The sequence below is a fragment of the Alteribacillus sp. HJP-4 genome (assembly GCF_042139015.1).
Lineage (GTDB): Bacteria > Bacillota > Bacilli > Bacillales > Marinococcaceae > JBHIKY01.
Map to the genome: position 1 here is coordinate 115,343 of NZ_JBHIKY010000004.1, position 57,671 is coordinate 173,013.

General features: G+C 45.3%; 48 protein-coding genes, 2 pseudogenes and 3 riboswitches (2 of these 53 running past the window's edge). Of the genes and pseudogenes, 7 read left to right on the forward strand and 43 right to left on the reverse strand.

Annotated features, from left to right (window positions below; all coding sequences use genetic code 11):
* Window positions 1-30, forward strand: partial view of a hypothetical protein gene (locus ACE4RR_RS05065; protein WP_375534315.1) — the 3' portion only. The gene continues 534 nt to the left of window position 1, outside the view; the window shows 30 of its 564 coding nt (coding positions 535-564); the start codon falls outside the window, past its left edge; it ends in the stop codon at window positions 28-30.
* A 49-nt stretch (window positions 31-79) separates the two neighbouring features.
* Here ACE4RR_RS05065 and ACE4RR_RS05070 read toward each other — a convergent pair whose 3' ends face one another.
* Window positions 80-964 carry a diacylglycerol kinase gene (locus tag ACE4RR_RS05070; RefSeq protein ID WP_375534316.1) on the reverse strand — a complete coding sequence of 295 codons (885 nt, stop codon included), beginning with the start codon at window positions 962-964 and terminating at the stop codon, window positions 80-82.
* A gap of 80 nt (window positions 965-1,044) precedes the next feature.
* A complete protein-coding gene (locus tag ACE4RR_RS05075; RefSeq protein ID WP_375534317.1) occupies window positions 1,045-1,941 on the reverse strand; it encodes a helix-turn-helix domain-containing protein in 897 nt (298 codons plus the stop codon).
* A 400-nt stretch (window positions 1,942-2,341) separates the two neighbouring features.
* On the opposite strand from ACE4RR_RS05075, the gene ACE4RR_RS05080 reads away from it, so the two are divergent.
* Window positions 2,342-2,656, forward strand: a complete 315-nt coding sequence (locus ACE4RR_RS05080; protein WP_375534318.1) for a hypothetical protein — start codon at window positions 2,342-2,344, stop codon at window positions 2,654-2,656.
* Between the two features lie 213 nt (window positions 2,657-2,869).
* Here the strand turns inward: ACE4RR_RS05080 and gatB are convergent, their stop codons facing one another.
* The 11 genes from gatB to ACE4RR_RS05135 all read right to left on the reverse strand — a co-directional run bounded on the left by gatB (window position 2,870) and on the right by ACE4RR_RS05135 (window position 17,694).
* Complete coding sequence (gene gatB, locus ACE4RR_RS05085) at window positions 2,870-4,303, reverse strand: Asp-tRNA(Asn)/Glu-tRNA(Gln) amidotransferase subunit GatB (RefSeq protein ID WP_375534319.1); 1,434 nt, start codon at window positions 4,301-4,303, stop codon at window positions 2,870-2,872.
* 14 nt (window positions 4,304-4,317) lie between these two features.
* Entirely contained in the window at window positions 4,318-5,778 is a 1,461-nt protein-coding gene (gene gatA, locus ACE4RR_RS05090; RefSeq protein WP_375534320.1) for an Asp-tRNA(Asn)/Glu-tRNA(Gln) amidotransferase subunit GatA, read from the reverse strand.
* 11 nt (window positions 5,779-5,789) lie between these two features.
* Window positions 5,790-6,080 carry an Asp-tRNA(Asn)/Glu-tRNA(Gln) amidotransferase subunit GatC gene (gene gatC, locus ACE4RR_RS05095; protein ID WP_375534321.1) on the reverse strand — a complete coding sequence of 97 codons (291 nt, stop codon included), beginning with the start codon at window positions 6,078-6,080 and terminating at the stop codon, window positions 5,790-5,792.
* 98 nt (window positions 6,081-6,178) lie between these two features.
* Window positions 6,179-7,378, reverse strand: a complete 1,200-nt coding sequence (locus ACE4RR_RS05100) for a CamS family sex pheromone protein (protein WP_375534322.1) — start codon at window positions 7,376-7,378, stop codon at window positions 6,179-6,181.
* Between the two features lie 222 nt (window positions 7,379-7,600).
* A complete protein-coding gene (ligA, locus tag ACE4RR_RS05105) occupies window positions 7,601-9,610 on the reverse strand; it encodes an NAD-dependent DNA ligase LigA (protein ID WP_375534323.1) in 2,010 nt (669 codons plus the stop codon).
* Window positions 9,611-9,628: 18 nt separating this feature from the next.
* Window positions 9,629-11,869, reverse strand: coding sequence for a DNA helicase PcrA (gene pcrA, locus ACE4RR_RS05110; protein WP_375534324.1), 2,241 nt, complete (start codon window positions 11,867-11,869; stop codon window positions 9,629-9,631).
* A 69-nt stretch (window positions 11,870-11,938) separates the two neighbouring features.
* Window positions 11,939-12,625: a heptaprenylglyceryl phosphate synthase gene (gene pcrB, locus ACE4RR_RS05115; RefSeq protein WP_375534325.1), complete on the reverse strand. Its 687-nt coding sequence runs from the start codon at window positions 12,623-12,625 to the stop codon at window positions 11,939-11,941.
* Window positions 12,626-12,736: 111 nt separating this feature from the next.
* Window positions 12,737-14,374, reverse strand: coding sequence for a hypothetical protein (locus tag ACE4RR_RS05120; RefSeq protein WP_375534326.1), 1,638 nt, complete (start codon window positions 14,372-14,374; stop codon window positions 12,737-12,739).
* A 122-nt stretch (window positions 14,375-14,496) separates the two neighbouring features.
* Entirely contained in the window at window positions 14,497-14,811 is a 315-nt protein-coding gene (locus ACE4RR_RS05125) for a YerC/YecD family TrpR-related protein (RefSeq protein WP_375534327.1), read from the reverse strand.
* A gap of 38 nt (window positions 14,812-14,849) precedes the next feature.
* Entirely contained in the window at window positions 14,850-15,908 is a 1,059-nt protein-coding gene (locus ACE4RR_RS05130) for a DUF3048 domain-containing protein (RefSeq protein ID WP_375534328.1), read from the reverse strand.
* A 43-nt stretch (window positions 15,909-15,951) separates the two neighbouring features.
* Window positions 15,952-17,694, reverse strand: a complete 1,743-nt coding sequence (locus ACE4RR_RS05135) for an adenine deaminase C-terminal domain-containing protein (protein ID WP_375534329.1) — start codon at window positions 17,692-17,694, stop codon at window positions 15,952-15,954.
* A 127-nt stretch (window positions 17,695-17,821) separates the two neighbouring features.
* Between ACE4RR_RS05135 and ACE4RR_RS05140 the strand changes: the two genes are divergently transcribed.
* Complete coding sequence (locus tag ACE4RR_RS05140) at window positions 17,822-18,091, forward strand: YgaP family membrane protein (protein WP_375534330.1); 270 nt, start codon at window positions 17,822-17,824, stop codon at window positions 18,089-18,091.
* Window positions 18,092-18,326: 235 nt separating this feature from the next.
* On the opposite strand, the gene purD is transcribed toward ACE4RR_RS05140, so the two are convergent.
* The 15 genes from purD to ACE4RR_RS05215 all read right to left on the reverse strand — a co-directional run bounded on the left by purD (window position 18,327) and on the right by ACE4RR_RS05215 (window position 33,328).
* Window positions 18,327-19,592 (reverse strand): phosphoribosylamine--glycine ligase, encoded by a 1,266-nt coding sequence (purD, locus tag ACE4RR_RS05145; RefSeq protein ID WP_375534331.1) that lies wholly within the window; start codon window positions 19,590-19,592, stop codon window positions 18,327-18,329.
* 15 nt (window positions 19,593-19,607) lie between these two features.
* Window positions 19,608-21,140: a bifunctional phosphoribosylaminoimidazolecarboxamide formyltransferase/IMP cyclohydrolase gene (purH, locus tag ACE4RR_RS05150; protein ID WP_375534332.1), complete on the reverse strand. Its 1,533-nt coding sequence runs from the start codon at window positions 21,138-21,140 to the stop codon at window positions 19,608-19,610.
* Window positions 21,137-21,727: a phosphoribosylglycinamide formyltransferase gene (gene purN / locus ACE4RR_RS05155; protein WP_375534333.1), complete on the reverse strand. Its 591-nt coding sequence runs from the start codon at window positions 21,725-21,727 to the stop codon at window positions 21,137-21,139. Before purN ends, purH begins: the two co-directional genes overlap by 4 nt.
* Window positions 21,727-22,764 carry a phosphoribosylformylglycinamidine cyclo-ligase gene (purM, locus tag ACE4RR_RS05160; protein ID WP_375534334.1) on the reverse strand — a complete coding sequence of 346 codons (1,038 nt, stop codon included), beginning with the start codon at window positions 22,762-22,764 and terminating at the stop codon, window positions 21,727-21,729. The genes purN and purM overlap by 1 nt, the downstream gene beginning before the upstream one ends.
* 20 nt (window positions 22,765-22,784) lie before the next feature.
* Window positions 22,785-24,206: an amidophosphoribosyltransferase gene (purF, locus tag ACE4RR_RS05165; RefSeq protein ID WP_375534335.1), complete on the reverse strand. Its 1,422-nt coding sequence runs from the start codon at window positions 24,204-24,206 to the stop codon at window positions 22,785-22,787.
* Window positions 24,182-26,410, reverse strand: a complete 2,229-nt coding sequence (purL, locus tag ACE4RR_RS05170) for a phosphoribosylformylglycinamidine synthase subunit PurL (protein WP_375534336.1) — start codon at window positions 26,408-26,410, stop codon at window positions 24,182-24,184. The genes purF and purL overlap by 25 nt, the downstream gene beginning before the upstream one ends.
* Complete coding sequence (gene purQ / locus ACE4RR_RS05175; RefSeq protein WP_375534337.1) at window positions 26,394-27,077, reverse strand: phosphoribosylformylglycinamidine synthase subunit PurQ; 684 nt, start codon at window positions 27,075-27,077, stop codon at window positions 26,394-26,396. The genes purL and purQ overlap by 17 nt, the downstream gene beginning before the upstream one ends.
* Window positions 27,074-27,325: a phosphoribosylformylglycinamidine synthase subunit PurS gene (gene purS, locus ACE4RR_RS05180; RefSeq protein ID WP_375534338.1), complete on the reverse strand. Its 252-nt coding sequence runs from the start codon at window positions 27,323-27,325 to the stop codon at window positions 27,074-27,076. The genes purQ and purS overlap by 4 nt, the downstream gene beginning before the upstream one ends.
* The gene (gene purC / locus ACE4RR_RS05185) at window positions 27,318-28,037 is read right to left on the reverse strand and encodes a phosphoribosylaminoimidazolesuccinocarboxamide synthase (RefSeq protein ID WP_375534339.1); all 720 of its coding nucleotides are present in this window, start codon (window positions 28,035-28,037) and stop codon (window positions 27,318-27,320) included. Before purC ends, purS begins: the two co-directional genes overlap by 8 nt.
* Before the next feature lie 88 nt (window positions 28,038-28,125).
* Window positions 28,126-29,421, reverse strand: coding sequence for an adenylosuccinate lyase (gene purB, locus ACE4RR_RS05190; protein ID WP_375534340.1), 1,296 nt, complete (start codon window positions 29,419-29,421; stop codon window positions 28,126-28,128).
* 24 nt (window positions 29,422-29,445) lie between these two features.
* On the reverse strand, window positions 29,446-30,591 hold the full coding sequence (gene purK, locus ACE4RR_RS05195; RefSeq protein ID WP_375534341.1) for a 5-(carboxyamino)imidazole ribonucleotide synthase: 1,146 nt from the start codon (window positions 30,589-30,591) through the stop codon (window positions 29,446-29,448).
* Entirely contained in the window at window positions 30,588-31,070 is a 483-nt protein-coding gene (purE, locus tag ACE4RR_RS05200) for a 5-(carboxyamino)imidazole ribonucleotide mutase (protein WP_375534342.1), read from the reverse strand. Before purE ends, purK begins: the two co-directional genes overlap by 4 nt.
* Before the next feature lie 183 nt (window positions 31,071-31,253).
* Window positions 31,254-31,355: riboswitch (purine riboswitch) on the reverse strand.
* A gap of 96 nt (window positions 31,356-31,451) precedes the next feature.
* Window positions 31,452-31,652 (reverse strand): NETI motif-containing protein, encoded by a 201-nt coding sequence (locus tag ACE4RR_RS05205; protein ID WP_375534343.1) that lies wholly within the window; start codon window positions 31,650-31,652, stop codon window positions 31,452-31,454.
* A gap of 93 nt (window positions 31,653-31,745) precedes the next feature.
* Window positions 31,746-32,258: an isoprenylcysteine carboxyl methyltransferase family protein gene (locus ACE4RR_RS05210; protein ID WP_375534344.1), complete on the reverse strand. Its 513-nt coding sequence runs from the start codon at window positions 32,256-32,258 to the stop codon at window positions 31,746-31,748.
* The gene (locus ACE4RR_RS05215; RefSeq protein ID WP_375534345.1) at window positions 32,255-33,328 is read right to left on the reverse strand and encodes a type III polyketide synthase; all 1,074 of its coding nucleotides are present in this window, start codon (window positions 33,326-33,328) and stop codon (window positions 32,255-32,257) included. The genes ACE4RR_RS05210 and ACE4RR_RS05215 overlap by 4 nt, the downstream gene beginning before the upstream one ends.
* Before the next feature lie 137 nt (window positions 33,329-33,465).
* Between ACE4RR_RS05215 and ACE4RR_RS05220 the strand changes: the two genes are divergently transcribed.
* A complete protein-coding gene (locus ACE4RR_RS05220; RefSeq protein WP_375534346.1) occupies window positions 33,466-34,329 on the forward strand; it encodes a patatin-like phospholipase family protein in 864 nt (287 codons plus the stop codon).
* Window positions 34,330-34,812: 483 nt separating this feature from the next.
* On the opposite strand, the gene ACE4RR_RS05225 is transcribed toward ACE4RR_RS05220, so the two are convergent.
* The 15 genes and pseudogenes from ACE4RR_RS05225 to ACE4RR_RS05295 form a co-directional block, all read right to left on the reverse strand.
* A complete protein-coding gene (locus tag ACE4RR_RS05225) occupies window positions 34,813-36,126 on the reverse strand; it encodes a helix-turn-helix domain-containing protein (RefSeq protein WP_375534347.1) in 1,314 nt (437 codons plus the stop codon).
* On the reverse strand, window positions 36,127-37,386 hold the full coding sequence (locus ACE4RR_RS05230) for a M20 family metallo-hydrolase (protein ID WP_375534348.1): 1,260 nt from the start codon (window positions 37,384-37,386) through the stop codon (window positions 36,127-36,129).
* On the reverse strand, window positions 37,383-38,672 hold the full coding sequence (locus ACE4RR_RS05235) for an amidohydrolase (RefSeq protein ID WP_375534349.1): 1,290 nt from the start codon (window positions 38,670-38,672) through the stop codon (window positions 37,383-37,385). Before ACE4RR_RS05235 ends, ACE4RR_RS05230 begins: the two co-directional genes overlap by 4 nt.
* Before the next feature lie 16 nt (window positions 38,673-38,688).
* Window positions 38,689-39,918, reverse strand: coding sequence for a M20 metallopeptidase family protein (locus ACE4RR_RS05240; protein ID WP_375534350.1), 1,230 nt, complete (start codon window positions 39,916-39,918; stop codon window positions 38,689-38,691).
* Between the two features lie 27 nt (window positions 39,919-39,945).
* Window positions 39,946-41,493: an AbgT family transporter gene (locus ACE4RR_RS05245; protein WP_375534351.1), complete on the reverse strand. Its 1,548-nt coding sequence runs from the start codon at window positions 41,491-41,493 to the stop codon at window positions 39,946-39,948.
* A gap of 340 nt (window positions 41,494-41,833) precedes the next feature.
* Window positions 41,834-42,829 carry an NADPH:quinone oxidoreductase family protein gene (locus ACE4RR_RS05250; RefSeq protein ID WP_375534352.1) on the reverse strand — a complete coding sequence of 332 codons (996 nt, stop codon included), beginning with the start codon at window positions 42,827-42,829 and terminating at the stop codon, window positions 41,834-41,836.
* Between the two features lie 266 nt (window positions 42,830-43,095).
* Window positions 43,096-43,803 (reverse strand): FAD-dependent oxidoreductase, encoded by a 708-nt coding sequence (locus ACE4RR_RS05255; RefSeq protein ID WP_375534430.1) that lies wholly within the window; start codon window positions 43,801-43,803, stop codon window positions 43,096-43,098.
* Window positions 43,804-43,855: 52 nt separating this feature from the next.
* Window positions 43,856-44,245, reverse strand: a pseudogene (locus tag ACE4RR_RS05260) (SRPBCC family protein).
* A 3-nt stretch (window positions 44,246-44,248) separates the two neighbouring features.
* A complete protein-coding gene (locus ACE4RR_RS05265; protein ID WP_375534353.1) occupies window positions 44,249-44,569 on the reverse strand; it encodes an ArsR/SmtB family transcription factor in 321 nt (106 codons plus the stop codon).
* Window positions 44,570-44,886: 317 nt separating this feature from the next.
* Entirely contained in the window at window positions 44,887-46,200 is a 1,314-nt protein-coding gene (locus tag ACE4RR_RS05270; RefSeq protein ID WP_375534354.1) for an NCS2 family permease, read from the reverse strand.
* Window positions 46,201-46,341: 141 nt separating this feature from the next.
* Window positions 46,342-46,441: riboswitch (purine riboswitch) on the reverse strand.
* Window positions 46,442-46,522: 81 nt separating this feature from the next.
* Window positions 46,523-48,058, reverse strand: coding sequence for a glutamine-hydrolyzing GMP synthase (gene guaA / locus ACE4RR_RS05275; RefSeq protein WP_375534355.1), 1,536 nt, complete (start codon window positions 48,056-48,058; stop codon window positions 46,523-46,525).
* A gap of 453 nt (window positions 48,059-48,511) precedes the next feature.
* Window positions 48,512-48,611: riboswitch (purine riboswitch) on the reverse strand.
* Window positions 48,612-48,650: 39 nt separating this feature from the next.
* Window positions 48,651-50,789, reverse strand: a complete 2,139-nt coding sequence (locus ACE4RR_RS05280) for a transglutaminase TgpA family protein (protein ID WP_375534356.1) — start codon at window positions 50,787-50,789, stop codon at window positions 48,651-48,653.
* A 14-nt stretch (window positions 50,790-50,803) separates the two neighbouring features.
* The gene (locus ACE4RR_RS05285) at window positions 50,804-51,991 is read right to left on the reverse strand and encodes a DUF58 domain-containing protein (protein WP_375534357.1); all 1,188 of its coding nucleotides are present in this window, start codon (window positions 51,989-51,991) and stop codon (window positions 50,804-50,806) included.
* Between the two features lies 1 nt (window position 51,992).
* Window positions 51,993-52,949 carry an AAA family ATPase gene (locus ACE4RR_RS05290; protein WP_375534358.1) on the reverse strand — a complete coding sequence of 319 codons (957 nt, stop codon included), beginning with the start codon at window positions 52,947-52,949 and terminating at the stop codon, window positions 51,993-51,995.
* 90 nt (window positions 52,950-53,039) lie between these two features.
* Window positions 53,040-54,215 (reverse strand): FAD/NAD(P)-binding protein, encoded by a 1,176-nt coding sequence (locus ACE4RR_RS05295; protein WP_375534359.1) that lies wholly within the window; start codon window positions 54,213-54,215, stop codon window positions 53,040-53,042.
* Between the two features lie 101 nt (window positions 54,216-54,316).
* Between ACE4RR_RS05295 and ACE4RR_RS05300 the strand changes: the two genes are divergently transcribed.
* From ACE4RR_RS05300 to ACE4RR_RS05310, 3 genes and pseudogenes are all read left to right on the forward strand, one after another.
* Entirely contained in the window at window positions 54,317-55,519 is a 1,203-nt protein-coding gene (locus tag ACE4RR_RS05300; RefSeq protein WP_375534360.1) for a GTP-binding protein, read from the forward strand.
* A 167-nt stretch (window positions 55,520-55,686) separates the two neighbouring features.
* Window positions 55,687-56,812 (forward strand): annotated as a pseudogene (locus ACE4RR_RS05305) (alcohol dehydrogenase catalytic domain-containing protein).
* Between the two features lie 607 nt (window positions 56,813-57,419).
* Window positions 57,420-57,671, forward strand: partial view of an IMEF encapsulin system ferritin-like cargo protein gene (locus ACE4RR_RS05310; RefSeq protein WP_375534361.1) — the start only. Its footprint extends 351 nt past the window's final position; 252 of the gene's 603 nt are visible here — the first part of the coding sequence; its start codon is at window positions 57,420-57,422; its stop codon lies off the right edge, out of view.

Genomic DNA, 57,671 nt, shown 5'->3' on the forward strand with positions numbered 1-57,671 from the left:
CAGCAGGATGAAAATCAAATGGAGAACTAAAAAAACTCAGCAGACTGGACCATCCCACTGAGTTTTCATCAAGGAAAGTTTACGGGCAGAACATTTCCACATGGCGATGCAGGTTCACAAATTCTGCCGGGAGTTTGCCCCCATACTCGCCGTCGAGATTAAGCTGCATATCACTATCTGCTTCGATTTTAATTCGGTTCGCCTGCACATACATAACCTTATTGTGATGAAGATGCTCACCATTCAATGCCTGTGTGCCAATTCTTACAATCTCCGCAACATTTGTCTTCTTAATTATGATCATGTCAAACATACCATCATTGTAAGAAGCATTCGGAAGAAGCTTTTCAAAACCGCCTACAGAATTGGTATTGGCGATTAAAAACATCATTATTTCTCCTTCGAAGAGCTTTCCGTCGTATTCAATCTTTACTTTTTTTGGCTTGAGAGAGCCAAGTTTTTCTACTCCTTTCACATAGTATGCCAAGTGACCCATCATCGTTTTCAGCTTACTGGGGGTATCATACGTTAATTCTGTTAATTTACCGCCTGCTGCTATATTAATAAAATATTGATTATTGACTTTTCCAATATCAATCGGATTACTGTTGCCGGTGCTGAGAATATCACACACTCTTTCAATGCTGTTGCCGCGTATGCCGAGAGCCCGCGCGAGATCATTTGTCGTTCCAGCAGGTATTAAACCAAGCTTCGGCCGTTTCTTGAGTTCTGCCAGGCCGTTTATCACTTCAAATATCGTGCCGTCACCTCCTGCAGCAATGACAACATCAAAACCATTTCTACCTGCGCGGTTCGCTTCCTCTTTCGCACAGCCCTCCCTCTTTGTCATATGGGCTGATGCTTCATAGCCCTGTTCTTCCAAGCGGTTAAGAATGTAAGGAAGCTGCTTTTTCATCTGCTCTTTTCCCGACGTTGGGTTATAAATAACTCTCGCTTTTTTCATTAGATTTCTCCCGTTTTCAATATAAATTGCTTTCTTTATATTTTACACGAATAATATAAGGCTGGCGAATTACATGATTGTCAGCTTATTGCTTTGCCGACTGCCAATCGTTGATATCTTAAAAAATTTGCTTCTACGAATTCTTTGAAAACCTGCTGATCTTTTTCTTCAAATAGGTAAATTGCTTTCTTCATATATTGTAAACCTTCTCTTGAGTTATCATCATAATATAAAGATACTCCTTTTTGATAATATAAATTACCAAGTAAAAAAGTAGAGTCAGTTTTTATACATAACTCTATTCCTTGAGAAGCTACCTCGATTGATTCTTTATAAATCTGCATTCTAAACTGAGTCAGGCTTAAATTATAGTGAAGTTTCACTAATTGTGAGTTTGTACTTAATTTTGGCAATTTTTCAATCATTCGTCTCGCTTTTTGGTAGTATATAATAGCAGAATCAAAATCTTTCAAATCTGAATGCATAATGCCGAGTGTAATGTTTAGTTCAATGTCTGTTAACGTAATCGTTTTTTTAGAGTTCGTTTCAATATCCATCGCCAGCTCAATTAGCTCAAGTGCTTCATGCTTTTCATCGGTTAAATGAAAATGGCAGATCGCTCTCTTCCACAGTAAAAATTTTGTGTGCATCGGTTTGCGGAACAATGGATTCTTAAGTTCTTGTTTTACTATATTTACAGCTTCTTGGTATTCCGTTGCTGTAACAAGCTCTTCTATTTTTTGTTTTGTTTCTTCGACATAATTAAATCGCGGCGCTTCGTTGTCTGCGAAAAAATAAGTAATTTCTACCCCCAACCTTATAGCTATTTCATATAATATTTCAGCGGTGGGCTGGGATTCGCCTCTTTCAATTTTCGAAATCATCTTTTGGGAGCAAATATCTTTTGCCAATTCTCTTTGACTCACATTGTAATATTCTCTTAAATCTTTTAACTTTGCACCGATTTCAATAGCCATTTACAGCCCTCCCCAAATTGAGTACTATATTTCTCACTACTTTTAAATATAACAGATAGCAGTAGATATTTCCTAGTTAATTTACGATTTTCGTAATTAACCTTTAATGCGAAGCTTTTTAATCTATGTAACAATGAATCTATCGAAAGTTAAATTAGTTGAAGGAGGTAAATTCATGAAATTGATCAAAACAATCGGCCTGTTAGGGTTTGCTTTTGCTTTTGCAGCAGCTACAGGCGACTTTTCGACACTGGATGTAACTTTACCTCATATTCACTAATATTACTTTGGATTATATTCTATTTTCACACCACTAACCAAGCTTACCCCTGTTTTTGGTCCCTTACAATTTGTAAGGGACTCCTTTTTCCCAGCACCACCTGAAAAGGAGGACTTCTTAATGAAAAAAAGAATGGAAATGGATCAATTTGTCTATACGTTCTGGGAAAAGTTCTCTAAGGCCGAAGGCAGCTTACAACTAAGCGAAGTAAGAGATTATGTTTATACTTATGCTCCTGTTTTATCTGGAAATGTCCCATTTATTGAGATGATGTCTTTGATATGGGAGAAGGATGCTGATATTCTTCGCGAGGCAGCTAAAACTGAGCCGATGTCCTTTGAATTACTCGTTGAGATATTGGAGAATGCCTCGGAACAGGATTTCAAATATATGAAACATCAACTAATGAATATGGCACCATTAGCTAGTGTCTAATTCCAGAAGCAGCGGTTTTCCCCCTCTCTTTACGATCTGCTTCTATTTTCGATAAACATGTTATGAAGGGCTTCCTCCGCCCTGGCCCGGCTGACACCGGGCTTTTTTGTATTCCTCTTCCTTTCCATGAAATATTCCCCCGCTCCCCCGATTAATAAATCAAAGACCCTCTGCATTTCCAAAAAGGAAGTACAGAGGGTTGGGTGTTAAAAATCAGCGGGCTTCCATGCCTTCTTTAATCAACTTATTTACAAGCTGCGGATTAGCTTTTCCTTTCGTTTCTTTCATCACCTGACCGACAAGAAAACCAAGTGCTTTGTCTTTTCCGTTTTTAAAATCTTCAATGGACTGTGGGTTGTTATCAAGGATACCGTCGACAATTTTCTTCAATTCCCCTTCATCTGAGATCTGTACAAGTCCTTTATCCTTTACAATCGTCTCCGGATCTCCGCCCTTTTCCATCAGATCTGCAAAGACTTTCTTGGCAATCTTACTGGAAATAGTTCCTTTTTCAATTAAAGAAATCAGTTTGCCAAGAGACTGGGCGCTTAACGCTGTATCCTTCAGCTCTTTACCATTTGCATTCAAATAAGCGTTTACTTCTCCCATGAGCCAGTTTGAAGCCTGTTTTGGATCTGCACCGGCATTAACTGCTTCCTGGAAGAAATCGGACATCTCTTTGGACTGGGTGATAACAGCGGCATCATATTCCGGCAGGCCGTATTCGCTCACATACCGTTCTTTTCGAGCATCCGGCAGTTCTGGAATCTGTGCTTTGATTTCACTTTTCCAATCTTCATTAATATACAGGGAGACAAGGTCCGGTTCTGGAAAATAGCGGTAATCATCAGAACCTTCCTTTACCCGCATGAGGATCGTTTCTTTCTTCGCATCATCCCAGCGCAGCGTTTCCTGAAGTATCTCTCCTCCGGAAAGCAGGACCTGCTCCTGCCTCTTTTCTTCGTATTCCAGACCTTTCTGTACGTTTGCAAAGGAATTTAAATTCTTCAGCTCCGCCTTCGTGCCGAATTCCTCCTGGCCGGCCGGGCGCAGAGAAATATTCGCATCGCAGCGGAGAGAGCCTTCCTCCATTTTACAATCAGATACTTCCGTGTACTGAAGAATCGCTTTGAGCTTTTCTAAATAGGCGTATGCCTCTGCTGGTGTTCGGATATCAGGCTCTGACACGATTTCAATCAACGGGGTGCCGACACGGTTAAAATCAACGAGTGAATGATCTCCGTATTCATCATGCGTCAATTTACCGGCGTCTTCCTCCATATGGATGCGGGTAATGCCGATTTTCTTTTTATAGCCGTCGACTTCAATTTCAATCCAGCCGTGTTCTCCAATTGGTTTGTCAAACTGGGAGATTTGATATGCTTTTGGATTATCCGGATAAAAATAGTTTTTGCGGTCAAACTTCGTTTCTTCCGCAACTTTACAGTTCAGCGCGAGCGCTGCCTTCATTGCGTATTCGACTGCTCGTTTATTCAGGACAGGCAGGACACCGGGATGTCCAAGGCAGACCGGACACGTATTCGTATTTGGCGGAGCGCCGAATTCAGTGGAGCAATTGCAGAAAATTTTCGTGTCTGTTTTCAATTCCGAGTGGACCTCAAGTCCAATGACTGTATCAAATTTCATCTTTCTTTCCCCCCTTACAGTTCCGGCTTCGCTTTATGATAGTCAGTGGCTTGTTCAAACGCATGGGCTGCACGGTAAATGGTGCCTTCTTCAAATGGTCTGGAAATGATCTGCAGACCAACCGGCAGACCTTCTGATAATCCGCACGGCACAGAGATCGCAGGCACACCGGCAAGGTTGACTGGTATCGTCAGGATGTCGTTAGCATACATAGTGAGAGGATCGTCCATCTGCTCGCCGACTTTAAATGCTGTTGTCGGAGCTGTCGGGCCTATAATTACATCGTAGCTTTTTAAGATTTCATCAAAGTCCCGCTTAATGAGGGTCCGTACTTTTTGAGCCTTCTTATAGTACGCATCGTAATACCCGGAGCTGAGTGCGAATGTTCCGAGCATAATTCTGCGTTTTACTTCGTCCCCGAAGCCCCTGCTTCTAGTATCCTTGTACATTTCAATCAGGTTGGCTGCATTTTCTGAGCGAACCCCGTAACGGACACCGTCAAAGCGGGCGAGGTTGGCCGAAGCCTCGGAAGATGCAAGCAGGTAATAAGCAGCCAGTGCATATTTAGAGTGCGGAAGCGATACCTCTTCCCAGGTGGCACCCTGCTGTTTGAGTACGTCAAGAGCATCAAGCACGCGCTGCTTTACATTTTCATCGACACCCTCTGCCAAGTATTCCTTAGGCACAGCAATGCGCATTCCTTTCACATCACCAGTGAGTGAAGCTGAGTAATCCGGCACATCGACATTCGCAGATGTAGAATCTTTTTCACAATGACCTGCTATCTGCTGCAGCACGCGGGCATTATCCTCGACGGTTCGGGTCAGTGGCCCGATTTGGTCAAGAGAGGAAGCAAAAGCAACGAGTCCGAAACGGGATACCCTTCCATAGGTAGGTTTCAAGCCGACTACGCCGCAATAGGAAGCCGGCTGTCGAATGGAGCCGCCTGTGTCAGAGCCAAGGGAAAACACCACTTCTCCGGCTGCAACTGCTGCTGCGGAGCCTCCACTGGAACCTCCTGGTACGTGCTCCGTATTCCAGGGGTTACGGGTTGTCTGCAGGCCGGAATTCTCCGTTGAAGAGCCCATCGCAAATTCGTCCATATTAAGCTTTCCTATGGTTACAGATTCAGCACGCTCGAGTCCGTTTACTACGGTTGCCTGATGCACCGGCGAAAAATTCTCGAGCAGCTTACTCGCACAGGTTGTGCGCAGATTATTTGTTACGATATTATCTTTAATACCTGCCGGAAGGCCAAAAAGAAGCCCGGGAGCCTCACTGCTGTTAATCGCGTCATCCAGCTTATTTGCATGCTCTTTCGCTTGTTCTTCATTCAGTGTTAAAAATGCTCCTACTTTGCTGTCGACTTCATGTATTCTCTTAAAAGATGCGTCGACTAATTCGGATACCTTTACTTCTTTAGACTGAAGCTTTTTATGTATCGATGAAAAGCTTTCTTCAAGAATCGATGTCATCATTTTCCTCCTTACTCCAAAACGGATGGAACTTTTATTTGGCCGTCCTGCTCGTCAGGTGCATTTTTTAAAGCATCCTTGCGTTTAATAGACGGCTTTCTTACATCTTCACGCATAACGTTATGAACATCCAGAACGTGCGTGGTAGGTTCCACATTTTCTGTATCGAGTTCATTCAGCTGTTCAGCAAAACTGATAATAGCATCCAGCTGCTCTGTATACGTACTGATTTCTTTTTCTGTAAAGGAAAGTCGGGCAAGATGAGCTACGTGCTTCACTTGATCTTCTGTAATACGTGCCACAATGGGTCACCTCCGAAATAATCGTTCTCGCACAATATCTTGATAATACCAAATTCGCATAGCCGGGGCAACGTATGGCCGCCCCAGTTGCGACTGAGTTAATAAACATGAACAAACGGATCTTCGTTCGCTTCTTTTACTATCAATGCTTCCTGGCCATTTGTGGATTTAATTTTCACTTCAATTTCCAGTTCCGAAGGAAAGCGCTGCTCTAAACGGTCGGTGATATGCTGCGTTAGTGCAATCACTTCTGTTTCACTATAATACCGAATTGGAACGTCAATTTTCAACGAGCGCAGTTCATCGTTTTGATAATAGCCTCTCCCTACTACTCCAATGTAATTTTCAAAAAATTGATTTACATCCTCACGAAATTGGTTAAAGGCTTCATTGTCTGCGCGCTGGTCTTCATTTGCAGCATCGGAAGGAAATAAATAATGAGATTCGTTTAATGTTTCCCAATTGCCAACATCTTCTCCAGGGTCCGCATGACCGGTTGCAATAAATTCACCAGGTACCGGTGAATCTCTTGGTGCTTCCCGAAATAGAGCAAACGTTAATGGAACCTGGCTGAGCTCTCCGTCCTCGCGCTCTTCATCCCTCAGCCTCTGAAGTATTTCCTGCGCCAGTGCCTTCCCTTCCTCGAGGCTGGTCTCCTCATCAATCTGCTGCTCCAGCCACGGCCCATATGCCCCGTCTTCTTCCTGTTCACGGAAATAATAAATACTGTTCATCGATAGTCCAATAACAATTCCGCCTAACTGCAGGTTTCCATTATCATTCTCGACAACATAGTTATGCTCTAAAATCGTCGAAAGCGGCCGCGGAGCGGACCTTTCCCGTTCTTCAAAGGAGTCTCCCTCTCCTAGAGGAGGGTTAAGTCCGTTTGGATTGCCGCCTTCTCCTTCTTCATTCGGATCTGCTTCCCTTCTCAGCCAGTTATCTATTTCTTCTCTTGTGATAAACTGGCCTTCCCGGAAGAAATAGTCCTCTGTCGGAAAATCATCTGAGGCAATTTCCTGGAGCCCAATTTCCATGCGTTCCAGGTCAAGCCGGTTATACACAATATCCGGGCTGTAGCCGCGGGTGCTGCCATGTATGTATTCGTCATCTTCCAGTATGCTTCTGTAATTATTTTTAAGGCTCGGAACTTCAGGACTGACCTCGACGTCCGTTTCGTCCTCGTTTGCTTCATCTTGTTCGATATCGACACCTTCATCATCCGGCTGCATACCGGGCAGGCAGCCGCCTAAAAGAATCAGCACGGACATGGATGCGAACCATGCCTTTTTTATCATCTTCCCCAACTCCTTCTACTCCCTGGACCACTGTGCCAGTGCTGAAAAGCTGTTTCGATTATTTATCCCTGCTTACTTTTTCCAAATACACGTGTTATTTTTCATGTTAGAGATTCTTTTTGTAATTCTCAAGAGGGCAAAGTTAGTAATCTCAGCCATCCGCTCTTTGACGACAGATAATTGGACCGGAGCCGGGCAGCGGTTCCAGTCCGGTTAGTTGTATTAGGTTAATGAGGAGGCTGCTTCTGTTAAATTTCCTTCATTCCATACCTCGATCCCCAGTTCCCTTGCCTTATCAAGCTTTGAACCTGCCTCTTCACCAGCCACGACGACGTCTGTCTTTTTACTGACACTGCCGGTCACTTTACCGCCGAGCATTTCAACCATCTCTTTTGCTTCTTTTCTAGAAAGCGTTTCAAGCCTGCCGGTGAGTACGACTGTCTTTCCTGAAAGCAGAGAATCCTCAGCAGCTTCCTTTCGTTTAGGACCTTTATATTCCATGTTCAGGCCGAGTTCCTTTAATTCATCCAGAAGCTTATTTACTTCAGGCTGATCGAAATAATTCACTATAGAATCTGCCATCTTTTCCCCTATTTCATTGATTGCGATGAGATCTTCTATGCCTGCAGATCGAATTTTTTCCATCGTCTCAAAGTATTCTGCAAGTGTGCGGGCTGCTTTCGAACCGACAAACCGGATACCGAGGCCGAACAATAATCGTTCGAGAGAATTCTGCTTTGAAGCTTCGATTGCGTCCAGAAGATTTTGAACTGATTTTTCTCCCATGCGCTCAAGCTCGATCAGTTCTTCTCTTTCCAGCTTATAAAGATCAGTCATGTTCGAAATCAAATCATGGCTGAAAAGCTGCAATATAACTTTTTCCCCTAAACCATCGATATTCATAGCATTTCGGGAGACAAAATGTATCAAAGCTTCCTGCAGTTGAGCAGGACAATGCGGATTTATGCAGCGAAGCGCAACTTCGTCCTCCAGCCGGACCAAGCGGCTTTCACATGAAGGGCATGTTTCCGGCATCTGAAAGTCCTTTTCCTCCCCAGTACGAAGTTCATCGAGGACCCGGACCACTTTCGGAATAATATCTCCGGCTTTTTTAACGACGACCTGATCACCGATCTTCAAATCCTTTTCACGAATGAGATCTTCATTATGAAGAGTAGCGCGTTTTACAGTAGTTCCTGCAAGCTGTACTTCTTTTAATTGCGCATTCGGGGTAACAACACCGGTTCGGCCGACAGATAGAGTGATCCCTTCAAGCGTAGTCACCTTTTCTTCCGCCGGAAATTTGTAGGCAATCGCCCAGCGCGGGCTTTTCGAAGTAAAACCAAGGTCCTCTTGATGGTCAATGTCATCTACTTTCACCACAATGCCGTCGATTTCATAGCTCAGATCATTACGGCGGTCCAGCCAGCTGTTTACATAATCGATGACTTCATCCATGGAAGTACAAAGCCTGTTTTCAGGATTTGTTTTAAAGCCGAGCTCTTTCATGTATTCCAGGGATTTACTGTGAGAAGGCAGCCCCAATCCTTTATCATCGGCGATGGCATATAGAAAAATGTCAAGGTTCCGGCTTGCAGCAATTTTGGGATCAAGCTGGCGCAATGATCCGGCTGCGGCGTTGCGAGGATTGGCAAACAGCATTTCCCCGTTCTTCTCTTTCTCTTCATTTAGATTTTCGAAGGAACGCTCCGGCATAAATACTTCGCCACGCACTTCGATATCTGCCTTTTTATTTAAGCGGAGTGGAATTGATCCGACAGTTTTTAAATTATTCGTAATATCCTCGCCGGTGGTTCCGTCCCCCCGTGTGGCACCGCGCACGAAGGAACCTTTCTCGTAGAGCAGAGACACGGCCAGGCCATCAATTTTAAGCTCACACATGTACTCCACCGGCTCTCCGGTTCCCTGCTGGACTCTCCGGTCAAAGTCATGAAGATCCTGTTCATTAAATGCGTTGCCGAGACTCATCATTGGAATTTCATGCTGGACCTTTACAAAAGCATCCAATGGAGCCCCGCCGATACGGATACTTGGAGAATCGGCAGTCTGAAGGTCTGGAAATTCTTCCTCCAGTTTGATCAGCTCCTGCATTTTTTCATCATATTCCGCGTCCGGCACGAGTGGTTTGTCCAGCACGTAGTAATGATACCCGTATTTTTCAAGAAGGTTGCGCAATTCCTCCAGTTTTATATGAGCTTGATCCCGCTCCATCAACGTTCTTCCTTTCCATTACACCTTAGTAATCGGGGCAAATTTGGCGAACAGCCGCTTGATTCCCTCTGTCGGGAATGCTACATCCAGTTCAAGGTTTTCTCCTTCGCCTTTCGTGCTCACAACCGTTCCTGTTCCCCATTTCTTATGCTCGGCTTTATCACCAACGCTCCAATCGAAATTACTGCCGCCGGTGTTTGCTGCTATACTTCTGCCCTGCGATGGGGCAGTGGCAGCCTGCCGCTTTCTTTCATACGGAGATATCTTCCCTGTCGTCCTGCTCCCTGAGTCCATCCAGTTAGGCTGCTGAGTTTCTTCCTTTCCTTCCAGAAGCTCCTGAGGCAGCTCTTCAATAAATCTGGAAACAGGGTTGGCCTGAGTTCTGCCATAAAGCTGTCTCATGCGTGCATGTGTTAAATGAAGTTCTTTTTCTGAGCGGGTAATACCGACATAGGCAAGCCGGCGTTCCTCTTCCATTTCCTCTGCTTCAAACAGCGAGCGGCTGTGCGGAAAAATACCTTCTTCCATTCCGACAAGAAAAACAATTGGGAATTCAAGACCTTTTGCAGAGTGGAGAGTCATCATAATTACAGCGCTGTCCTCGTCTTCTTCATCGGATTGATTAATATCAGCGACCAGCGCCAAATCAGTTAAAAAAGCGATCAAGGATTTATCATCGTTTTTCTTCTCGAAATCTTTTGTAACGGACAAAAATTCATCGATGTTTTCAAGCCGGCTCTGAGACTCTAGAGACTTGTCCGCTTTCAGTGCATCCCGGTAGCCGGTTTTTTCAAGAAGCTCCTCCACCAGCTCTGTGACCGATAAGTAGTCCTGCATTTGAATCCAGTGCCCGAGCTGAGCTGTAAAATCTTGAAGCTTAGCCGCTGTTCTCCCATTCAGGCCGATTTGATCGGCCTCCTGCAGTGCAGCAAACATGGAAATATTCTGGCTGGTTGCAAAAGCTGCAATCTTATCAACCGTTGTCGCTCCGATTCCCCGTTTGGGAACATTTATGATCCGTCCGAGGCTGATATCATCATCTGGATTTGCAATAACCCGCAAATAGGCAAGTACATCTTTTATTTCTTTACGGTCGTAGAATTTCGTTCCGCCGATCATGTTGTAATTAATGTTTGATTTTAAAAACATTTCTTCAATAATACGGGACTGGGCATTTGTCCGGTACAGTACAGCGATATCTGAATAATCATTGTTGCCGGCGGCGACGACTTCTTTGATCTTTTCCACAATATAAAATGCTTCGTCCCGTTCATCCGCTGCCTGATAGTAGTATAAATTGGAACCCTCCTCATTATCCGTCCATAAATTCTTCGGCTTGCGCCCGCCGTTGTTCTTTATAACTTCATTGGCCGCACGCAGGATATTCTTCGTTGAGCGGTAGTTCTGTTCGAGCAGAATCGTCACCGCTTCTTCATAATCACCTTCGAAGGAAAGTATATTCTGGATATCGGCACCGCGCCATTTATAGATTGATTGATCAGAATCCCCAACTACACAGATGTTCCGGTGCTTTTCAGCAAGCAGATTCACTAAAGTATATTGAGCTTTATTTGTATCCTGGTATTCGTCCACATGTATATATTGGAATTTACGCTGATAAAACTCGAGAACCTCAGGGACTTCACGGAAAAGCCGGATCGTCATCATAATTAAATCATCAAAATCAAGCGCGTGATTGGTCCGGAGCCTGCGTTGATATTCCTTGTAAACATCAGCAGCAGTTTCTTCAAATGGGCCGTATGCTTTTTCTGCAAACTTCTTTGGTGTCAGCAGGATGTTCTTATTAGAAGAAATAATACCAAGAATACTGCGTGGTTCAAATTTCTTGGAATCAATATTTTGATCTTTTAAGATCTGTTTGATAACAGAGAGCTGATCAGTAGAATCAAGGATGGAAAAATTACGGTTGTATCCGATCCTGTCTATGTCGCGGCGCAGAATTCTTACACACATCGAATGAAATGTGGACATCCAGATGTCTTCTGCTACCGGACCAACGAGCTTCGCAACCCGGCCTTTCATTTCCCGCGCGGCTTTATTCGTAAATGTAATCGCCAATATGGAATAAGGTGGCACTGCTTTTTCCCGAATTAAATAAGCAATCCGGTGGGTCAGGACTCTGGTTTTCCCGCTTCCTGCTCCGGCCATTACGAGCAGCGGACCTTCTGTAAGCTGTACCGCTTCCTTCTGCTCCGGATTCATGCCGGAGAGCATTCTTTCAATAATCTGACGCTGCATAAAAAACACCACCTAAAAACGTATGTTCGTATATTTATATTATATCCTGTTTGACTATGTTCTGCCATGTTATTTTTTGACTGCCTTCACGGTGGACAGAGCAGATGCAAGATCATCATAGACTATGTTTCCTACCACAATGGTGTCGGCGTATTCAGCCATTTCAGATGCTTGATCAGCAGTGCAGATCCCGCCGCCGTAAAATAGTCGTGTTTGCTCAAGCGCATCAGCCGCCAGCTTTACGACTCCCGGGTCTCCGTATACCCCGCTGTATTCAAGATAAAATACCGGAAGTCGGAACAAGCGCTCCGCAAGCAGGGCGGCGGCCTCTATATCTTCTCCTGAAAGCTCAGTATCTGCACCTGTAAGAGCCGCTACCTTCGCGTTCTTGTTCAGAACACAGTATCCTTCTGTAATAATCTCTTCCCAGTTCATGACCATGCCGTACTTTTTTAAGGCTTCGCGGTGAAGACCTGTGATCCATTTCGTATCTCCTGCATTAAGGACTGCCGGAATGAGGAAATAATCAAATCCCGGAGTAATGGCCTCAAGGTTTGAAATTTCCAGCGCACACGCAACTGAATAACGCCTTACTCTTGCCAGCAGCGCAAGTGTATTATCAAGTGTCACCCCGTCGCTTCCCCCAACAATAATGGCATCGGTTCCTGATTCACAAATTGCTTCTAATGCCTCATCATTGATTTCTTTTGCAGGATCCAATTTAAAAACGTGTTTCCATTCGTTATAAGTGAGCATTTTCAATGATCCCCCGAACCGTTCATCTACATGAGTGAATCTCAACCACTAATTATATCAAAAATAAGAGAGGATGACATGCAGAATTCACAGCACCCACATTCTTTATTTTCAGAGCCCTCCTCTGGTCATTTCTACTCTCCTGAGCAATTCATCTTCTGAATCAAAGCTTAAATGCAGAGTATAGGAAGAGAATTCATAGCTGACAAATGGAACATCATTTATTGTGCGTTCCTCATCGGGCACTCCAAAAAACTGGCGTGCCTGTTTAATGGATACATGTTGTTCAATGTTTGAAGTGGCAATCCCTGAGAAAGGCCTGTTCTTTTCATCGTCCGGTGTGTAAAAGTCACATTCTCCATACTGATACACCTGGAAATGCCCACTTTCTCTCACTTCATCAGGAGGCTCTCCCATAAATCCGAGGAGACTTTCAGGGGTCAATGATGCCTCAAGCATTGTACAGCCTGGCACATATCCACCCCATTCATCAGCAGACATTGCAAGCTCTTCTAAATAAATGCGAGCCTCTTCCGTCATAAAATCAATTCCTCCAGTTTCTCCATTATATTTCCGTCGGTTTGTGTTTTTGTCCGGCTGAGGGAGCACAGACATTGTCTCTTTATCCAAATTATGATGTCCTAATACAGAAAGCGGAACATCACCGATTTCTGCATAAGATAAGTATTGGTCATTTTCTTCTCTGGTAAATACAAGAAACAAATTATGGTCGTTTAATTCGTAAATTACCCTCGTTTCTTCTGTGTCTCCTCCTGTAAACCGGCTTTGCGGCGTACCGAGTCTATCTTCCACATCACCTTCAGAAGCTTCGATACCCTCGACACTGGTTCCCACAGAAAAAATAGTTCCGTCCTTTTTTCCTTCCTTCTCATAATACATACAGGAATCAAAGCTAAAATAGTGGCGTCCTTCCGATTCTCCCTCTGATTCACTGTAGTCATATTTCACTAACATATTTTGAACATTTCCGCTTTTTTCTATCGTTTCACAGCCGGGGATATCTAAAGTATTATCCGCTTCTGCCGCATCCAATTCTTCCATCCAGCGGAACCACTCATCGTCTTGAGGCACTTCCTCACTGGAAGCTGAAATATCATCGTTATTGTCTTTTGCAAGGCCATTTAAAATCCATCCCGTTAATACCAGCACCACTCCTGCTGCCGCAATGTACCAGAAAGTTCTTCTTGATTTAACACTGGTAGAACGACTACTCAGCTCTTCTTTTTCCCATATCTCATAATCTGCTGCTGAATTTTCCTGCTGTTTCAATAAATCGATTAAATCCGGGCGAGATTCTTTCTCCTTACTTTCAGGAGAATGTTTATCATAAATCAATTTTTCGTTTTTATTATGAGTATTTCGATGCTTTGTGTTCACCACTTTATACGTGGGCTGGGGGAGGGGATTGCTTGATTCCGGGAAGGGAGAGTGTCCATTATGAACGCCGAGCGTGCAAACGTGTAGAGCCCATTCAGCCATTTCTTTGGAAATACCTTTTTCTTGCAGCATTGCAGCCAGAAGCTTATACGACTCCATATCTTTAGGAGAAGCTGATTTTATTTTAGAGAGCATGTCCATCTCAACTATTGTAAGAACGGCCGATACATCTTTTCTCTCTCTACCATACAAATCATATAGCGCTTTTTGAAGATTATCGTCCTTTTCACACCACTCTGTGCCGAAGTGCCGAATGAAGTTCTGAACGGTTGTGCCGACATAATCCATCATTCTCCCCCCCTTTTAACAGAAGACCCTCTCCTGCATATAGTACCTGTATTCCCTCTTTTCAGTGCTTTTCTACCTGTATGAAAGTAAAAAATAAAAGCTGCCCGGATATGGACAGCTTTCTATTACGACTGATTATTTTGCTTCTCCTGTTCGTGGACCCGGTTCAGGGTCATTTGATAACTTTCATTGCCGTAATTGAGGCAGCGCTTAACACGGGAGATAGTGGCCGTACTGGCTCCCGTCTCTGTCTCAATCTTATGGTAGGTGTAACCGTTCTGCAGCATCCTCGCCACCTCCAGGCGCTGAGCCAGGGATTGTATTTCATTAATGGTACACAGGTCATCGAAGAATTCGTAGCACTCCTCCAGATCCTTTAATGAAAGTATCGCTTTAAAAAGCTGATCGAGCTCTTTCCCTCTAAGCTTATCGATTTGCATCAGCATCCACCTCATTTCAAGCTTTAATCAATTCTGCACTATTCTTTAATTCCAGAGACCATTTCAGAAAGACCTGATGCAGCTGGAACGATATGAATCCATGTCTGGCCGGGAACAAAAGGAATCGTCTCCCCCTCCAGTTTAGGAAGAATCCTACCGTTCTCGTTTTTCCATTGTACAGATAACGATTTACCACGTTGAAGCAACAGTGCATTTCCTCCGTCTTCTAGAGAAATTTGTCTTCGGCCATCCCTGTCAATAACCTGGTGCGGTGCTTCTACTATAAAAACGTTGGAGGGTTTAACCGGTTTTTTTGTATTTTTATCAACGGTTGTTTCTCCATCGCTCGAACGTGCATAGACTTTTTCCGATTCGTCGTATTTGTAGGACGCTGTATACGTGCTTCCATACTGTACATCGACATTTTCAGCGTCCTCCCAGACGCCTTCAGAGTCAGCATCCCCCGTGCGAAAACGTAAAGGCTCCGTTTCTTTTTCCAGGTCATAATTTTTCTCTGCCAGGCCGGTTAAAGCATCCTCATAGGAAATATATGAATTATGCGGAGCCGGTCTATCAGAAGAACGTTGAAATAAGGTTCCATCATAATGAAGTCCATTTATAAAAGGGGTTTCGCCGCTTTGAAGCATCCTCTCTGCCTCCGGGCTCCAGCCATGAGCAATGAACATGGCATCATATCCGTCTGCAAGCTCTATAAAATAGCCTCTCGCACTGCGAACCGTTCCAATTTCCTCCGGCTCTTTACTTTGATATAGAGCGAGCAGTCTTGTAACATCCCCTTCAGTAAGCACTTCATACACGACATCCGCCTCTGGCAGTCCGCTGTGGGGCCGAGCCTTTGGGTGATTATTAATCACCGCGGCAAGCGGTCGTTTGGGTGAAATTTTTTCCGTATGAACCCCGGTAAGAGGAGTCGTCACCTTCGAATCTGCCTCTTCACTTATTTCTGAATTCACTTCTTCTTCAGAAGCTTCTTCTACATCCGTCCCTTCCTCCGCCTGTTCATCCGGCGCATTGTTCAAACAGGCAGCAAGTACGAATAGCAGCAGAAGTCCCGCAAAAAGCAGTGTGTTTTTCATTATCCCCCAACCTCATCCCACAGAGTACTTTCACTTTTATAGTTTAACGCATAATCGAGGGAAAGAGTACCGTTTTCTTATGAACGTCAAAAATTCCTTTTTGGGTGACCCGGACATAAGGAAGGTGCGTAGAGGAAAAGAAAAGCAGGCTGTAAATTGGGTCCTCATGCAGATAACCTCTTTCCTTTAGAGCGGCTGTCATGCTCTCATGCATCCCCATTAATTTATCCATCGGTTCCAGTGACATCGCCCCAAACAGCTTCAACGGAATACTCTCAATCACTTTTCCATCTTCTACGAGAAACATGCCCCCGTCATGTTTTTTCAATGCCTCAAATGCTTTGCACATATCATCTTTATTTTTTCCGATCAGTACGATGTCACCGGTATTCGAAAATGTCGTGGCAAACCCATCGATGTGTGTTGCAAATCCTTTTATTACAGTATTCATGCGCCATTTTCCGAACCTGTCCAGCATGACAAAGAAACATTCATCGTGGTGCTCGGCCAGCTGTGCATTTGTAACATCCACAGATATCTGGTATGGCTTTAAGATTACTGAATTAACAAGCTCAATACCCATCGGCATAGAAAAATGGAGGTCATCCTCTGTGAGCTCCCAGTCAATCATGAACGGCCTTACACCATATTCTTCCCAGGAGAAGTGCCTTTCCGGATAGACCGGCTTCTCATCGCGCAGCACCCACCGGCCTTTAGCAATAACTGCTTTCGGTACCGGGTTTTCTTTATCTTCTAGGATATTTAAATGAGCGATTCTTCCTGGAGCAATCATTCCTAAATGCTCATCAAGAGCATATTGACGCGCCACATTATAAGATCCCATTTCATATGCATCAATAAGAGGGACCCCCTTATCAATCGCGATCGATATGGCTTTATCGATGACTCCCTGTCTGTAAAAAGCTGGAGTGGAGCCATCGGTATTGAAGGTAAATCGTGAAAAATCCTTAACTCCTGCTTCCATTAATTCCTCCAGGATAACAGGTAAATCCGGCCGGATAGACGAATATCGAAGGGAGGTTGTCAGGCCGATATCCAGGCGGCGGAGCGCCTCTTCACCATTCATGGCTTCGTGGTCGCCATTTACTCCTAAAAGAGTCATTTGAGTAATGGTGCTCTCGGATGCTCCCGGTAAATGACCTTCAATCGGCTTATTTATTTCCTTCGTCTGCTGCATCCAATGAAGGATGGTATCATCACCTGTAATCACCTTCGGCCAGGAAGTTAATTCTCCCCCCTGCACAACTAACGGATGATGCAGCCATGCCATCATATTGGATGGGGAAAAGAGAGTATCCTCATCTTCGAGCTCTGTCTGAGCATCATACCTTGCCCACCACAGCATGGAGGACGGGAGCTGGTCAAGCTCTTCAATAAGGGTAAGCGCTTTCTTTTTTTCAATATTTAAATAAAAAAACATATTGTCATTTATGAGGGTAGTGGTGCCTCGCACCGCCGCATATTCTGCGAGCGTGTGGGGATTATATAACTGAAACGGATGCGCATGAGGTTCGATATATCCAGGGACTATGTATTTCCCTTCACAATCTATCACCTCTGTATCCGTTGTCTTACCCGGCCAGTCGTTTCCGACGTAAACGATACGATCTTCATAAATCCAGATATGACCATTCATCCAGGCTTTTCTGGCACTGCTTAAAAAGGTCGCGTTTTTTAGTACAATGGATGGAGCAATTTCACCGCGGATTACGGATAGCTGTCTGCGTAGTGCAAGCTTATCCCAGCGGAATAAATGGTTTGCCATTGAAGTCACCTGCTTTCTGAGCTGATCATTGCATTTTATTTTACCATAACTTTTCCCGTTACTCCATGAAAGGATGTGACGGTGATGCGTCAATCGACACAAATTGATTTACAAAGGAGTCTATACGATGAAACCAAACATCGGAACGTTGAATGCACTAATTCGTATTACCGCCGGCTTAACCATTCTCTCCTGGGCATCCGGAGCCTTCCACAAACGCCGCAGCGACGGTATGGTAACAGTCTGGGCATTGATCGGCGCGATGAAAACTGCGGAAGGAATTACACGATTTTGTCCGATGACTAAAATGCTGACCGACAGTATCGAGCAGCAAAAGGAAGTAAAGGCGGACGGAGCATACCCAAACAACACTCATTCATTTAAGACAGGGGTCTAGCGCCAATTCCAACTTATTTAGTATATCAGGTATTAGGATGTTCCATTTTTAATTTGTTATAAAATGTTCCATAAAAGATAATAAAAAGCCAGCTCTACATGTGGGCTGGCTTCTTAAAATAGCTATAGCAGTAAAGGAGTGTTTCTTATGCGTGATGAATTTTTATCAGATTTTGCTATTGATACTTTGTTCGTTTATGCGCTTATCATCGGAATTATTGCAGTGATATTAATTTCTAAATATCGGAAGAAGCGCGGAAAATAGCTTTATCGCCAATGTCTTTTCTATAAAATAAATACGTGTCGTCCAATTGTTGAAGCTTATCGTATACTTTTTCTTTTGCTTCATTCAGCTGTGCTGCTTTTTCGGCTAGAAGCAGTACGCGGCCTCCACCAGTCTGGAGCTCACTTCCTTCTTTCTTTACTCCCGCAAAGAAAAGCAGATCTGCTTCAGGAATATGCTTAATTGGTTTTCCTTTTTCATAGGATCCAGGGTAGCCAATTGATGCCGCCACCACTCCAAGGACAGCATCCTTGGACCATGACAGCTCCGGTTTACCTCCCTGCAGCAGCCCAATAATTGCAGCTGACATATCCGATTCCAGACGCGGCAGGACAACCTGGGCTTCCGGATCGCCAAAGCGGGCGTTAAATTCAATTACCTTCGGGCCTGCTGCTGTCATCATCAACCCCGCATACAAAATCCCTGTAAAGAAACGTCCTTCCTTTACGAGTGCTGAGGCTGCCGGCTGCAGGACTTCCCGCACAGCACGGGAAATATCTTCATCTCCGAACTGCGGAACAGGGCTGTAGGCTCCCATTCCGCCTGTATTCGGGCCTTTGTCTCCATCATACGCGCGCTTGTGATCCTGTGCTCCGACCATCGGGACCACCGTTTCCCCATGGACAAACGCCATCAATGAGAGCTCTTCTCCTTCGAGAAATTCCTCGAGCACAACCTCTGCTCCTGCTTCACCAAACTTCTCATCATTTAGTATGTCATGCAGTGCATCGAAAGCTTCCTGTTCAGTAAAAGCCACGGTAACGCCCTTCCCGGCTGCGAGGCCATCCGCTTTTACAACAATCGGTGCTCCCTGCTGCTTCACATAATCCGCTGCCTTATCATAGTCAGAAAATACTTCATAGGAGCCGGTAGGAATGTTGTATTGCTTCATGATTGATTTGGCAAATGACTTGCTTCCTTCAATTAAAGCGGCTTTTTGGGTAGGGCCAAACACCATCAGTTTTTCGTCGAGCAGACGGTCTGCAAGTCCAGCAAGCAGCGGAGCCTCCGGCCCGATAATTGTCAGGTCAATCCTGTTCTGTTTGGCGAAGCTCACAATCGCATCCTGATCATGCTCACTAATGCCTGTGCATTCTGCCACGTCGGTCATTCCCGGGCTCCCAGGCGCTGCATACACCTGATCCACACTTTGATCCCGGGCCGCTTTCCAGGCAAGAACGTGCTCTCTTCCGCCGCTTCCTATCACAAGTACTTTCATTTTTTCCAGCACTCCTTAGTGTTTAAAGTGGCGCATGCCGGTAAATACCATGGCAATGCCGAGTTCATTTGCTTTTTTAATGGAATCTTCATCTTTTATGGAGCCGCCGGGCTGGATAATTGCTGTGATTCCGGCTTTTCCTGCTTCTTCCACCGTGTCATGCATCGGGAAAAAGGCATCGGATCCCATGGAAGCTCCTTCTGCTTTTCCCCCTGCCTGTTCAATGGCAATTTTTGCAGCACCGACCCGGTTCATCTGGCCTGCACCGACTCCGACTGTCATTTCCTCTTTCGCAAGCAGAATCGCGTTTGATTTCACATGCTTGACGACCTTCCAGGCAAGTTTCAAGTCCTGCCATTCCTTTTCTGTCGGCTCTCTTTCTGTAACGACACGCACATCTGCATCAAGGAAGCCTTTTCTGTCCTCTTCCTGAACCAAAGCACCGCCGTGAATGGAAGTAATCTTTGAGCGTTCCAGCGGCTCTTCATCGAGTGATACAGTTAATAGACGGAGATTTTTCTTTTCCGTTAAAATGTCAAGAGCTTCCTGGGTAAAAGTCGGAGCAATGACAATTTCAAGAAAAATTTCGCGGAGTTTCTGAGCAGTTGCCGCATCGACTTCTTTATTAAATGCAATAATGCCTCCGAATATAGAAACAGGATCCGCTTCAAACGCTTTATTGAATGCAGCAGACACTGTCTCTCCTGCTCCAACACCGCAGGGATTCATATGTTTCACAGCGACAGCAGCCGGCTGACCGAATTCCTTCACAATGGAAAGAGCTGCTTCGGCGTCGTTAATATTGTTGTAGGAAAGCTCTTTCCCGTGAAGCTGAATGGCATTTGCGATAGAGCTGACCGGGCCGATTGGTTCTCTATAAAAGGCAGCCTGCTGGTGAGGATTTTCCCCATAACGGAGGTCCTGTTTTTTCTCGTATGTGATTGTATACGTTTCAGGATAACGTTCGCCGGTCTGCTCTGTTAAATATGATGCAATCATCGCATCATACGCGGCAGTGTGGCGGAATACCTTTGCAGCCAGTTGTCTTTTCGTTTCTGCGAGTACTTCATTATGCTCAAGCCACTCGTTCAAAACCTTTTCGTAATCCTCCGGGTCGGTTACAACCGTTACGAATTTATGATTTTTTGCCGCGGCCCGCAGCATACTTGGACCGCCGATATCAATGTTTTCGATTGCATCTTCAAAGCCAGTGTCTGGATTTTCAATCGTTTCTTTAAACGGGTACAGGTTTACTACCACAAGATCGATCGGAGTAATGCTGTGTTCTTCCAGCTGCTTTAAATGATCCCCGCTGTCACGGACAGCAAGAAGTCCACTGTGAATAAAAGGATGGAGTGTTTTCACGCGGCCGTCGAGAATTTCTGGAAAACCCGTCACATCGGAGATACCGGTAACTTTTACCCCGCCTTCTTTCAAAATACGGCTTGTCCCTCCCGTGGAGACAATTTCCACTCCTCCCGCTTCGAGTTTTTTAGCAAAAGGAACAATTCCTTCTTTATTAGAAACACTGATAAGTGCTCGTTTCATATCTTTTCAGACTCCCTTCTCGATATCGAACTCGTTAACCTCTGAAGTGTATCAGGGTATAGGCGGTGCTCCTCCGCCTGTATCGCTGCAGTCAAGGAACGAAGAGAATCCGATTCCTTTATATCGATTGGCTGTTGCGCGATAATTTCTCCTGTATCTATTCCAGCATCAACCCAGTGAATGGTAACGCCGGTGACTTTTACGCCGGCTTTCCAGGCCTGGCCGATAGCATCTTTTCCTTGAAAAGCAGGCAAAAGAGACGGATGGATATTTACAATCCGTCTATCAAAGGCATGAAGCAGAGTGTCCCCGATCAGGCGCATGTACCCTGCCAATGCAATGATTTCCACTTGCCTGGATTCAAGCTCTTCTACGATTTCTTTTTCAAAAGCGGCTTTGTTTTCATATGACTTCGGACGAAAGCAAAAGACCGGCACACCAGCCTGGCTGGCGCGTTCTACTACCCCTGCTTCCGGCTTGTCACAAACCAGAAGTTTAATATCAGCCTTGAGCCGGCCTTCTTTGACCGCATCTGCAATCGCCTGAAAATTAGAGCCATTGCCAGAGGCGAACACTGCAATGTTCATTAAGAGGAAACCCCCTCAATGAAAAGCTTTCCTGAATCGGTTACATTACCGATTACTTCAGCTTTTTCTCCGTTTTCGCGGAGTGCTCGCAGTGCCGTTTCTTCTTCTTTCTTTCGCACTGCAGTAATCAGGCCGATGCCCATATTGAACGTTCCAAACATATCACGGTCCGTTAATGAACCATGCTTTTTCAAAAATGAAAAGATAGCGGGTGCTTCCCAGTTTCGCGGCTGAACAGAAGCACCAAGTCCCTCTGGCAGCATTCGTGGAATATTTTCATAAAAACCGCCTCCGGTTATGTGGGCCATCCCTTTCACCTCAACTGCACGTCGTAATGCTTGGATAGCTTTTACATATATCCTGGTTGGTTCCAGGAGCTCTTCCCCGAGTGGTCGCTGAAACGGCTCATACGTTACCTTCACATCCAGACCGGCCTGCTCAAAAAGGACACGCCGCACAAGGGAAAATCCGTTGCTGTGAATTCCCGAAGAGCTGACTCCGATAAGGACATCTCCCTCCCGGATGCTCTCTCCGCTGATGAGAGACTGTTTCTCAGCGGCACCTACCGTAAATCCAGCCACATCATACTCATCCGGACTGTACATTCCCGGCATTTCGGCGGTTTCTCCGCCAATTAATGCCGCGCCGGCTTCTTCACATCCATCAGCAATGCCTTTAACGATGGCTTCCACTTTTTCAGGTGCAGCCTTTCCGAGAGCAAGATAATCGAGAAAATAAAGCGGATCCGCTCCCTGTACGGCAATATCATTTACACACATTGCCACTGCATCCTTTCCGATTGTGTCATGCTTGTCCATTTGAAAAGCAAGCATCAGCTTCGTACCCACTCCGTCTGTACCTGATACGAGCACTGGTTCTTTGTAAGGAAGCTCAGAAATATCAAACATTGCTCCGAAAGCTCCGAGACCGCCCATTACCTCCGGGCGCATCGTACGGGCGGTGTGTTTTTTCATTCGTTCTACCGCTTTATAGCCGGCTTCTACGTCGACACCGGCTTGTTTATATGCCTCAGACATGGCTGGGCCTCCTTCTTCCATTATCCGTTCATTACTTTATCATGTGGATGCTGCGTATCCTGGTAAATCTCTGTAGGATAGTTTCCGGTAAAACAGGCAAGACACTGGCCGCAGTTCGTTTGGCGCTTATCGCGTCCCACCCCTTCCAGGAGGCCGTCGATGCTTAAAAAGGATAAAGAATCGGCGCCCATTTTTTCACGCATTTCTTCTGTAGTATGACTCGCTGCAATCAGCTCTGATTTGGTTGAGGTATCAATACCATAAAAACATGGATGAGTAATCGGAGGCGAGCTGATCCGAACGTGAACCTCAGTGGCTCCGGCTTCTTTCAGCAGCCTGACAATTCTCCGGCTTGTTGTACCACGGACAATGGAATCATCAACCATAACGACACGCTTTCCTTCTACGACACCACGTACAGGTGACAATTTCATTTTTACTCCCTGTTCACGCAGTTCCTGTGAAGGCTGAATAAACGTACGGCCGACGTAGCGGTTTTTAATTAATCCGAGCTCATATGGAATACCGGCCTGCTCTGCATATCCAATCGCAGCAGAGATGGAAGAGTCAGGCACACCCGTCACCACATCTGCTTCCACAGGGGCTTCGTTTGCCATCTGTTTCCCCAGCCTTTTTCTTGCTGTATGCACATTTATTTCATCTATATTTGAATCTGGTCGTGCAAAATAAACATACTCCATACTGCAGATCGTGCGGTTGGCTGAGCCGGAAAAGAGCTCGGTATGCATACCGTCTTCATCAAACGTTACCATTTCACCAGGCTGCAGCTCGCGTTCAAAGGTTGCTCCGACGACATCAAAGGCGCATGTTTCAGAAGCAACGACATAAGCGTCTCCAAGCCTGCCGATCGAAAGCGGACGCAGACCGTTAGGGTCCATCGCCACCATCAGCTTCTCCTCAGTCATAATCCCAAATGCATAGGCTCCCTTTAACATCTGCAGGGAGTTTGCAAGCTTGTCCTCAAGCCGCGGGTATGCACTTCGTTTGATTAAGTGAGCAAGTACTTCCGTGTCCGAGGTTGATTGGAATATACTTCCCTGGCTTTCAAGCTGATGCTTTACCCCATTGGCATTTACAAGGTTGCCATTGTGTGCAACGGCAAGTCCGCCGGTCTGCGATTGAAACAGGAGCGGCTGGCAGTTCACAAGGCCGCCGCCGCCTGCTGTGGCGTAGCGGACATGGCCGAGAGCAGAATGACCGTGAAGAGTGTCAAGCTCTCCTTCTTTAAAAGCTTCTGTCACGAGGCCGAGTCCTTTATGAATGGAAAGACGCTCTCCGTCACTGACTACAATGCCGGCCCCTTCCTGTCCACGGTGCTGGAGACTGTGCAGTCCGTAATACGTGATCTGCGCTGCGTCTTTATGCCCCCATACCGCAAATACTCCGCATTCTTCGTTTAAGCCTTTGATTTCACCAAGCATGGAATTGCTCCTTTCCAGGCGCTCTCTAGTGTTTCTAAAGCTGCCTGCAGCACGGTTTCTCCTGAAGTATTTTGAATAACAAGCTGTTTATCGTCTGTTACCGTTCCAATATGCTCTGCATCCTTCACAATGGCTTCAAACGCATCACTCTGTGCCTCAGGGACACTTACGAGAAAGCGGGACTGTGTTTCTGAAAATAACTCGGCTGCCGTTTCAGGTCCGATTGTTATTTGTGCTCCAAGACTCGTTCCCATCAAGCTTTCCGATGCAGCAACCGCAAGCCCTCCTTCTGCCAGATCGTGGGCAGAGGCTGTACAGCCTTCACGGATCGCTGCAAGAAGCTGCTCCAGACGCTGTTTTTCTACCTCCAGATCAAGCACAGGAGCTTTCCCTGAAATGTTCCCCTGAAGGAGCTTCTGCAGTTCGCTTCCCCCAAATTCTGCCTGTGCCTTACCAATGACGTAGATTCTGTCACCTTTATTTTTAAAAGCCTGCGTCGTAATGTGTTCTAAATCTTCAACCAGTCCTACCATACCAACTACAGGAGTCGGATAGACTGCTCCTTTTTGCGTTTCATTATAGAGGGAAACATTGCCGCCGATTACCGGCGCTGCCAGTGCTCTGCAGGCCTCACTCATGCCATCTGTTGATTTTTCCAGCTGCCAGAAGATTTCCGGTTTTTCCGGACTTCCGTAATTCAGGCAGTCTGTCAGGCCGAGAGGAACTGCTCCAGAGCAGACAATGTTTCGTGCAGCTTCTGCCACTGCAATTTTTCCACCTGTCTCCGGGTCGAGGTATAAATACCTTGAGTTGCAGTCCGTTGTCATGGCAAGTGCTTTATTTTTACCGCGGACACGAAGAACTGCGGCATCTGAACCAGGATGTACTACTGTATTAGTGCGAACTTGATAATCGTATTGATCAAATACCCATTCCTTGCTTGCGATGGTCGGCTGGGACAGCAGGGAATGAAGTGTAGCTGCGTAATCATCAATTTCTGGGACGAACGGCTTTTCTACTTGATTTTGTGCAAATAATGCCGGCTCGCTTGAAGGTGGGTGATATACCGGTGCCTCTTCCGCTAATGCATCTACCGGTACGTCAGCGACAAGTTTTCCTTCGTGCAGAAGGCGGAGTCGTTTTTCTTCAAGCACGGTACCGACTTCAGCGGACAGCAGTCCCCAGCGGTCACAAATTTCCTTTACCTCATGCTCGCTCCCTTTTTCTACAACAAGCAGCATGCGTTCCTGCGATTCCGAGAGCATCATTTCATACGGGCTCATTCCTTTTTCACGCTGCGGCACAGTGTCAAGATCCATTTCGATACCTGACCCGGCTTTACTGGCCATTTCCGCTGAGGAAGAAGTAAGTCCTGCCGCCCCCATGTCTTGAATACCGACAAGAGAATCAAGCTGTACGAGTTCGAGACAAGCTTCGAGAAGAAGCTTTTCCATAAACGGGTCGCCGACCTGCACCGATGGCCGCTTGCTTTCTGATTCGTCACTCAGCTCTTCGGAGGCGAACGTAGCCCCGTGAATACCATCTTTTCCGGTGCTTGCTCCGACGTACATCACCGTGTTCCCTGCCCCGCTCGCACGCCCTTTTTGAATATCCTTATGATCAATGAGACCGACACACATTGCATTCACAAGTGGATTTCCTTCGTAGCACGGGTCAAACTGGACTTCTCCTCCGACAGTTGGAACACCGATACAATTCCCGTAGCCGGCAATACCTGCTACCACTTCCTCAAACAAGTAACGGACACGAGGATTGTTCAGCTCACCGAAACGAAGCGAGTTTAAGAGAGCAACCGGCCTCGCACCCATGGAGAAAACATCACGCAGAATTCCACCGACACCGGTGGCTGCCCCTTGATATGGTTCAATAGCAGAAGGATGATTGTGGCTTTCAATTTTAAAAACTACTGCCTGCTCGTCGCCGATATCAATGATGCCGGCACCTTCTCCCGGTCCCTGCAGTACTTTTTCCCCGCTGACCGGGAACTTTTTTAGAAGGACCTTGGAATGTTTATAGCTGCAGTGCTCAGACCACATAACGGAAAATAATCCGGTTTCTGTATAATTTGGAAGGCGGCCAAGGATTTCTTCGGCCATAGTGAACTCAGCGTCCGTCAGACCCATCTCCTGATATACTTTTTCCTCTTTAATTTGCTGTGGTGTTGGTTCAAGTAGTAAGGACATGGGATTCCCTCCAGTTTTTCAAAATCGATTGGAAAAGCTTTAAACCGTCTGAACTCCCTAGAATATCGGCTGTCGCTCGTTCCGGATGGGGCATCATGCCAAGGACATTGCCTTTCTCATTGATAATGCCGGCAATACTTGCCACAGAGCCATTAATATCATCGTTATACGTGAACACAATCTGCTTGTTTGCACGGAGAGTTTCCAACGTTTGTTCGTCGCAATAGTAATTACCCTCTCCATGTGCCACAGGGATTGTGATAGATTCGTCTTTATCGTAGTCTTTTGTAAAACCAGTTTCATTGTTTACCACCGTAAGTTCTGCAGGACGGCAGATAAATTTCAGTGATTTATTGCGCTGCATGGCTCCAGGCAGAATCCCTGCTTCCAGCAGAATTTGAAATCCATTACAAACACCAAGGACAGGCTTGCCTTTTTCCGCTTCCTCAATCACGCTTTGCATGACGGGCGCAAAGCGGGCGATAGCTCCGGAACGAAGGTAATCACCATATGAAAAGCCGCCGGGAAGCAGAATGGCATCATATTCAGCGACACTTGTGTCGGTGTACCAGACTTTTTCTACATGTTCTGAAAGACCTTCCTCTATCGCATGGAGCATATCATCATCACAGTTGGAGCCGGGAAAGACGATTACTGCGAATCTCATGAAGAGACACCCTCCCCGATCGTGTACGTATAATCTTCAATAACTGGGTTAGATAATAGTTTTTCGCACATTTCCTTTACTCGTTCCTCAAGATCCTTCGTATTCTCCATGTCGAGTTCTATAAATTTTCCGGTCTGCACCTGCTTGACCTCTTTGTAGCCCATTGTATGAAGAGAATTTTCAATAGCACTTCCCTGGGGATCGAGTACCCCCGCTTTTAATGTTACATATACCTGCACCTTAACCATGTATGGATCCTCCCAGCCTTTTTAGAATTTCGTTATAGCCATCCTGAAGTGAACCGAGGCCGAATCGAAACAAGTCTTTGTCGAATTTCTGCTTTGTTTCTTTATCCCAGAGCCGGCACGTGTCAGGAGAAATTTCATCAGATAAGAGGAGCTCGCCTTCTGTGGTTATTCCAAATTCCAATTTAAAATCAACAAGCAGCAGACCGCGGCTGTCAAAATGCTTTTTCAAAGTTTCATTGACTGCGAGTGCCGCTCTTTTCATGCCGCTCACCTGGTCAGGCTCCGCTGCATTTAACATGCGGATATGGTCCTCGTTAATAAGCGGATCACCGAGATCATCATCCTTGTAATAACATTCCACAACTGCTTCTGAAAGAACTGTGCCTTCCTCCACACCGGTGCGTTTGTGAAGACTTCCTGCCACGATGTTACGCACCACTATCTCAAGCGGAATAATGTCGGTGCGGCGAACAAGCTGCTCTGTATCAGAAAGCTTCTCAACGAAATGGCTTTGAATGCCAGAAGCCGCAAGCTTTTCAAATAGAAGCGAGGAAATCTCGTTATTGAGTCTGCCTTTCCCTTCCAGTACGTCTTTTTTCTCTCCATTAAATGCTGTGGCATCATCTTTGTATGCCACCCAGAGAAGGTCGGGATCGTCGGTTTTAAAAAGCTTTTTTGCTTTTCCTTCATACAGAAGCTCCAGTTTTTCCATGACACTGCCTCCCAATATCAAAATAAAACGGTAATTTATGTCAAATGTGTAAAAATCGGCGGGGCCTGGCCCCCCCATAAAAACGCCATCACTCAAGTCCGGCACGTTTGAAGATGGTGTCAACCTCTTTCATATGGTGATTATAGTCAAAGCACGCATCAATTTCTTCATTTGAGAGCATTGCTGTAATACGTGGCTCCTCTTCCACCAAACCGCGGAAAGGAACTCCTTTCTCCCACGCTTCCATCGCTTTCGGCTGGACAAGGTCATACGCTTCCTCTCGCACCATCCCTTTATTAATGAGAGAAAGCAGAACCCGCTGCGAGTAAGTAAGACCAAAGGTTCTGTCCATGTTTGCTTTCATATTATCCGGAAATACCGTCAGATTCTTCACGATATTTCCAAATCGATTCAGCATATAATTAAGCGCGATCGTCGCGTCAGGAAGAATAATTCTTTCTGCGGAGGAATGGGAAATATCACGTTCGTGCCAGAGAGGTACATTTTCATAAGCCGTCAGCATATGTCCACGGATCACACGGGACAGACCGGTCATATTCTCCGAGCCGATCGGATTACGTTTATGAGGCATCGCAGAAGAGCCTTTCTGCCCTTTGGCAAAAAATTCTTCCACTTCACGTGTTTCACTTTTTTGAAGGCTGCGGATTTCAACAGCCATCTTTTCAATAGAGGTGGCAATAAGTGCGAGCGTGCTCATATAGTGTGCATGGCGGTCGCGCTGCAGGGTCTGGGTTGATACTGGTGCTGCTTCTAATCCAAGCTTTTTACAAACAAACTCTTCAATGAAAGGGGGAATATTGGCAAAGGTCCCGACGGCACCAGAAAGCTTTCCGAACCGCACCGTTTCAGCCGCTGCTTTGAAACGCTCAAGATTTCTGTTCATCTCCTGGTACCAGAGAGCGAGCTTTAAGCCGAATGTCGTCGGCTCCGCGTGCACACCGTGGGTTCTGCCCATCATAACCGTATATTTATGCTCGAGTGCCTTTTCTTTCAAAATAGATAAAAATTGCTCTAGATCCTGCAGAAGAATATCATTTGCCTGCTTCAACAAATAGGAAAGTGCCGTATCAACAACATCGGTCGAGGTAAGTCCATAATGAACCCATTTTCTTTCCTCTCCGAGAGTTTCAGAAACCGCCCTTGTGAAGGCCACGACATCGTGGCGTGTTTCGGCTTCAATTTCCAGGATACGTTCTACATTAAAGCCGGCATTTTCTCTTATTTTTAAAACATCTTCTTTAGGAATATCTCCAAGCTCTGCCCATGCTTCACAGGCGCTGATTTCCACTTCCAGCCAGGCGTTAAAGCGATTTTCCTCCGTCCAGATGGCACCCATTTCCGGGCGTGTATACCGTTCAATCATGAAATTTCCTCCACTCGATCTTTTCTATTTATCTATAGTGAGATACTCCGGCCATACCTCTTCCGTTTTCTCAAGCGCCTCTTCCACGCTTTTCCCGGTTACTGTCCAATGTCCCATCTTTCTTCCGGTCTTTGCTTCATCCTTTCCGTAGAGATGAAGATGCCCCTTCGCAAAATCAGTTAAGTGGTCCATCACGTATGGGATATGCTGTCCAAGAATATTTGTCATGACAGCTGGCTTCGTCAGCTCGCAGGACCCGAGCGGCCAGCCGCAGACTGCCCTGATATGCTGTTCAAACTGTGATGTTTCACAGGCTTCAATCGTGTAATGCCCGGAATTATGAGGGCGCGGTGCCAGTTCATTGACATACAAGGTATCCTCATTTACTACAAACATTTCTACAGCAAGTGTGCCGACCAGGTTAAGCTTTTCAGCCAGTTGAAACGCTATTGCTTCAGCCTTCTCTGTGAGCTCCACTGAAATCCGGGCAGGTACTATCGTCTGGTGCAGAATGCTGTTAACATGTTTATTTTCTCCCGTTGGAAAAGCTGTAGTTTCTCCAGTGGTGCTTCTTGTCACCACTACAGAAATCTCTTTTACAAATGGAATCCATGCTTCTAAAACTAAATCCGCTTCCAGTCCTTTACTTACCTCCGCGAAAGCTTCTTCTGCGGATGTATCTTCCTTAATGACGACCTGGCCTTTACCGTCATAACCACCACGGCATGTCTTTAAAACAGCCGGTCTGCCAAGCCGGGAAAGCGCCTGTTCCAAATCTTCACTTGTCCTTACCGGAACGTACGGGGCAACCTGAACTCCAGCTTTTTCAAGTGCTGTTTTTTCCTTCAGACGGTGCTGTGTTGTAGTAAGGAGCCCGCTTCCCTGCGGGAGGTAAAGAGTCTCTTCCAAAAAAGAAGCAGTTTCCCCATCAATATTTTCAAATTCATAAGTGAGGACATCACAAATTTCCGCAAGCTCTTCAGCACCGCTGCGGTCATCGTATGCCGCTACAACTTCTTTATCCGCCGTCTGACCTGTGGGTGAATCCTTTTTAGGTTCGAGTACAGCAATACGGTATCCCATCGGCCTTGCAGCAATTGCCATCATACGGCCCAACTGTCCGCCGCCTAGAATGCCTATAGTTTTACCGGGAGGAATAAAACGACTCATGACAAATCCCCCGTTTCAAGCACTTTCTTTTTCATAGCATCGCGACGTTTCTGCAGCCTGTCGAAAACCTCTTCGTCGAACGCAGAAATCATCTGCGCCGCCAGCAGGCCGGCATTGGTCGCACCTGCTTTCCCGATGGCAACAGTCGCTACCGGTACTCCTCCGGGCATCTGCGCAATCGACAGAAGCGAATCCAGACCATTCAATGCTTTCGATTGAACAGGAACCCCGATTACAGGCAGCGTGGTCTTTGCAGCTACCATTCCTGGAAGGTGGGCCGCTCCGCCTGCACCTGCAATGATAGCTTTCAAGCCTCTGCTTCTTGCAGACTCAGCGTACTCAAACATCAGGTCCGGTGTCCTATGGGCGGACACTACTTTTTTTTCGTAGGACACCTCCAATTCGTCAAGTACTGAGCACGTGTGCTGCATCGTTTCCCAGTCTGACGTACTTCCCATAATCACTCCAACTTCCGGCATGCTCACTTCTCCTCTCATGAATCACTTCAAACCCTCTAATTTTACTCTTGATGGAAAAAAATAACCCGGGCTACGGCTCTTTCTAATGGGAGAAAGCAGCCTGCATACCGGGTCTGAATCGTGAATCGTTCGGAAATAAGAGCATAAAAAACCTCCGTGATTTCCTGATGGATGATTCACAAATGTGTGCATACTCTCCCTCATAGTCCGGCAATTTACGGTTGCCGGGTAGATACCTTCAGGCCCTATCCCTGTCTTTATACGAGGAAATTATATTATTGTGAAATTTGTCGTTTTGCTTCCATTCTAGCTTAACAGCATGTAATGAAATCTGTCAACGAATTATCGAACGATTCAGCCCCTTCTATTACGAATGTTCGGTTATTCTAACTTTGTTTCAAATTTTATCTGCTGCTGAACCGGAATTTTATCCGTTTTCCCGTTTAATACCGTTTCTTCAAAGATAGGTTTCTCTATTCTGCGAACCGGAATATAACCCTCTCGTTTAATACGATCGAGACAATCCCCGATTGTTTCTCCCTTTTCTACAATGAATGTTCGTCTTTTTGGTTTGTTTTTCAACGCCCTTCCCCCTGTACGGCTATTCACAACTTTTCTTTTATTATAAACGGAAAATTATTGAATGTCAGTTGGACTGCAGCCTTGCCTGTTCTGTTATTTTTGGACATACAGCTTCAATGCTTTGTCTTCCGCAGGTATTCTAATAAAAAAGAGCATGACGGCATTTGCAGCTGAAAATATCAGAGCCGTCCGCCAGGCTCCAAATATTAATGGCAGAGAAGCAATTTCGACCATGACAACAAGATAATTCGGATGTGATATCCATCGATAAGGTCCACGGGCTATCCTTTTTTCACCTGGCAGAACAAATATCTTTGTATTCCAATAAGGACCAAGGGAAGTGAGACTCCATATCCGCAATAATTGAGCGGCTCCAAAATATATCATAAATACTTCCCATCCCGGGGCAAGCTCTCTTCCATCTACTGCAGTCTCCAATAAAAGCGAGATGAAAAATAAGATATGCAGCGTAACGATCCATTTATAATGCTTCTGTCCAGCTTCTACTGCACCGCGGGCCCGCATCCATTTTTCATTTTTACGGGCGTATATAAGCTCAACGATGCGCTGTAGAATAATAAGAAATAGAAACGTATTAAAGATCATGCTCCTTCGTCCCCTTTCCATTCCAGCCACAGCATTTCTGAACAAAAACCAGGCCCGAGTGCTGTCAGCAGTCCCTGCTCCGTCTTTCCCTGCCAGTTTTCCATCACTTGCTTTAATACATAAAGAACCGTCGGCGAAGACATATTGCCATACGAAGCCAGAACCTTTCGGGACGTCTCTGTTTTTTCTTGATCAAATTGAAGCGACGTCTCATATGCTCCCAGCACCTTCTTCCCACCGGGATGCGCGACAAAATGAGTGATGTCTTCCACCGTCTTCCCGATTTTTTTCATAAATGAATCTACGTTTGGTTTGAGCCAATTTTCGACAATGGATGGAATATCTCTCGAAAAAACGACATGTAGACCTTCATCCTTCACTTCCCAGCCCATTACGTCCTCTGAGTGAGGCATCAAGGTAGAATATGTAGCTGCAGTCCGCAGCCTTCCTTGAACATTTGCTGCTTGTTCACCGGCTACTAATGTGCATGCACAGCCGTCTGCAAACAAAGAGGTACCGATTAAATTACTTTTCGAAAAATCCCCGCGCTGCAGAGTTAAGCTGCAGAGCTCAATGCATAAAAGCAGAACCTTCGCTTCAGGGTAAGCGAGGCAGTATTCATGAGCGCGGCTGAGTCCGGCAGCCCCTCCCGCACAGCCCAGTCCCCATAATGGTATTCTCTTGATATGTTCAGGCAGATCAAGCTCATTCATGATTCTCGCATCAATCGTCGGGGTTGCCATACCTGAGCTGGATACAAAAATGATTGCTTCAATTTCTTCTTTGTTTGTTTTCGATTCTTCCATACAGCGTTGTACAGCCCGGCTGCCCATCCGGACAGCTTCTGTTACATACTTTGTATTTTTTTCCTCAAGGCCGTGTTCTTTTTCAAACCATTCAAGCGGAGCAGCGAAGTAACGGGTTTGAATCTCAGTATTTTTGAATACTTTCATCAATCGCTGAATATCTTGAAATTTATCGCTGAACAGCTTTTCTACTACTTTTTCTGTTTCCTCCTGCCGCACCTTGTAAGGTGCATTTTCTGTGATGACACATTCCACAAACGGCATTTTCCCACCTTCTTCTCGTCTTTTAAGGTAGTTTTCTCCAACATCCAATATTTTACTCTAAGTCAGCTGCTTGTATTGCTCTCAGACGTTTGCTACTATTATTTTGATATTTCACAACGAAAACGGGGATGAATAATATGAAAAGCGGCTTAGTTTTGGAAGGCGGGGGGATGCGCGGACTTTACACGGCAGGCGCCCTTGAGTATTTTCTAGATAATGAAATTTATTTTCCTTATGTAATTGGAGTGTCTTCCGGGGCTTCTATCGCTTGCTCTTACCTATCGAGACAAAAAGGAAGAAACAAAGAGGTTAATATCGGATTAATAAATGATCCGCGATTTATAAGTTTGAAAAACCTCTGGACAGAAAAAAGCTTATTCGGCATGAATTTTCTTTTTCACGAAGTGCCAAGAAATATCATTCCACTTCACATAGAACCGTTTCATCAAAACGGCCAGCAATTTGTGATCGGCACGACTGATTGCAAAACAGGCAGCGCCCATTATATTTCATATCCGAATCAAGATGATGATTTGTTTGCAGCAGTGCGTGCTTCCAGCAGCCTTCCCATGCTCTCCCCGATTGTATCCTATAAAGGCTTTGAATTATTAGACGGTGGCGTGGCTGATCCCATCCCTATCAATAAATCTATGAAAGACGGCAATAATGCCAATATAGTTATACTTACAAGAGAAAAAGGGTACCGAAAAAAACCGTTCAGCTTAGGCCGGGTCGCCCGCCGTTTTTATAAGCAGTATCCCGCCCTTGTCCAGGCCATGATAGACCGCCCACGCAAATACAACGAAACATTGGCTTATATTGAAAAATTAGAAAATGATGGACAAGTGAAGGTTCTGCGCCCTTCTGCAGACGTAAGAGTGAAACGCACAGAAAAAAGCGCCCGCAAATTAGAAAATATATATGACGCAGGCTATAAAGATGCCGGCAGGCTACATCACCTGCACCCTGAATGGTTTAAAATCAAGCATAATATTATTTAAAAAAAAGCATGAAAGCTGGTTTTAATCAGCAGTTTCAGGCTTTTGTCCTTTAAATTCATTTATAATTTCCCGGGGAATACTGCGGTGATCTCCACATCAGTACTTTTCGGTCTTCTCGGAAAAAGGGCCACGGCCAGCTCTCCGGAAACTGGTTCCGCTATTCGTTCCAAAAAGCTTGTTTATCTAATTTTGCCGGAAGTTCCGCTATCGGCAGAATAATGAGGCTGTTTCTTGCTAATTCCTGCCAATAGCGTACCTCCTTTCCGCCAATCATTCGAACAGCACAATTTTTTATTGAATAACAGATCTCATGGCCGCATCCTGCCCGCTGTCCATGTTTTACTTTCGTCGCTGACTTGCTCTTTCCAGCGGAAAGCGTCCTCGTTCAGTACCTGACTTTTATGCATTTTTCCAAGTAGTATATAAATAAGCCCTAAGCTGAACCTTTTACGTTGACTAAATGATAAATAAACCTTTCAGTCATCACAAAGACCGAAAGGTTAGCTCATATACTTTTCGTGGGCGCCCGCGCTGCCCCGACTGTTCTTCTCCGCTGATTTTGGCGTAGCCCATTTCTTCTAAAGCAGAGAGGATTCTTCTTGCATTGCGGTTCGAGCTTTTCAGCCACCTGGAAATATCCTGTGCCGTGACAATGTTCTGATTATAATAACGGGAAAAAGATTCTATTTTTGAAACGACCCCGGGACTGAGATGCTTGCTGCCCTCTTCTACTTCAAGCGGCATAGTAAAGCTCCGCTGCTGATAGGATATCGCTTTATCCGATTCAATATGCTCGTGGACCTTCTTATCCTCGTCCACAGAGACAATAAGCGGCGAAGAATGCTTTCGCGCCTCCTGAAAAGCACGCCTGACATGCTGCTCTGCTTCTATGGCGGTCCGCCCGTATCCGATTACCGTACGCACAGTAAGACCTGCCTGCACTTGAATATCGTGACGAAGCTGAAACAATTGGGCATCACGGTCCCGTTCGAGCTCCCCACGTGTCGTGTATATAAAAAACAACCCATCACCCATTTGGACGTATGAGCCATAGACAGATTCAGCATAGCGCAGCAGTAAACGCTTCATTTCCAACTCTTTATGCTTTCGTTGAAACGAATAATAATCTTCCTCGGATTCTGACGGAGAAGCCATTACCTCCATTCCCGCAATCGCAAGCTGGGCTTTACGGTACAAAGAAGAATAGGCCCGTTCCCGCGCATATTTTAATGTGAGCTGCACGGCAAGCTTTGCCGGCGTCACCCGGTAACAGGGTATACCTTTTTCCTGCAGGGCCAGATATACTTCCCGGATGCAGGTGAAAGCTGCTTCAATCTTTCCTTCCTTATACAAACCGGTATGAAAAGAAATAATCGATTCCGCTGGCAGATACCCTGTATACGGAAATGGATAAACAGCCAGCTCGTTTAACGAGAAACTATTTTTCACATCAACAATTTCTTCCTTTTGAATCGTATCGAGACTGATACTTTTAAACAACTTGTTTTTCTCGTATTGAGCTTCAAGAAGTCTTCCAAGTAAGCTTGCACCATACAGTGGCGGATAGCTGGAGTCCTGTTCATGCACGAGCCCTTCTGTTTGTGCAAAATGGTATGGGGCCTGACCAGAAAACAACCAAAAATCAATGTTGGAACGGTGGTTTTCAATAATTTCTTTTACATCTTCCGTTTTATCATAATAAAACGGAGCAGCCTGAAAATCCGGAAAAGCTTGAATCTCTTTTAATAACCCTTTGACAGAGTCTTCCGGTCCGACTGCACCGATTCGAATGTTCACTTATTCAGCACCTGCCTCCTGTTTAACATAAGCAGCCAATGCCTGCACTCCATAATCTAAATCTTTGAGTTCGACGTGCTCTTCCGGATGATGGCTGAGACCATCCTTACAGCGGATAAATAGCAGCCCTGTTTTCCATTTCGAAGCCATATTCATAACGTCATGTCCGGCGCCGCTTTCAAGATTAAAGGAAGAAAGACCTGTTTTTTGCACTGCTGTCCGCAATTCATCGAGTGTCTCAGCGTCCAGGAATACGGAAGGATTGTCTACTAATTTTTCAATGTTTATTATAATAGAAGTGTCTTGTTCAATTTCTTCCGCTTTCCTGCGAATCTCCTCTTCCATCTGGATTTTCAAACTATCCTCCACACTGCGGATGTCCACGCCGAGCAGAACATCACCAGGTATAACGTTCATTACATTTGGCAAAACCTCCACCGTGCTTACCGTCGCGACAACAGGATTCGGCCCCTCTGAGAGCTCCTCCGCCCGCTGCTGTATAAAAGAAATTAATGGAGCCGCAGTGGCAAATGCATCTCTGCGACTGTTCATTGGCGTTGTGCCGGTGTGGCCTGCTTTCCCTTTAAGATGTATTTTCAAGCGGATTGGACAGGCTATCGCATGGACTACGCCGATATCAGCACCTGCATTTTCAACCCGTTGGCCCTGTTCAATATGAAGCTCTATAAAGCGATAAATGTCTTCTTTAGGACGTACAGCTTCTGTGACAAAATCCCATGAATTGCCCTGGCTTTCCAGAGCTTCTTTTATGGATGTGCCATGTTTATCAGTGACGCCCTTAAGTTCATCTGCAAGACGAGTTGTGAGCAGGCCGCTCATAGCTTTACTGCCGATGGTGGACACTCCAAAACGGGCGGATTCCTCCGAAGCAAAGCAGATCACTTCCACTGGACGATTTAGCTTTATTCCTTCACCCTTCAGCTTCTTTACGGCTCCGAGAGCACAAAGGACTCCAGCAGCACCGTCATAGCCTCCGCCGCGTTCAACAGTGTCCAGGTGCGATCCCATTGCTAATGCTCCTCTTTGAGAGGCAACTTTACTATCAGGAAACCAACTGGCTATTTTATTGCCCGCTTCATCGGTTCGCACATATAAGTCTATTTCGAACGCAATGTCCGTGAAAGCCTGCATAGCTGACGTCTCATCATTTGTATACCCTAATCTTGTAAATCCCTGCGTCTGTTCCATTGTGTCTGTGACATTTAAACGCAGCAGCGTATCCTGCAGCCATGAAATCATTGCTTGTCCTCCTCTAAGACAATATGCATGGTATGAATGAAAGCGGCCAGACCGCTTTTCAGAACCGTTTCATCATAATCAAACGATGGATGATGATGACCTGCCGCCAGAGGCGTTCCAAACAGCATGTAGGTAGCTGACCCCCCGCGGTTCTGGACATGCTTCATCATTTGGGTTGCGTCCTCTGATGCACCAATTGACAGAGAAGGGTGAACACGTGAGATAAACCGCGAGGCATCCCCGGCACGGTTGACAATCTGACTGAATTCTACATCACATTCAGCAGCGATCCCGCAGCCGCAGACCTCAATGGAAGAAGATACTCCATACATTTGAGCTGCTCCATCCACTATCCGTTTTACTTCTGAAAACATCCACTGATCCAGCTCCGTTGTTTCTCCGCGTGTCTCTCCCTCTAAATACGCACTATCCGGTATCACATTTCTACCGCTGCCTGCAGATAATGTTCCAATATTAATCCTGGTTTGACCCTCTGAGTGACGGGGAATTGCGTGCATATTCTGCACAGCAGCAGCTGCTGCCAGAAGTGCATTTCTGCCTTCCTCGGGCTTTGCCCCGGCATGAGAAGCTTTGCCAGAAAATTTTATATTGAATTTCGTTGTCGCAAGAAAGGTATCTGCTCCTGCTGCAATGGTTCCGACTGAGGCATCCTGAATGCCAATATGACCTCCGATAAAGTAATCAGCGTCATCAAGCCACCCTTTTGCAACCATAGCTGCAGCCCCTCTGCTGCCTTCCTCGGCAGGTTGAAAGAGTACGGTTATGGTACCGCAGAGCTCATCTAAGTGTTCCGAAATATACCAAGCAAGTGCGAGTCCAATAGCACTGTGTCCGTCATGGGCGCAGGCGTGCATACGGTCAGGCCGTTCAGAAGCAAAACCTTCCTTCACTGGAAAATGAGAAGGAGTGCTATCTTCCCGTACCGGCAATGCATCAATATCTACCCGAAAAGCTATATGAGGTCCCGGTCTTCCGGTATGAAAGCGGATCACGGCACCAGTGTGTCCTCCCTGCAGCTTTTCCATAAAGGAAGAAGTGGCACCCACATGAAGTGCCCGCTCCTCTGCCGCTTTCAATTCTGTAGAAGAAGGAAGTCCCATTCGCTTTTCCGATGCGACGGCATCCTTTCCTGTAAATACTTCTCCATTCAGTTGCTCCAGTTCTTTCGTAATTCGATAAGTCGCAGCATATTCAGTCCAACCTGTTTCTGGTTCAGCATGAAAAATTCTGCGCCAGTTCTGCAGGGCAGGAAAGGCTTTTTCCACCCACCGATCTATTTGCTCAGTTAGTATTGTCAGAGCCGCCACCTCCTTTTTGATTGAGTGAGTCCAGCGTATCAAGAGCTGTAGTTGTCATCATTTTTAAGCCGACAGCTAGAGCTGATTCATCAATATCAAATTCAGGATCGTGAAGAGGTTTTTGTACCTCTCTTTCCGGTATCGCTGTTCCTAGCCAGTAATATACCCCCTGGTATTTTTCTAAAAATCTGCCAAAATCTTCTCCCCCGAGACTTGGCTGCACAACCGGAGCAGCATCACTGCCAAACAAGCTGACGGCCGTCTTTTTAATATGATCGGCCCATTGCTCTGAATTAACGGTGGCGGGATAACCATTCATATATTCCAGAGTAATGCGCGCGTCCATAGCACGTTCTAATCCGAGAAGAATGTCTTCCATTCTAGATTTTACACGTTCTTTGACTTGATTTTTAAATGTTCTTACGGTCCCTTCAAGCACAGCGCTGCTTGCGATGACATTATAACGATCTCCGCCGCTGATGGTTCCAACTGTTACAACAGCCGACTCGAGGGGGTCGACGTTACGGCTTGTTATTGTTTGAAGAAGGCTGACGACTTCACTTGCAATAATGACCGCATCCTTCGTCTGGTGGGGCATACTTGCATGACCCCCAGATCCTTCAATCGTAATACGGAAACGGTCAGAATTCCCCATTTGAGGGCCGCTCTTTACACCGATTTTGCCAACCGGCAGATCCGGCCAGACGTGCTGCGCAACGATAACATCAGGAGAATAACGGTCAAAGATCCCGTCCTCCATCATTTGAGCTGCTCCCCCTGTCGGAGCAAATTCTTCAGCCGGTTGAAACACGAGAAGTACCGTCCCGGCTAACTGGCTCTGTTGTTCCTTCAGTGCGAGGGCAGTGCCCATCAGCATAGCTGTATGGGCATCGTGGCCGCAGGCATGCATAACTCCTTGTTGTTTGGAAGCATATGAGAATGTATTTTTCTCGGTAATAGGCAGCGCATCCATATCCGCCCTTAATGCCACAATTGCTCCCGGCTTATCTCCTTTTATCACAGCAAGAATGCCATTACTGCAAAATCCTGTCTCAAATTCAATTCCATTTTCCTTTAAAAATGACTGAATCGTCAAAGATGTTTTGTTTTCTTCATAGCTTAACTCGGGATTCTGATGAATATATCTGCGGTATGAAATGATAATATCTTCAATCTCTTCTGTTTTTTTCTCATCTAACATCCAATTTCTCATACACCGGTAACTCCTTCTGATGGCATATTAATTCAAATTCATTTCCACCCCCGGCCCAACCGGAATGCCAAGTACAGTCCAGATAATGAAGATAATTATCCATAACACCAAGAAGATCAGGGTGTACGGAAGCATGATGGAAAACAGCGTTCCGAAGCCTGCCCGCTTATCATACTGTTTCATAAATGCTAGAACCATAGGTACGTAAGGGTTCAGAGGGGTGATAATATTTGTAGATGAATCGGCGATCCGGTAAGCCAGCTGAATAAATGCCGGATTGTAATCTAAAATCATAAACATTGGAATAAAAATCGGCGCCATCAATGCCCACTGAGCTGATCCGCTGAAAATAAACAAGTTCAGAATAGCTGCTAGAATGATAAATCCAACCACTACAGGCATCCCTGTAAAGTCAAGACTGGTTAAAATATCAGCCCCGCTGATAGCAATGAATGCGCCCAGGTTTGTCCAATCAAAATAAGCAATAAACTGAGAAGCAGCAAAAATTAAAGTGATATAGCCAGCCATATCTTTCATCGCACTGGCCATATATTCAGGCACATCTTTCGTTTCAGTGATTTTCTTCACTGTTACCCCGTATGCAATAGCAACCACAATGAAAAAGAACAAAATAACCGGAACAATATTGATAAGAAACGGTGAATCTACCACTGCACCATCTTCTCCACGCAGCACCCCGCCTGGAGGGACAATAAGCAGGCTGACAAGCAGGAGGTAAGCAGCGCCGGCAATTCCGGCATTGCGAAGGCCGCGGTTTTTCTCCGGCGTGATGGTTTCCATTTCCTGCGAAATTACTTCTTTATCTGCATGAGTATCATCGTATTTCCCAAGCCTTGGCTCAATTATTCTTTCTGTGATCCAAGCACCAACAAACATAAGCATCAGTACGGAAAACATCATAAAATACCAATTGTCTACAGGCGTTACGACAAGGTCATCGACGCGGGTCTGAGCAACCTCAGTCGTAATGCCGGCTAATAAGGCATCGGTGCCGGTAATGATAAGATTAGCTGTAAATCCGGCGCCTACCCCGGCAAAACCTGCTGCCATTCCGGCAAGAGGATGGCGGCCGAGAGCATAAAAAACCATTGCCGCAAGCGGCGGAATAATTACAAATGCTGCATCAGAGGCAAGGTTCCCCAATATACCTGTACCGATAATCGCATAGGTCACAAGCTTTTTAGGGGCGTTTAAGATCGACTTTTTCATGAAGGTTTCAATGAGTCCGACTTTCTGCGCAAGGCCAATACCAAACATCATTGCCAGTACAAGCCCTAATGGGGCAAATCCGGTAAAGTTTTCGAGCATGGAGGATAAGATATATTCAATTCCTTCCCCTGATACCATGCTTTTAATTTCTGCGGTTTCTCCGGTTTCTGGATCTTCAAAGCTTACACCGGCAAGGCTGATCACCCAGGAAAGACCGATTACAATCACAGCCAGGTAAACAAACAGCATGAATGGATGAGGAAGCTTGTTTCCAGCTTTTTCGACCACATCCAACATTTTCATAAAAAATGATTTTTTTCCGGGTTGTTGTTCTGCAGGTGACATAAACAGTATACACTCCTTTTCGGAAATTGTCTTTAATTATTCCGTTTTTAAGAATGTATCATAAATGAATTCGCTTGCCAATAGAATTTTCTAATAATTTTCATCATTCAATAAATTTCCTGTTATATCATCTGACAAAATCTGCTGCGCAGCGATAACCTATTGCAGCATTTAAGGAAACGGAAGGGAGTTCTACGTTAAAGCATGAGAAAACGCTTCCGACTATCATTTTAATAATCGAAAGCGTTCTAACTCTTAAGGGACCGTAATGAATCTGTCTCTTCTATTATTTTTCAGACCTTTATTTCGGACAGTATTTCGGACAGTATTTCGGACATCCTTAGCCCATCGACACAACTTTCCGGCCACGGACTTCCCCTTTTAATATTTGATGGAGTGTTTCCGGCAGCTGCTCCAGCGTTATTTCATCGGCAATGGTTTCGAGTAATTCATCGACCTTTAAATCGCCGGCCAGCCGCTGCCAGACTGCCTTTCGCCGCTCCATCGGGCAGTAGACTGAGTCAATTCCGGCAATATTCACTCCTCGGAGAATAAAAGGAAATACGGTGGCCGGCACTTTTGTTCCTCCTGTAAGGCCACTCACCGCTACTGTTCCGCCATATTTCATCGCGCTGAGCAGATACGCGAGCGTATCACCGCCGACTGGGTCAACCGCCCCGGCCCACCGCTGTTTATCGAGAGGACGTATACGCTCTGGCTGCATTTCCTCTCTTGCAAGGATTTCTTTAGCTCCAAGCTTTTTTAAATAATCATGCTCTGATTCTTTTCCAGTACTTGCAGCCACTTCATAGCCAAGTTTGGAAAGCATCGCGACTGCCATACTTCCAACCCCTCCTGTTGCCCCTGTCACAGCCACAGTTCCGGATTCAGGTAATATTCCCTCTTCTTCGAGGCGAATAACGGACAATCCCGCCGTAAAACCGGCTGTTCCATATATCATCGCTTCTTTTAACGTAAGACCTTCAGGCAGAGGAACAACCCAGTCACCTGGTACGCGTGCATATTCAGCAAATCCCCCGTAATGAGATACACCAAGCTCATAGCTCGTAACGATCACTTCATCACCTGGGAGAAAACGAATATCATCAGATTCCTCTACCACACCGGATAAATCAATTCCCGGTACATGAGGATAATTTTTTACAATTCCGCCGTCCGCGACAGATGCCATGCCATCTTTAAAGTTTACGCTTGAATATTTCACCCGGACGAGCACTTCTCCGTCCGGCAGGTCTTTTACAGAAAATGGCTGGATCGAGCCAGTAACCTCTTTTTCGCCTGTCTGATCTATTACATATGCTTGAAACGTACTCACGCAAACACCATCCTTGCCCAATAGTTTTTTCTTAAATCTCTTCCCGAACAAGCTCGCTTTCAATCAAGCTCTGATGAAAAAAATTAGTTATCACTAGTTGAAAATTTTTTTGTCCCGGTTAGTAGTGCTGTTAAATGGAATTGCCAAATTAAAAAGCCCAGCTTCCCAGAATGTAAAATGAGAATTTGAGCTTTATCGCAACACGTGATGAGCAATATTGGGATAAGTGATAGTTCCAACCATGAATAAGTGATCAATTACCAAAATTAATATCCAAAAAAGGCATCCTTTTTTATATTTCGTTTAGAGATATTATTATTTTTCAAATGAGTGGAAATAGAATTCACCATCGACTTCGGTCCTGCAACAAAGTATTTGCCATTGTTCTTATATAAGCTGATAAACTTATCTATCTCCTGATGTAACTCATTTCTTGAATCAGGATAATTTACATTTATTGAAGTATTATCAGCAATACCATCAAGTTCATCCTTATATAAATATATCTTGTCGCTTTCCATATAGAGAAGATTAATTGGATTCTCGAAGCCGTTTTCTTCAGCCTCTAGTTGCTTTACCATCGAACGAAAAGGGGTAATTCCAATTCCTCCTGCAATCAGCAGTGAAGGGTTGGCATCTTTTAAATAAAAGGATCCTACTGGACCACTCATACTAACTTTCATTCCTTGTTTTAATTCTAACATCGCTTTCTTAAAATCGCTTGGTTCCTCACTAATTCGTGTTGTTACTTTAATAACATTCTCTGAAGGGGCGGATGCCACGCTGAATGGTCGTACAGCGTTCTTTATTTTCTTATGTTTAATATTAAACAAACCATGCTGCCCTGCTTTCCAAGTTAAATCTTTCTCTTTTTCAAACTGAAAGGTATATACCTCTTCCGCTTCTTGAAATCTCTCTAGAAATAACAACTCACTCTTTTTGAATATCGCTAAAGTATCCTGAAAAAAACTCATCACGCTGCCAGCTCCTTTTCTAAATTAGCTGCTCACACCTATCTGGAATAGTTCACATTTCCTCAAGTATTTTTTTCAGCTCGTCGATCTTACCAGCCCAACCATATTTCGCACCGTGGAAAGCTTGATTCTCCTCTTCAAAGCCTGTTTGTTCAAGATGTAAAAAGGTAACTCCATCTTCCTGCTTCAAGGTCCATGTGACTACGGTATCGATCGGACCGCCTTTCCACGTATAAGATAATTAATAAGGCTCGTCTACTACTAATACTTCACAATCTACAATTAAATCCCACTGCTCGTTTTTGAATTGACATTTATGCCCTACGATTGGTTTAAAGTCATTTGCCATAACCCATTTCTCAAGAGCATTCGTCTCAGTTAATGCGTTCCACACCTTATTAATGGAACTTTTAAACTGAAAATCTAATGATATATCTGCCATTTTTTATTCCTCCAAAAAATTTTTTAAATGTCTTACTCTTTCTTCCCAAAACTTTTCGTAAAAGGATACCCAATCTTTAATTTCCTGCAGAGGTGCAGCATTTAGTCGATACTTAGTCTCTCTGCCCATTCTACGGTCAGCAACCAGCTCAGCTTCTTTAAGGATAGCTAAATGTTTAGAAACAGCAGTACGCCCCATTTGAAATTGTGACGTTAATTCGTGAAGAGGTAACTCTTCAGCCTCTGCTAATAAACGTAACAATTTTCGTCTCGTTGGATCAGCGATGGCTGCAAAGACGTCACGCTCTTGATTTTGCGCGTTCAAAGTCCTCCTCCTTTTTGTAATAAGACACCAAATGGTGTCCTTATTATATGACACCATTTGGTGTCTAGTCAAATGTTATTTTGCCTTCTGTGCCAGTTTGCCAAACAGGTAGTCTCAAGAGTTTTGGCACAGCACTAAATAATTGTTCAGAGTTGCTTTCGTTGATCGCCGGGTGCGGACGTCAGTTCCGTTATCTTATCAAAATTAGATCATTTCGAAAGGTTAGCGGACACGAAAAACAAAAAAAGCAACAGAGTCTAAAGCTAGACCTGCTGCCTTTGTTTCTACAAGTATTAGTAGAACTCGATTTTCTAATGTTATTCACCAAGGAAAGCAAAATATAAAATGAACACAAAGAACAGTATATACATAATCGGGTGAATCTCACGTCCTCTGCCTTTTACTAGCATTGTGACAGGATAGAAAATAAAGCCGAGCGCAATACCTGTGGCGATGCTGTAAGTGAGCGGCATTGCAACTACTGTCAAAAAGGCAGGCAGCGCGATTTCAAGCTTATTCCAGCTGATCATCCGCAGCGAGGAAGCCATCAAAACTCCAACGATAATGAGGGCCGGCGCTGTTACCTGCTCAGTGACGACCACAAGCAGCGGAGAAAAAAACATAGCCAGAATAAAAAATCCTGCCGTTACCACCGAGGAGAAACCGGTCCGGCCTCCCGCCGCCACGCCAGAGGAGGATTCAATATAAGCAGTTGTTGTCGATGTTCCAAGTACTGCCCCGATCGAGGTAGCAGAAGAATCCGCCATCAAAGCACGGCCGGCACGGGGAAGCTTATTTTCTTTCACATAGCCTGCCTGATTTGCCACTGCATAAAGCGTACCGGCCGTATCAAAAAAGTCCACAAATAAAAAGGTCAAAATAACAATGAGCATTTGTATAAACAGCTGGCTCGACCATTCTACTTCACCGAGGACCGTAAACGCAGCGCCAAAGGTAGGTGAAAGACTAGGTACAGAAGAGACAATCTGCTGCGGAAGATCGATTAATCCGACGACCATTCCAGCAGCTGCCGTTACTATCATGCCGTAAAAAATTCCACCGTGTATACCGCGCACCATGAGGATAGCCGTTACAAACAATCCGAAACAGGCAAGTAGTGTCACGGGAGAGGTTATGGAACCGAGTGAGACAGCTGTTGCTTCGTCAGGCACGACAATACCGGCATTTTTCAAGCCGATAAAAGCAATAAATAAACCAATACCTGCTGCAGCCGCAAATTTCAATTCTGCAGGAATGGCATTAATGATCTTTTCACGGATTCCTAATGAAGTGATAAAGATAAAAATAATACCGGACATAAACACGCCAAACAAAGCTAATTCCCAATCAATACCGAGTCCTAGTACGACCGTATACGCAAAAAATGCATTCAGTCCCATGCCGGGTGCCAGCGCAATCGGATAGCGTGCAAGTATTCCCATAATCAATGTTCCAATTGCAGCAGAAAGAGCTGTTGCTGTGAATACTGCACTTTCGTTCATGCCTGCATCTGAGAGTACCTGCGGATTCACAAATAAAATATAAGCCATTGACAAAAACGTGGTGAGGCCCGCCATTGTCTCCTGACGGTACCCAGTATTCCATTTTTTAAACTCAAAATAACGATCCATCAGTCATTCCCCCCGTTGTTTTGATGGTTTCTGACAAAGGATCTGCAAGTATTCAAGCATAGAAAAAGCCCCTGGTGCGCAGCATTCTACCAGGAGCTCATACGTCCAATACGAAAACACATGAACGGACAGTCATATGTTCATATGCAGCAGATCTTTCGCAGTAAGCTATTTACGGTAGCTTGTAGAGACTTGCGGACCTTATAACCGCAAATATACGAATATAACTTTTTTTCGTTATTAAGCATAGCAGTCTGCATGGTGAACGTCAACTTATTACCGAACAATGAACTTTAAAACTATAATAATATTCGTTTTTTATTTATTCCCATTCAATTGTGGCAGGTGGCTTCGATGTTACGTCGTAAACTACTCTGTTGACATGGCTGACTTCGTTAACAATCCGGTTCGAGATTTTTTCCAGAACATCGTAAGGTATACGCGCCCAATCAGAAGTCATTCCATCAATGGATGTAACTGCACGAATTCCGACCGTATAATCATAAGTGCGGGCGTCCCCCATCACTCCAACGCTCCGCATGTTAGGAAGTGCAGTGAAGTATTGCCAGATTTCTTTATCCAGTCCGGCTTTTTTGATCTCATCCCGTAAAATTGCATCGGATTCCCTGACAATCTCCAGTTTCTCTTCAGAAATCTCCCCGAGCACTCTAATACCGAGACCAGGTCCGGGGAATGGCTGGCGCCAGACAATATCTTCCGGCACATCAAGCTCTGTTCCAAGCTTACGAACCTCGTCTTTAAATAAAGTGTTCAACGGCTCAATCAACGTTAAATGCATGTCTTCCGGCAGACCACCTACATTATGGTGAGATTTAATCGTCTGCGCCGTATCGGTCCCACTTTCAATTATATCGGTGTACAGCGTACCCTGTGCCAAAAAGTCCATATCCTTCAGCCTGCCGGCTTCCTCCTGAAACAAGTAGATAAACTCATTACCGATAATTTTACGTTTCTGCTCCGGGTCTGATACGCCATCCAGCTTAGATAAAAAACGCTCCTTCGCATCAATTTTAATCACATTCATATTAAAATCTCCGCCAAACGTTTCCATCACACTTTCTGCCTCCCCTTTTCGAAGCAGGCCGTGATCTATAAACATGCAGGTAAGCTGACTGCCGATCGCTCTATGAATAAGGGCGGCAACTACCGAAGAATCCACCCCTCCGCTCAAGGCGCAAAGTACATGCTTGTCCCCTACCTGCTTGCGGATAAGATCAATCTGTTCTTCTACATAGTTTGCCATTGTCCAATTGCCTTCGCATTGGCAGATTTGATAAGCGAAATTCTTCAACAGATCATCCCCAAATTGCGTGTGCCGCACTTCCGGGTGAAATTGCACTCCGTACATTTTTCTGTCTGCATTACTCATTCCAGCTACCGGGCAGGAGGGATTGGTAGCGTCGACCTCAAATCCTTTCGGTGGTGCTACAATTAAGTCCCCATGACTCATCCAGACGGACTGTTCCCGAGGGAGCTCGTTATAAAGCTCCGAATCGTTCTGTAATGTTATAAGAGCTTTACCATACTCCCGGTGATGGGCTGCTTCTACTTTTCCGCCAAAATGGTGTGTCATCAGCTGCATGCCATAGCAGATCCCGAGGATTGGAATTCCAAGCTCAAAGATTTCCGGATCACAGCTCGGCGCGCCTTCCGTATAAGCACTGTTCGGTCCTCCGGAAAAAATAATGCCAGTCGGCTGCAGTTCTTTCAGCTGCCCGGCACTGATTGTATTCGGATGAAGTTCGCTGTACACACCAAGATCCCTGATTCGTCTCGTAATCAATTGATTGTATTGCCCGCCAAAATCCAATACAACAATCATTTCATTATTATCCATCTAACCTGCCACCCCGTTTGATCGATTTTAAAGCTCACTGCCGCTCGTTGAAGAAAAGAAATTCCCTTAAAAATAAATGAATTTCATAAGCCAATATCGCAACAGAAGATACGAACATTAACATATATTTTCTATATATCATTCGAATCGCTTCAGGCGAACGCTTTCCGAGGGCTTGGCCTCAGCCTTCTCGTCAGCAAGCTGACTTCGGAGTCTTCAGCTCAAGCTTATCCCTCGACGCACACGACGTGCTAGTGTCGATGTTGGCCACAGGACGTGGCCGATTTTAATCGACCTGGAGTCGTCGCCTTACGCTACAATCGAATCTTCGTGCTTTATATTCAGAAAAGCACTTATGAAATTGATTCAAATATAAGTAAAACCCCGGATCTGCCCCGTCCGCATGAAGAAACGAAGGCAGAGTCCGGGATATAAACAGCTGCTTCCAGCTGTAAGACCAGTGTCTGCCTTCGTAGTCCAGTCTTGAAGGTGACCGGGTAGAGACGCTCGGGCCAAATCCCGAAAATATACGAAGCATATGGTATTTTTCCTCAAAACATGCCTTTTATTTTATCAGCCGCATCTGCTTCGGTCAAGACTTCACCCGTACAACCATACTTTCCCAGCTGGCATGCATGTCCTTCCAATCTTTCTCCTCCTGGGAGCGTCCATAAATAAAACGTTCATAATGATTGGTCAAATACGACATTTCCTCGGTGCCGTAAATATGGTCCACCCGCGCAGCATACTCTCTAAGTGTTTCACTGTCTTTTCGACTTATGCCGTCCCGCTTTAGTATGAAAATCAAGGCATTTACAGCTTTAATAAAAGATTCTGTACTGTCGAGATTCTTAAAACGGTAAAGCAGCACCCGTTTAATAACACGGCCACGGAACAGCAGGAGCAGAGAAATTCCAATTGCCGCAGCTCCTGTAATAAGCGGCCAGAACGGGAAGCCTCCGGAAGCGGAAGTGGCTGTCTCATCTTCCTCTTCTTCCTCTGGTGCTTCCTCTTCCTCCTCTGTCGTTTCTTCAGAATCTTCCTCTTCTGTGTCTTCTTCGATTACGTCTTCTTCCGTGTTTTCCTGGAACGTGTAATCAAAATCTGAAGAAAAACCGAGAGTCGGTTCAAATGGCACCCACCCTACATCAGGGAAGTATACCTCCACCCACGAATGGGCGTTGGCGTTGGTAACCTCGTACGTTGTCTGTTCGCTCGACACATCCACTTCATCTCCACGTGTAAAACCCTTCACCCAGCGTGTAGGAATATCGAGGGTGCGGAGCATTACGGCCATGGAAGTGGAAAAATTGTCACAATATCCTGTTTGTGTTTCAAATAAGAATTGCTCCACATAATCCTGGTCTTCTTCCGGCACAGGGACATTTTGTGTGTCATAGGTGAAATCCGGCCCGCGCAGATATTCCTCGACTGCGCGCACGCGATCGTAACGGTTATCCTCCCCTGCGGTCAGCTCTTCTGCCAGCTCACTGACTGAATCAGGAAGATCTTCCGGCACGTTTAAAAAGTTATCCACGATTTCTTCCGGGTCCTCTGCTGAAGTATCCCGCATTCTTTCAATAGGAAATGCAGCTTCTTCATACGTTACAGTATACGATGATGCTTCATAGGACTCATCATTCCGAAATGTGTTTGCTTGTCCGTCGAACTGGTCCACCTCGGTTACAAGATCCTCCGCTTCGGCTGCAACCGCTGTTAACGAACCTGGATAAAATACAAAATCAAAGGAGCGGTTTTCTGCCATCTCCACATCCATTTCAAGCTCTTCGGTTTCTACGGAATCTTCATATAACGATGCGGTGGAATCTGTATCAGCTTCTGTATCCGACTCCCAGCCCTGGCCCGTATATACGTTTTTAGACTCCCCGCGCCAATACCCTCCCCCATCTCCTGTTGCGGAGAAAACAGGGTCATTATCCATTTCAAAGCCGCCTCCGAGACTCTCATCATTGTCTCCATAGCCTATCCGCTTCGGCCCGCTCCCGACGCCGCCTTCAATTCCTGCGGCGGATTCTAAAAATGGCAGAGGGTCCGGCCACTGCGGCTCCGCTTTGGGCGCTGCAGCTCCCGCTCCTGCTGCAACTGCCAGAATCAGGGCAGTCAATCCGATCCACTTCAGCAGAAAAGCCGGTTTCTTTTTCCCTGGAAAATAGAGAGAAAGGCGGTCCCACTGCAAAAGAGCAAGCAGTATAAATCCTAACATAACAACGCGAATAATCGCAGAACTTCCGTCATATGGCAGAAAGGTATCCATAACTCCTATATAAATGACAGTAAAAAGAAAAAAGAATAATATTCTCCGTGCCTGAACTATCCAAAAATAAATAAGGTAACTCATAATAGCAAGTAAAATTAAAAACAAAAAGCTTCTAAACATATCAGAGAGTGCGTACCAGTCCCCGTTTCCTATCGAAGAAAAACTCTCATTTAAGTCTTCCATAAAAAGGGCAATCCATTCACCGCCCAAAATCATTGTGTCAAAAAAGATAGAATGGACAGCTATAATAATTACACCGCTCACCATCAGCAGCGACAACCACCAGGGAAACCGCACAAACATAATGATAAAATAAAAGAAAGCTGCAACCATAAAAACGGGGACATAGCCGGTGTCCGTCACTTCCGGAAGCGGAAGCAGCCATTCCATAAGCAATAAGTAGCCGAGCATGTAAAGAAAGAATAATCCCGGCGTGCGCTCTGCACGAAACATAGTAACACCTCCAATCATGAAACCTCAAATACCTGCTGTACCAATCGAACGGTATGCAGAGCCGCACCATTTCTCTTCAGACGCTCCAGCCTTTCTCTGACAAGCTCTCCCTCAGAAAGACCAGAGATAAATTCAACGGTGACGCTCTTTCCATTGTTCAACAATGATTGAATCTCTTCGTAGCGGCGCTGATCAAGCTGAGCCGTGATAAACACAATCGAAGAAAACGTTGTGCCTGGGACAAGAGGATGCTTAACCGGCTTGGATGGCTGAAATTTTATACGTGCCAGCTCCCGGTAGATTCTTTGATAATGATTTTTCTGCCAGCCTGATTCCACCCTGACGTTCTCCTCTGTCGAGAATGCCAGGCCAACAGGAATTTCTTTCTTAAAAGAGTAATCTGTCAATGCAGCGGTATACTCCACCATATGTTCAAACTGCTGTTCATTCAGTTTATCAGATTCTGAATCGAGCACTATTAAGTACCCTTTGCCGCGCTGCGACTCGAATTCTTTTGTAACCAGCTTCCCTGCCCTCGCAGACACCTTCCAATCAATGCTTGTCATCCGGTCTCCCGGCACATAATCTCGAACGCCGGCCACCGATCGAACTTCTTCATTCAGCTGAGGAGAAACGTTCATTGCGTCCGTTTTTTCATCCAGACTGGTCTCCCAGCTTCTCAACCTTCTCAGTTTGGGCAGTACGCTCACGGACTGAGGAATATTGACGTTTTTTTCTTTATGAAAGAAGCCAAACAAATCCCCTGCTTCAAGAGTTATATCAGAAAAAAAATACTCCCCCCGCCTGGCCCCTTTCATCGTGTACCGATATGTTACCTGCTTAGCTCCAGAAAAGAAGAAAATAGTGCCGGACATATTATCAGTACGTTCCAGGCCGTAAGGCACATGATCGAAAACGCTTAAAAAGACGAGCGGAAATGCTGCTTTCTTTTTCAACGTGATGGTTACCGTTGTCTTTCCATGAAAAGGAAGAAACTCGTGTTCAATATGACGTTCGACATCAATCCAGCGAAAAGGAAAGGCGATAAAAACAGCATTAACCACTAAGATGACAAAAACCGTTGAAAACAAAAACCAGCTGACATATCCACCCTGAAACATCGCATACGCATACAAAGCTCCTGTCAGCAGTATCACAAACAGAAGCTTTATGCCTTTTCTTATTTGATTCCAGACATTCATATCAGCGCACCGCTTCTCTTTTAGATACAGGTACTCTCAGCACTGAGAGTATCTCTCTGATAACATCCTCACCGGCTTTCTCCGCCATCTGCAGGTCAGTCCGTAAAATAATACGGTGGGAAAGGGCATAAGGGGCGAGAAATTTAATATCGTCCGGGATTACATACTCTCTGCCTTTTAAGTAGGCGTATGCCTGACCTGCTTTCATCAGGGCTATGGAACCGCGCGGACTCACACCAAGAAATACATCCCGGTGGGTTCTTGTTTCTCCTGTAATAGTGATAATGTATTGTTTTACCGAATCATCGACATAAACCTTCCGCACCGCTTCCTGCATGCGCTGCACTTCTTCTAAAGAAAGGACGTCATGGATATCTTCAATTGGATGATGGTCCTCTACTCTATTTAACACTTCCATTTCATCTTCCCTGGACGGATAACCCATCTTTAATTTCAACAGAAACCGGTCCAGCTGCGCTTCCGGAAGAGGGTAAGTTCCTCCGTATTCAATCGGATTCTGGGTGGCCATGACAAAAAATGGACTTTTCAACGGCCTCGTTTTGCCGTCGACTGTCACACTGCTCTCCTCGAGCGCTTCCAGAAGTGCTGACTGCGTCTTCGGCGATGTACGGTTAATTTCATCAGCGAGCAGGACATTGCCCATCACCGGGCCGGGCCGGAATTCAAAAGCCATTGTTTTTTGATTATAAATGGAAACTCCAGTAACGTCAGACGGCAGCAGGTCCGGCGTAAACTGGATCCGTTTGAACTCTGCACCGATAGAACGTGCGATGGCACGCACCATCATCGTCTTACCTACACCGGGTACATCCTCAAGCAGTACATGTCCTTTGGCCAGAAGCGCCGTGAGACTTAATTCTATTTCTTCGCGTTTGCCTACGACGACGCGTTCAATGTTTCCTATGACATTTTGTAAGGCGGAACGCTCTGGATTCACTACTAATTCCCCCAATACTCAGTTACGCATATATGCACCTTAATAGTATCATATCTAAGCTTGAATGCGTTAACAGAAGCAGATTGGTATTTAGTAGAAGTCTGCTGCTGATGCAATTCGTTCAGCAGCTTTCCTTGCTCCCGCAATGTTACGCGCCGTCGGCCCCACTTCTAATTCAGAGAGCGCACCCATTACATGGAGCCCCTTAGTCCACTCGAGAGTTTCCGGCTTTGGAATTGGAAAGCCACATTCTCCGCATAATAGACTTTCCTCGTTAATCGTATCCGCCAACCAGTCGGCGCCAGGAATCCTATTCACAAACCCTGTGGCTAAGATTACCGAGCTGATCTCAATTTCCCGGCCACTTTCAAGATGAATCGTAAATTTATCACGAATTTTTTGTAGACCAGTAATGCTTCCGGTGACGGTATGTAATGTCTGTTTCTTTCGTTCACGGGTTAATTGTATGGAAAGGTCTTTCATAATGGACCCTTTATGACGAGCTTCCCGGATCATTTTTCTGCGTTTTCGGTAACTGGATTCCTTTTTAAACTGATTCATATATTTTGGGCCCTGCCAGCCAGGATCAGAATCAAACGTATGAATTTCCGGGGGTTTTTTCATAATAAGCGTAACGGCTCCGGGAAATCTTCTGCTCCATTTCAAAGCCGTTTGTACCGCGCTGACTCCACCACCTACCACAGCCAGTGGTGGTTGAACGCCGGCATCATTTCTCTTCTTTTCATCGAAAATATGCCATACATGCTGTGACACCGGCTCGTTATCTGCCCAGTCGGGCTGAATAGTATGCTCTCTCATCCCCATGGCCAGAACAACTTTTTCTGTACGCATTTTTCTTCCATCTTCAAGTCTCACCTCCCAATAGCCGCGTGCTTTATTGACAGCCTTGACCTTCGCCTGACAAAAGCAGTCCCTTAGACCGTTCTCTTCTATTGAATGCATCGAATGAGCGTGAAATAACTCCAGTGACGGTCTATCGAAACGGCCAAGAAAGTGAGAGGAGGACCAATTATTCTTTTTCGCAAATCTTTCCAGGCTGAATGGTGCCACATCAATGTGGTGGACAGAAGGAGAACGTAAAAATTTCATCCCTACGGCATTGGCACAGCTGCTCCAGCTTTGCAGCGGAGTCGGATGAGGATCAATAATTGCCAGTTCATCTATAGATACCAGATCGTTTTTACGAAGATATATAGCGAGTGTACATCCGTGTACGCCTCCACCAACAATCACCCACTTCTTCATCTCTATCACTTCCTTTTTATTTGACAGTTTTGCAGATAAACTTTAGTATAAATCGTAATAGTTACGATTTGAAATATATCACAGGAGAGGAAGAATGTATAGTGACCACTGATAAGCGCATACCAGTTACCGTACTGAGCGGGTACCTCGGGGCTGGGAAAACAACTATATTAAATCATATCCTCCACAATAAAGAAGGAATAAGGGCAGCCGTCATTGTAAATGATCTTGGAGAAATAAATGTAGATGCCAGCATGATTTCAGATAATGAAAGCTTTTCCTTTACGGAAGAAACTCTTGTAGAAATGAGCAATGGCTGTATTTGCTGTACTCTGAGAGATGATTTACTGGAGGAAGTGCAGCGTCTTGCAGAGGAAGGCCGGTATGATTATATATTAATAGAGTCCACTGGTATAGGAGAACCGATACCGGTTGCTCAGACATTTACTTATAAAGATGAAGATTCGTCCATTGACTTATCTGAGATTTCCAGGCTGGATACGATGGTGACGGTAGTGGACGCTTTTCAGTTCTGGAATGACTACGGATCAGGAGAAAGCCTGCTCGATCGAAAGCAGGCCGTAAATGAGGAGGATACGCGGGATGTTTCCGATTTATTGATCGACCAGATTGAATTTTGTGATGTCCTTTTGCTTAATAAAACAGATCTCGTGAGTGAAACAAATTTGCAAGAACTAAAAGCAGTATTGAAAAAAATGCAGCCTCGTGCAGAACTGATTCGCTGCAGCCATGGTAAAGTATCACCAGCCCAGCTGTTGAATACGGAAAAATTTGATTTTGAAGCTGCTGCCCAGTCCCCCGGATGGCTGAGGGAATTACAGCAGCTGGAGCACATTCCAGAAACTGAGGAATACGGGATATCAAGCTTTGTGTACCGCAGCCGCCGGCCTTTTCATGCTGAACGACTTTGGGATCTCCTTCACACATGGCCGGAAAATATCATCCGCACCAAAGGCATAATTTGGACTGCGGTACGAAATGATGAAGCCATTGTACTCAGCCAGGCTGGTGCATCCGTTTTATTTGAACCAGCCGGACGCTGGGTCGATTCGCTTCCTGAAGTGGATAAGCAGCTGCTTTTAAAAGAAGAGCCTGAAACGTTGCAGCATTGGGACACAAAGTATGGCGACCGCTGTACAGAGCTTGTGATCATTGGAAAGCATTTGAGTGCTGAGGATACAACAAGTATGCTAAATGAATGCGTCCTGAATGATAAAGAGATGAAAATGGACTGGGCAGAACTGAAAGATCCACTCCCTGTCTGGGAGTTCACTGCTGACTGATGATTAATGATAATTACATATGCTGTGGAGGCTGGGCGTCACCTGCCTCCTTTTTTGCATGTCTTTTTCCTCTTTCCAAGCTTTCCAATTACCAGATAATGTTTATGACTTATCTATTTCGTGAATAGAAATAGACAGCTTCATAGTAAAGAGGAAAGGGTGTTATCATGAAAGCAGTTACGTATCAAGGCAAGGAAAATATGCAGGTCAAGGAAGTAGAAGCCCCCTCCATTCAGCGAAGCGATGACATGATTGTCAAAATAACAGCAAGCGGAATTTGTGGTTCTGACTTGCATTTGTATAAAGGCGGCATTCCTGCCCCAGAGGATTATGTGATCGGGCATGAACCGATGGGAATTGTAGAAGAGACCGGTCCCGAGGTTAAAACATTAAAAAAAGGAGACCGTGTCGTTATTCCTTTTAATATCGGATGCGGTGAGTGCTACTATTGCAGCCACCAGATGGAAAGCCAATGCGATAATTCGAATCCCCATAATGAAATGGGAGGCTTATTCGGTTTTTCAGAGGATTTCGGCAGCTTCCCTGGTGGTCAGGCCGAGTATTTACGAGTTCCATATGCAGATTTTACTTCCTTTAAAGTTCCGGAAAGTAGTGAGCTTGAAGATGAGGCCGTCCTATTTTTATCTGATGTAATGCCAACAGCTTATTGGAGCGTTGAAAACAGCGGTGTAACTTATGGAGATACTGTAATCGTTCTAGGCTGCGGGCCAATTGGGCTGATGACTCAAAAGTTTGCGTGGATGAAAGGTGCAGAACGGGTCATCGCCGTGGATCAAGTCCCCCACCGGCTTGAGCATGCAAAACGAACCAATCATGTAGAAACGTATAACTTCAGTAAGAATGAGGAAATCGGAAAAATTCTTCACGAAACTACGAATGGCGGCGCCGAAGTTGTTTGTAGGAATGGACGGCACCGTTCCTCCGAATACTGAATTTGGTTCCGAAGGTGAAAATCAGTTCGGCACTATCAGTCCGATCATAACCGCCTCACAGGCAGTACGGAAATTTGGCGTCGTACAGCTGACAGGTGTTTATGGAACAGAGGCCAACAATTTCCCTATCGGTGACTTCTTTACTCGAAATGTCGCGTTAACAATGGGTCAGGCGCCCGTCATTCACATGATGCCGAGCCTATATAAAATGGTAGAAAACAAGCTTCTGGACCCTACCGATATTATCACTCATCCGCTTCCTCTTGAAGAGGCAGCAAAAGGCTACAAAATTTTTGATGCCAAGGAAGATAACAATATAAAAGTTGTGTTAAAGCCTTAATATCTCTAGTGAATTAGATAGAGGCCGCTTTCAGGGCGGTCTTTTTTTGTATGAAATATTTTGCCCCCTCTATTTCTTCATGGATTCCTCTACTTGGCTTCGGTGGTTATAGTCCCGGTGGAGGGGATATCTACATTTCCCGCGGGAAAACTGCCCTTTCCAGCGGAAATCAACTTTCCTTACGTGAATACCACACAGGAAAAAATGGATAAAGCTTCTCTTTCCGAGGTATAGTTCCCCTCTCTAGGGATATCATAATTTATCAAGGGATATCACTCGACTTCGGTCATTAATAGCCTCTTTTAGAGGATAACGATATTTCCTACGGGAAAACCGCCTTCTCCAGTGGATAGCATCTTTTCATACGCGGATACAACTCTCGGAAAAGTGGATACAGCTTCACTTTCTGGGAAAACTTCTCTCCCTGAGAGAAATCTTACCTTTCCAAGGGATATCCCCATGCTTCGGTGGAAAAGAAGAATAATGGAGTTTCATGTTCGCAAATTATTAGCTATGCCCAAATTAATATGACTGAAAACTTGTTTAAACAGAAAAATATCGGTTACAATGGTAAAAATGTTTGAATTTTTAAACTGGAGGTGCAGCTATGGAATCCAACGCAACTTTTTCGAACCTTGAGGATATTTTTTCAAGGACCCGAACAGCATTAAATGAATTTAAAGACATCATCACACCTGTTATTGAAGAAGCGAAGGATGATCATGAACGGCTTTACTGGCACCATATTTACGAAGAAGAAGATCATCGCTTTGACCGATTAGAGCATCTGCTTCCTGCCCTGCAATCCATCAATGCCGACGATTCCACGATTACTACTGAAGACAGTGAATTCGTTCAC

Excerpts from the sequence above, each read along its gene's own strand:
- ACE4RR_RS05070 (WP_375534316.1), bottom strand. The coding sequence starts at position 964 with ATGAAAAAAGCGAGAGTTATTTATAACCCAACGTCGGGAAAAGAGCAG.
- ACE4RR_RS05075 (WP_375534317.1), bottom strand. The coding sequence starts at position 1,941 with ATGGCTATTGAAATCGGTGCAAAGTTAAAAGATTTAAGAGAATATTAC.
- ACE4RR_RS05080 (WP_375534318.1), top strand. The coding sequence starts at position 2,342 with ATGAAAAAAAGAATGGAAATGGATCAATTTGTCTATACGTTCTGGGAA.
- gatB (WP_375534319.1), bottom strand. The coding sequence starts at position 4,303 with ATGAAATTTGATACAGTCATTGGACTTGAGGTCCACTCGGAATTGAAA.
- gatA (WP_375534320.1), bottom strand. The coding sequence starts at position 5,778 with ATGACATCGATTCTTGAAGAAAGCTTTTCATCGATACATAAAAAGCTT.
- ACE4RR_RS05100 (WP_375534322.1), bottom strand. The coding sequence starts at position 7,378 with ATGATAAAAAAGGCATGGTTCGCATCCATGTCCGTGCTGATTCTTTTA.
- ligA (WP_375534323.1), bottom strand. The coding sequence starts at position 9,610 with ATGGAGCGGGATCAAGCTCATATAAAACTGGAGGAATTGCGCAACCTT.
- pcrA (WP_375534324.1), bottom strand. The coding sequence starts at position 11,869 with ATGCAGCGTCAGATTATTGAAAGAATGCTCTCCGGCATGAATCCGGAG.
- pcrB (WP_375534325.1), bottom strand. The coding sequence starts at position 12,625 with ATGCTCACTTATAACGAATGGAAACACGTTTTTAAATTGGATCCTGCA.
- ACE4RR_RS05120 (WP_375534326.1), bottom strand. The coding sequence starts at position 14,374 with ATGATGGATTATGTCGGCACAACCGTTCAGAACTTCATTCGGCACTTC.
- ACE4RR_RS05125 (WP_375534327.1), bottom strand. The coding sequence starts at position 14,811 with ATGCAAATCGATAAGCTTAGAGGGAAAGAGCTCGATCAGCTTTTTAAA.
- ACE4RR_RS05130 (WP_375534328.1), bottom strand. The coding sequence starts at position 15,908 with ATGAAAAACACACTGCTTTTTGCGGGACTTCTGCTGCTATTCGTACTT.
- ACE4RR_RS05135 (WP_375534329.1), bottom strand. The coding sequence starts at position 17,694 with ATGGCAAACCATTTATTCCGCTGGGATAAGCTTGCACTACGCAGACAG.
- ACE4RR_RS05140 (WP_375534330.1), top strand. The coding sequence starts at position 17,822 with ATGAAACCAAACATCGGAACGTTGAATGCACTAATTCGTATTACCGCC.
- purD (WP_375534331.1), bottom strand. The coding sequence starts at position 19,592 with ATGAAAGTACTTGTGATAGGAAGCGGCGGAAGAGAGCACGTTCTTGCC.
- purH (WP_375534332.1), bottom strand. The coding sequence starts at position 21,140 with ATGAAACGAGCACTTATCAGTGTTTCTAATAAAGAAGGAATTGTTCCT.
- purN (WP_375534333.1), bottom strand. The coding sequence starts at position 21,727 with ATGAACATTGCAGTGTTCGCCTCTGGCAATGGCTCTAATTTTCAGGCG.
- purM (WP_375534334.1), bottom strand. The coding sequence starts at position 22,764 with ATGTCTGAGGCATATAAACAAGCCGGTGTCGACGTAGAAGCCGGCTAT.
- purF (WP_375534335.1), bottom strand. The coding sequence starts at position 24,206 with ATGCTTGGTGAAATCAAAGGCTTAAACGAAGAATGCGGAGTATTTGCG.
- purL (WP_375534336.1), bottom strand. The coding sequence starts at position 26,410 with ATGTCCTTACTACTTGAACCAACACCACAGCAAATTAAAGAGGAAAAA.
- purQ (WP_375534337.1), bottom strand. The coding sequence starts at position 27,077 with ATGAGATTCGCAGTAATCGTCTTTCCCGGCTCCAACTGTGATGATGAT.
- purS (WP_375534338.1), bottom strand. The coding sequence starts at position 27,325 with ATGGTTAAGGTGCAGGTATATGTAACATTAAAAGCGGGGGTACTCGAT.
- purC (WP_375534339.1), bottom strand. The coding sequence starts at position 28,037 with ATGGAAAAACTGGAGCTTCTGTATGAAGGAAAAGCAAAAAAGCTTTTT.
- purB (WP_375534340.1), bottom strand. The coding sequence starts at position 29,421 with ATGATTGAACGGTATACACGCCCGGAAATGGGTGCCATCTGGACGGAG.
- purK (WP_375534341.1), bottom strand. The coding sequence starts at position 30,591 with ATGAGTCGTTTTATTCCTCCCGGTAAAACTATAGGCATTCTAGGCGGC.
- purE (WP_375534342.1), bottom strand. The coding sequence starts at position 31,070 with ATGCCGGAAGTTGGAGTGATTATGGGAAGTACGTCAGACTGGGAAACG.
- ACE4RR_RS05210 (WP_375534344.1), bottom strand. The coding sequence starts at position 32,258 with ATGATCTTTAATACGTTTCTATTTCTTATTATTCTACAGCGCATCGTT.
- ACE4RR_RS05215 (WP_375534345.1), bottom strand. The coding sequence starts at position 33,328 with ATGCCGTTTGTGGAATGTGTCATCACAGAAAATGCACCTTACAAGGTG.
- ACE4RR_RS05220 (WP_375534346.1), top strand. The coding sequence starts at position 33,466 with ATGAAAAGCGGCTTAGTTTTGGAAGGCGGGGGGATGCGCGGACTTTAC.
- ACE4RR_RS05230 (WP_375534348.1), bottom strand. The coding sequence starts at position 37,386 with ATGATTTCATGGCTGCAGGATACGCTGCTGCGTTTAAATGTCACAGAC.
- ACE4RR_RS05240 (WP_375534350.1), bottom strand. The coding sequence starts at position 39,918 with ATGAGAAATTGGATGTTAGATGAGAAAAAAACAGAAGAGATTGAAGAT.
- ACE4RR_RS05245 (WP_375534351.1), bottom strand. The coding sequence starts at position 41,493 with ATGTCACCTGCAGAACAACAACCCGGAAAAAAATCATTTTTTATGAAA.
- ACE4RR_RS05255 (WP_375534430.1), bottom strand. The coding sequence starts at position 43,803 with ATGAGTTTTTTTCAGGATACTTTAGCGATATTCAAAAAGAGTGAGTTG.
- ACE4RR_RS05270 (WP_375534354.1), bottom strand. The coding sequence starts at position 46,200 with ATGGATCGTTATTTTGAGTTTAAAAAATGGAATACTGGGTACCGTCAG.
- guaA (WP_375534355.1), bottom strand. The coding sequence starts at position 48,058 with ATGGATAATAATGAAATGATTGTTGTATTGGATTTTGGCGGGCAATAC.
- ACE4RR_RS05280 (WP_375534356.1), bottom strand. The coding sequence starts at position 50,789 with ATGTTTCGTGCAGAGCGCACGCCGGGATTATTCTTTCTTTACATGCTC.
- ACE4RR_RS05285 (WP_375534357.1), bottom strand. The coding sequence starts at position 51,991 with ATGAATGTCTGGAATCAAATAAGAAAAGGCATAAAGCTTCTGTTTGTG.
- ACE4RR_RS05295 (WP_375534359.1), bottom strand. The coding sequence starts at position 54,215 with ATGAAGAAGTGGGTGATTGTTGGTGGAGGCGTACACGGATGTACACTC.